The organism is Snodgrassella sp. B3837, from assembly GCF_026535955.1.
Taxonomy (GTDB): Bacteria; Pseudomonadota; Gammaproteobacteria; order Burkholderiales; family Neisseriaceae; genus Snodgrassella; species Snodgrassella alvi_E.
Window position 1 is genome coordinate 718 of record NZ_JAFNPI010000006.1, and the last position, 57,671, is coordinate 58,388.

General features: G+C 41.2%; 50 protein-coding genes and 1 tRNA gene (1 of these 51 running past the window's edge). 28 read left to right on the plus strand and 23 right to left on the minus strand.

Annotated features, from left to right (window positions below; all coding sequences use genetic code 11):
• The first annotated feature begins 274 nt into the window (after window positions 1–274).
• Entirely contained in the window at window positions 275–745 is a 471-nt protein-coding gene (locus J3U67_RS00995; RefSeq protein ID WP_267403405.1) for a hypothetical protein, read from the plus strand.
• Window positions 746–1,069: 324 nt separating this feature from the next.
• On the opposite strand, the gene J3U67_RS09190 is transcribed toward J3U67_RS00995, so the two are convergent.
• The 3 genes from J3U67_RS09190 to yaaA all read right to left on the minus strand — a co-directional run bounded on the left by J3U67_RS09190 (window position 1,070) and on the right by yaaA (window position 2,409).
• The gene (locus J3U67_RS09190) at window positions 1,070–1,291 is read right to left on the minus strand and encodes a DUF2321 domain-containing protein (protein ID WP_367578855.1); all 222 of its coding nucleotides are present in this window, start codon (window positions 1,289–1,291) and stop codon (window positions 1,070–1,072) included.
• Between the two features lie 137 nt (window positions 1,292–1,428).
• Window positions 1,429–1,519: transfer RNA gene (locus J3U67_RS01000), tRNA-Ser, on the minus strand.
• Window positions 1,520–1,626: 107 nt separating this feature from the next.
• Complete coding sequence (gene yaaA / locus J3U67_RS01005; protein ID WP_267390461.1) at window positions 1,627–2,409, minus strand: peroxide stress protein YaaA; 783 nt, start codon at window positions 2,407–2,409, stop codon at window positions 1,627–1,629.
• 199 nt (window positions 2,410–2,608) lie between these two features.
• On the opposite strand from yaaA, the gene J3U67_RS01010 reads away from it, so the two are divergent.
• From J3U67_RS01010 to J3U67_RS01020, 3 genes are all read left to right on the plus strand, one after another.
• Window positions 2,609–3,793 (plus strand): O-succinylhomoserine sulfhydrylase, encoded by a 1,185-nt coding sequence (locus tag J3U67_RS01010; RefSeq protein WP_267403407.1) that lies wholly within the window; start codon window positions 2,609–2,611, stop codon window positions 3,791–3,793.
• A 146-nt stretch (window positions 3,794–3,939) separates the two neighbouring features.
• The gene (gene trxA, locus J3U67_RS01015) at window positions 3,940–4,269 is read left to right on the plus strand and encodes a thioredoxin TrxA (RefSeq protein ID WP_100140927.1); all 330 of its coding nucleotides are present in this window, start codon (window positions 3,940–3,942) and stop codon (window positions 4,267–4,269) included.
• Window positions 4,270–4,966: 697 nt separating this feature from the next.
• Window positions 4,967–6,205 (plus strand): MFS transporter, encoded by a 1,239-nt coding sequence (locus J3U67_RS01020; RefSeq protein WP_267390458.1) that lies wholly within the window; start codon window positions 4,967–4,969, stop codon window positions 6,203–6,205.
• A gap of 110 nt (window positions 6,206–6,315) precedes the next feature.
• Here J3U67_RS01020 and J3U67_RS01025 read toward each other — a convergent pair whose 3' ends face one another.
• The 3 genes from J3U67_RS01025 to aroA form a co-directional block, all read right to left on the minus strand.
• Window positions 6,316–7,704, minus strand: coding sequence for a phosphomannomutase/phosphoglucomutase (locus J3U67_RS01025; RefSeq protein WP_267403409.1), 1,389 nt, complete (start codon window positions 7,702–7,704; stop codon window positions 6,316–6,318).
• A gap of 85 nt (window positions 7,705–7,789) precedes the next feature.
• Entirely contained in the window at window positions 7,790–8,830 is a 1,041-nt protein-coding gene (gene ruvB, locus J3U67_RS01030; protein WP_267403411.1) for a Holliday junction branch migration DNA helicase RuvB, read from the minus strand.
• Between the two features lie 79 nt (window positions 8,831–8,909).
• On the minus strand, window positions 8,910–10,223 hold the full coding sequence (gene aroA / locus J3U67_RS01035; protein WP_267403413.1) for a 3-phosphoshikimate 1-carboxyvinyltransferase: 1,314 nt from the start codon (window positions 10,221–10,223) through the stop codon (window positions 8,910–8,912).
• 199 nt (window positions 10,224–10,422) lie between these two features.
• Between aroA and J3U67_RS01040 the strand changes: the two genes are divergently transcribed.
• The 15 genes from J3U67_RS01040 (at window position 10,423) to hfq (ending at window position 24,845) form a co-directional block, all read left to right on the plus strand.
• Window positions 10,423–11,049: a hypothetical protein gene (locus J3U67_RS01040; protein ID WP_267403415.1), complete on the plus strand. Its 627-nt coding sequence runs from the start codon at window positions 10,423–10,425 to the stop codon at window positions 11,047–11,049.
• 203 nt (window positions 11,050–11,252) lie between these two features.
• Window positions 11,253–11,927, plus strand: coding sequence for a (d)CMP kinase (gene cmk, locus J3U67_RS01045; RefSeq protein ID WP_267403417.1), 675 nt, complete (start codon window positions 11,253–11,255; stop codon window positions 11,925–11,927).
• Window positions 11,928–12,162: 235 nt separating this feature from the next.
• On the plus strand, window positions 12,163–13,845 hold the full coding sequence (gene rpsA / locus J3U67_RS01050; protein WP_267390452.1) for a 30S ribosomal protein S1: 1,683 nt from the start codon (window positions 12,163–12,165) through the stop codon (window positions 13,843–13,845).
• Window positions 13,846–13,851: 6 nt separating this feature from the next.
• On the plus strand, window positions 13,852–14,169 hold the full coding sequence (locus tag J3U67_RS01055) for an integration host factor subunit beta (RefSeq protein ID WP_100140935.1): 318 nt from the start codon (window positions 13,852–13,854) through the stop codon (window positions 14,167–14,169).
• Window positions 14,170–14,315: 146 nt separating this feature from the next.
• On the plus strand, window positions 14,316–15,476 hold the full coding sequence (gene zapE / locus J3U67_RS01060) for a cell division protein ZapE (RefSeq protein WP_267403419.1): 1,161 nt from the start codon (window positions 14,316–14,318) through the stop codon (window positions 15,474–15,476).
• A gap of 95 nt (window positions 15,477–15,571) precedes the next feature.
• On the plus strand, window positions 15,572–15,997 hold the full coding sequence (gene ndk, locus J3U67_RS01065) for a nucleoside-diphosphate kinase (RefSeq protein WP_267390450.1): 426 nt from the start codon (window positions 15,572–15,574) through the stop codon (window positions 15,995–15,997).
• Between the two features lie 81 nt (window positions 15,998–16,078).
• Window positions 16,079–16,840: a hypothetical protein gene (locus J3U67_RS01070; protein WP_100152676.1), complete on the plus strand. Its 762-nt coding sequence runs from the start codon at window positions 16,079–16,081 to the stop codon at window positions 16,838–16,840.
• 100 nt (window positions 16,841–16,940) lie between these two features.
• On the plus strand, window positions 16,941–18,023 hold the full coding sequence (gene rlmN, locus J3U67_RS01075; protein WP_267390448.1) for a 23S rRNA (adenine(2503)-C(2))-methyltransferase RlmN: 1,083 nt from the start codon (window positions 16,941–16,943) through the stop codon (window positions 18,021–18,023).
• Window positions 18,024–18,027: 4 nt separating this feature from the next.
• Window positions 18,028–18,795 carry a type IV pilus biogenesis/stability protein PilW gene (pilW, locus tag J3U67_RS01080; protein WP_267403422.1) on the plus strand — a complete coding sequence of 256 codons (768 nt, stop codon included), beginning with the start codon at window positions 18,028–18,030 and terminating at the stop codon, window positions 18,793–18,795.
• The gene (locus J3U67_RS01085) at window positions 18,795–19,679 is read left to right on the plus strand and encodes a RodZ domain-containing protein (protein WP_267390446.1); all 885 of its coding nucleotides are present in this window, start codon (window positions 18,795–18,797) and stop codon (window positions 19,677–19,679) included. The genes pilW and J3U67_RS01085 overlap by 1 nt, the downstream gene beginning before the upstream one ends.
• Window position 19,680: 1 nt before the next feature.
• Complete coding sequence (gene ispG / locus J3U67_RS01090; protein ID WP_267403424.1) at window positions 19,681–20,952, plus strand: flavodoxin-dependent (E)-4-hydroxy-3-methylbut-2-enyl-diphosphate synthase; 1,272 nt, start codon at window positions 19,681–19,683, stop codon at window positions 20,950–20,952.
• Window positions 20,953–21,009: 57 nt separating this feature from the next.
• Entirely contained in the window at window positions 21,010–22,302 is a 1,293-nt protein-coding gene (hisS, locus tag J3U67_RS01095) for a histidine--tRNA ligase (protein ID WP_267403426.1), read from the plus strand.
• Window positions 22,302–22,928 carry a YfgM family protein gene (locus tag J3U67_RS01100; protein ID WP_267403428.1) on the plus strand — a complete coding sequence of 209 codons (627 nt, stop codon included), beginning with the start codon at window positions 22,302–22,304 and terminating at the stop codon, window positions 22,926–22,928. Before hisS ends, J3U67_RS01100 begins: the two co-directional genes overlap by 1 nt.
• Window positions 22,929–23,060: 132 nt before the next feature.
• Window positions 23,061–24,512: a ribosome biogenesis GTPase Der gene (der, locus tag J3U67_RS01105; protein ID WP_267403430.1), complete on the plus strand. Its 1,452-nt coding sequence runs from the start codon at window positions 23,061–23,063 to the stop codon at window positions 24,510–24,512.
• A gap of 84 nt (window positions 24,513–24,596) precedes the next feature.
• Window positions 24,597–24,845: an RNA chaperone Hfq gene (hfq, locus tag J3U67_RS01110; RefSeq protein ID WP_100140945.1), complete on the plus strand. Its 249-nt coding sequence runs from the start codon at window positions 24,597–24,599 to the stop codon at window positions 24,843–24,845.
• A gap of 48 nt (window positions 24,846–24,893) precedes the next feature.
• On the opposite strand, the gene J3U67_RS01115 is transcribed toward hfq, so the two are convergent.
• From J3U67_RS01115 to J3U67_RS01145, 7 genes are all read right to left on the minus strand, one after another.
• Window positions 24,894–25,226 (minus strand): SMR family transporter, encoded by a 333-nt coding sequence (locus J3U67_RS01115; RefSeq protein ID WP_100140946.1) that lies wholly within the window; start codon window positions 25,224–25,226, stop codon window positions 24,894–24,896.
• Between the two features lie 301 nt (window positions 25,227–25,527).
• A complete protein-coding gene (locus J3U67_RS01120; protein WP_267403434.1) occupies window positions 25,528–26,205 on the minus strand; it encodes an epoxyqueuosine reductase QueH in 678 nt (225 codons plus the stop codon).
• 124 nt (window positions 26,206–26,329) lie between these two features.
• A complete protein-coding gene (tpx, locus tag J3U67_RS01125) occupies window positions 26,330–26,827 on the minus strand; it encodes a thiol peroxidase (protein WP_267403436.1) in 498 nt (165 codons plus the stop codon).
• 335 nt (window positions 26,828–27,162) lie between these two features.
• Window positions 27,163–27,672 (minus strand): dihydrofolate reductase, encoded by a 510-nt coding sequence (locus J3U67_RS01130; RefSeq protein ID WP_267403438.1) that lies wholly within the window; start codon window positions 27,670–27,672, stop codon window positions 27,163–27,165.
• Window positions 27,669–28,463 (minus strand): thymidylate synthase, encoded by a 795-nt coding sequence (locus J3U67_RS01135; RefSeq protein WP_267403440.1) that lies wholly within the window; start codon window positions 28,461–28,463, stop codon window positions 27,669–27,671. Before J3U67_RS01135 ends, J3U67_RS01130 begins: the two co-directional genes overlap by 4 nt.
• Before the next feature lie 35 nt (window positions 28,464–28,498).
• Window positions 28,499–29,572: a tRNA dihydrouridine(20/20a) synthase DusA gene (gene dusA / locus J3U67_RS01140; protein ID WP_267403442.1), complete on the minus strand. Its 1,074-nt coding sequence runs from the start codon at window positions 29,570–29,572 to the stop codon at window positions 28,499–28,501.
• 165 nt (window positions 29,573–29,737) lie between these two features.
• Complete coding sequence (locus tag J3U67_RS01145) at window positions 29,738–31,990, minus strand: DUF2971 domain-containing protein (protein WP_267403444.1); 2,253 nt, start codon at window positions 31,988–31,990, stop codon at window positions 29,738–29,740.
• Window positions 31,991–32,481: 491 nt separating this feature from the next.
• Here J3U67_RS01145 and J3U67_RS01150 point away from each other — a divergent pair, with 491 nt between their 5' ends.
• Window positions 32,482–32,682, plus strand: a complete 201-nt coding sequence (locus J3U67_RS01150; RefSeq protein ID WP_218965425.1) for a CsbD family protein — start codon at window positions 32,482–32,484, stop codon at window positions 32,680–32,682.
• A gap of 225 nt (window positions 32,683–32,907) precedes the next feature.
• Window positions 32,908–33,789 (plus strand): LysR family transcriptional regulator, encoded by an 882-nt coding sequence (locus J3U67_RS01155; protein WP_267403446.1) that lies wholly within the window; start codon window positions 32,908–32,910, stop codon window positions 33,787–33,789.
• A gap of 115 nt (window positions 33,790–33,904) precedes the next feature.
• Here the strand turns inward: J3U67_RS01155 and J3U67_RS01160 are convergent, their stop codons facing one another.
• From J3U67_RS01160 to J3U67_RS01205, 10 genes are all read right to left on the minus strand, one after another.
• Complete coding sequence (locus J3U67_RS01160; protein WP_323811375.1) at window positions 33,905–34,969, minus strand: alpha/beta hydrolase; 1,065 nt, start codon at window positions 34,967–34,969, stop codon at window positions 33,905–33,907.
• 28 nt (window positions 34,970–34,997) lie between these two features.
• Window positions 34,998–36,194, minus strand: coding sequence for an MFS transporter (locus J3U67_RS01165; RefSeq protein WP_267403448.1), 1,197 nt, complete (start codon window positions 36,192–36,194; stop codon window positions 34,998–35,000).
• 444 nt (window positions 36,195–36,638) lie between these two features.
• Window positions 36,639–38,204, minus strand: coding sequence for a glutamine-hydrolyzing GMP synthase (guaA, locus tag J3U67_RS01170; RefSeq protein ID WP_267403450.1), 1,566 nt, complete (start codon window positions 38,202–38,204; stop codon window positions 36,639–36,641).
• 187 nt (window positions 38,205–38,391) lie between these two features.
• Window positions 38,392–38,925 carry a hypothetical protein gene (locus tag J3U67_RS01175; RefSeq protein ID WP_267403452.1) on the minus strand — a complete coding sequence of 178 codons (534 nt, stop codon included), beginning with the start codon at window positions 38,923–38,925 and terminating at the stop codon, window positions 38,392–38,394.
• Window positions 38,926–39,572: 647 nt separating this feature from the next.
• Window positions 39,573–40,019 carry an SsrA-binding protein SmpB gene (gene smpB / locus J3U67_RS01180; protein ID WP_037405662.1) on the minus strand — a complete coding sequence of 149 codons (447 nt, stop codon included), beginning with the start codon at window positions 40,017–40,019 and terminating at the stop codon, window positions 39,573–39,575.
• A gap of 131 nt (window positions 40,020–40,150) precedes the next feature.
• Complete coding sequence (locus J3U67_RS01185) at window positions 40,151–41,491, minus strand: MFS transporter (RefSeq protein ID WP_267403455.1); 1,341 nt, start codon at window positions 41,489–41,491, stop codon at window positions 40,151–40,153.
• Window positions 41,492–41,584: 93 nt separating this feature from the next.
• Window positions 41,585–42,601, minus strand: a complete 1,017-nt coding sequence (gene ilvC / locus J3U67_RS01190; RefSeq protein WP_267390428.1) for a ketol-acid reductoisomerase — start codon at window positions 42,599–42,601, stop codon at window positions 41,585–41,587.
• A gap of 82 nt (window positions 42,602–42,683) precedes the next feature.
• Window positions 42,684–43,175 carry an acetolactate synthase small subunit gene (gene ilvN, locus J3U67_RS01195; protein ID WP_100140561.1) on the minus strand — a complete coding sequence of 164 codons (492 nt, stop codon included), beginning with the start codon at window positions 43,173–43,175 and terminating at the stop codon, window positions 42,684–42,686.
• Window positions 43,172–44,944, minus strand: coding sequence for a biosynthetic-type acetolactate synthase large subunit (gene ilvB / locus J3U67_RS01200; protein WP_267403457.1), 1,773 nt, complete (start codon window positions 44,942–44,944; stop codon window positions 43,172–43,174). Before ilvB ends, ilvN begins: the two co-directional genes overlap by 4 nt.
• A gap of 391 nt (window positions 44,945–45,335) precedes the next feature.
• Window positions 45,336–46,193: a chorismate mutase gene (locus tag J3U67_RS01205; RefSeq protein WP_267403459.1), complete on the minus strand. Its 858-nt coding sequence runs from the start codon at window positions 46,191–46,193 to the stop codon at window positions 45,336–45,338.
• Window positions 46,194–46,447: 254 nt separating this feature from the next.
• Here J3U67_RS01205 and J3U67_RS01210 point away from each other — a divergent pair, with 254 nt between their 5' ends.
• The 7 genes from J3U67_RS01210 to J3U67_RS01240 all read left to right on the plus strand — a co-directional run.
• Window positions 46,448–47,446, plus strand: a complete 999-nt coding sequence (locus J3U67_RS01210) for an HlyD family secretion protein (protein ID WP_267403461.1) — start codon at window positions 46,448–46,450, stop codon at window positions 47,444–47,446.
• 1 nt (window position 47,447) lies between these two features.
• The gene (gene rbbA, locus J3U67_RS01215) at window positions 47,448–50,243 is read left to right on the plus strand and encodes a ribosome-associated ATPase/putative transporter RbbA (RefSeq protein WP_267403463.1); all 2,796 of its coding nucleotides are present in this window, start codon (window positions 47,448–47,450) and stop codon (window positions 50,241–50,243) included.
• On the plus strand, window positions 50,244–51,371 hold the full coding sequence (locus J3U67_RS01220) for an ABC transporter permease (protein ID WP_100152656.1): 1,128 nt from the start codon (window positions 50,244–50,246) through the stop codon (window positions 51,369–51,371). It abuts the gene before it with no gap.
• Between the two features lie 31 nt (window positions 51,372–51,402).
• A complete protein-coding gene (locus tag J3U67_RS01225) occupies window positions 51,403–52,881 on the plus strand; it encodes an efflux transporter outer membrane subunit (protein ID WP_267403465.1) in 1,479 nt (492 codons plus the stop codon).
• Between the two features lie 140 nt (window positions 52,882–53,021).
• Window positions 53,022–54,596: a patatin-like phospholipase family protein gene (locus J3U67_RS01230; protein WP_267390418.1), complete on the plus strand. Its 1,575-nt coding sequence runs from the start codon at window positions 53,022–53,024 to the stop codon at window positions 54,594–54,596.
• 915 nt (window positions 54,597–55,511) lie between these two features.
• Window positions 55,512–57,212: an aspartate-alanine antiporter gene (gene aspT, locus J3U67_RS01235; RefSeq protein WP_267390417.1), complete on the plus strand. Its 1,701-nt coding sequence runs from the start codon at window positions 55,512–55,514 to the stop codon at window positions 57,210–57,212.
• A 31-nt stretch (window positions 57,213–57,243) separates the two neighbouring features.
• Window positions 57,244–57,671: the beginning of a bifunctional aspartate transaminase/aspartate 4-decarboxylase gene (locus tag J3U67_RS01240; protein WP_100140570.1), read on the plus strand. 1,165 nt of this gene lie beyond the right edge of the window; the window shows 428 of its 1,593 coding nt (coding positions 1–428); its start codon is at window positions 57,244–57,246; its stop codon lies beyond the right edge, outside the window.

The following is a 57,671-nucleotide window of genomic DNA, read 5'->3' on the forward strand; positions in this document are numbered from 1 at the left end:
GAAAGGATAGCCTGAAAGAAAAACTGAAAGACGAAAACCTGACCTTATCAGAGCGGGAACAATACGAAAAAGAGCTGTCGCAATGAAACACAGGCGGCTTACTGCTGAACGCCATCGGAGCAGGATTGGCCGCACCAACCAATAGCGTAGGGGGCATATTGGCAGCCACAGCCAGTTCTGTGGTTTTGTATCAAAGGGTCCAAGTAAAGGTATAAGTTATTAAATTTATATTAAAAACAGGAAAAATGTAATTTATAGTAAATTAGGAAATAAAATGAATTGGTTTTGGAAACATAAAATATTTAGCATATTTATGCTATTATTATTTTTAATAATTGGCTATATCATTTGGTTTGCATTTTTATTTACTGGAATAACTGATGATAAATATGGCAAATATATATTTAGGTACGATTATTATGGAGATTCTGTTTTCGAGTATGAACTTTTGGATGATAGTGATATCCATAATTATGTATATGTTCATGCACTTGTTCATGACTATGTAAAAGAAGGGGAAGATATATTCTTTACCTATGTAAATGGTACTTTTGATGATGGATTTTGTTATTACGATAAAAATTTATATTTGGGTAAAATAAATCTAAAAAAAAATAAATTAGAAAATAATATAAATATTCATCTGTATCCTAATACATATAAATTGTTATCTGATTTAAGTTCGACAGAGAAAAAATGGTTAAATACTTATTCTCATAAATGTCCAGAAAGAAAAAATAGGTAGCAAAGATAGAATGAAGGGCAAAGATGTCGGAATAGTAATTTGATGGGTCTGTAGGGTAATATAACAATTAAAGGCCATAAAACTATGACCCATAAAACTATATTCCCAAATAGTGTATGGGATCAAACCATGTACGAGCAATATATGGAAAAAAGAGGAACTCCAACGTATGGAGCTTACTTATCAGCAGAGCAAGTGAAGAAAAGAGATGCTGAGGGCAGGTGAGAGGTGAAATAGTCTTGTACAAGACTTGAAGAATAGTCCCATTAAACAAAGTTTATGAAGTAACAGCTTGATGTGCTGTGAATACCTAGCTAGAGCTGTTCAAACCCAAATCGTCTTCTTGGCAGATGCGCTCAAAACTATCAATAGCAACAATAACACTGGTGGCTTGTATTGGCTACCTAAGAATAATACGCCTTCAATTTGGTAGTCACACAGTATCGATGCACTGCAATTCGGGCATTGTGTAATGGTTGCATCGCCATATTGCGCACCGAATGCTTCTCGACATTCGGGATAAACGTCTGCTGCGGTTGTTGCAATATGTCAATTCGGGCAGGCCTGTATAAATCGAACTGTTGCCATAATTTCTTGTAACGACAACGCTCGTTTAGTTTTGGCTTTACAGTAGTTAAATAGGCTAAAAGATTCTTAGTAACGAGTTTATTATATTTATTATTTGGCGGAAGCGGTGAGATTCGAACTCACGGAGGGCTATCAACCCTCGACGGTTTTCAAGACCGTTGCATTAAACCACTCTGCCACGCTTCCGTCTTTGAAGATGCGCATATTAGACGATAAATGCGCATTTGCCAAGTTTTTTATCTTAATAATTTGCAGTTATCTGCTAAATCATTATTTTTATTTTTAATTAAATTTTATAAGTGATGTATTTCATCTCGTAGGAATACCCATTCTTTATCTGTAGATGATGCTTTGTCGAAATAGTAGCCTTCACAATCGAAATTTTTAAGTTGCTCTGGTTCACTTATCTTGTTTTGAGCAGCATAGCGTACAAATAAACCACGTGCACGCTTGGCATAAAAGCTGATTATTTTATAGGTACCGTTTTTCTGGTCTTTGAAAACAGGTGTAACTACAGATGCAGATAATTTTGATGGCTGAATGGCTTTGAAATACTCATGTGACGCCAGATTAATTAATACTTTGTCTTGAGCAGCCTGCATATTTTTTTCTACTGTATGGGTAATAGTGTTTCCCCAGAATGCATATAAATCCTTACCGTGTTCATTTGCCAGTTTGGTGCCCATTTCCAGCCGATAAGGCTGAATTAGATCCAGAGGCTTTAATAAACCATATAAACCGGAAAGTATACCTAGATGTAGTTGTATATAATTTAAAGCTTCAGGGGATAATGTAGTGGCATCAAGGCCTTCATAAACATCACCATTAAACAAATAGACTGCTTGTTTTGCATTTTCTAGAGTAAAAGGAGGCTGCCAGTCGTTAAAACGCTCGGCATTCTGCACTGCAAGTTTGTCCGAAATACCCATTAATTCGGCGATATCATGCGGAGCCAGCTGTTTTAATACTGGTATTAATTTTCTGGCCTGTGTTAATAGCTCAGGTTGTGTATGTTTGCGGGTTAAATTTTCTTTTTTTTCATTCAGTTTTTTTGCAGGTGATATTACAAAGTACATATTTTTTCCTTTTGCCTTGCTATAACTGTAAATATGAGAATTCTGTATCCCAAAGTTTAGAAATTTAGCTGTATATACTGGTGTGGGAAGTCTGGTACAAAGAATACTACATTCCTGAATCTGATTAGCTGGTTATTTGCATAATCCTAAAAAAAACGGCACAATTCTTTACTCATATTTATAGATTAACTTAATTATTATGTCTACATTGCATTTGCACCCAGAAACTATTGCGATCAGAGGTGCTAAGGAACAAACTTCATATAATGAGCATAATTCTGCTTTGTTTTTAACAAGTAGTTTTATGTTTGATAGTGCTGAGGCCGGTGCGGCTCTATTTGCTGGTTCGGTACCGGGTTATACATATACTCGTACCAATAATCCAAATGTTGCCGCTTTTCAGGCACGAGTAGCTCAGCTGGAGCAGGCTGAAGCTGGTTTGGCAGCTTCTACAGGAATGGCTGCTATTAACGCCGTTTTTTTGGCTTTGTTGAAAGCCGGTGATCATCTGGTTGCTAGTAAAAGTTTGTTTGGTACCACAATAGGTTTACTGAATAATATTCTGCCTCGTTTTGGAATTGAAGTAACATTGGTTAGCCAAACTGATACTGATGAATGGCAGGCAGCTATGCGTCCTAATACACGTATGCTGTTTGTGGAAACACCATCTAATCCGCTAAATGAATTGGCTGATATTGGGAAACTAGCAGAAATTGCGCACACTAATCAGGCTTTGCTCGTGGTGGATAACAGTTTTCTTTCTCCTGCATTACAGCAACCTTTGGCTCTGGGCGCTGATATTTCCGTACAATCTGCTACTAAGGCAATTGATGGCCACGGGCGAGTGATGGGTGGCGTAATTTGTGGCAGTGAAGCCTTGATTAATGAAATTTTTCAGCACGTACGTACTACTGGGGAAGTGCTGGCACCATTTAATGCGTGGGTGTTGCTAAGTGGATTGGAAACATTATATGTCCGCATGGAAAAACAATGTGCTAATGCATTAGAAGTGGCTCAGTTCCTGTCTACGCAACCACAAGTAGTGGCTGTTCATTACACTGGGCTGGCAAATCATCCTCAAAAAGCTTTGGTGCGCAAGCAGCAGCAGGGTGGCGGTATAGTGGTAGCTTTTGAAGTAAAAGGTGGAGAGCAGGCAGCATGGCAGGTGATTGATGCTTTAACGCTGTTTAGTAAAACGGGTAATCTCGGAGATGTAAAATCTACTGTGACGCATCCATGGACGACTACGCATGGTCGCATGACTCCTGAAGCTAAGCTAGATGCAGCTATTCAGCCTGGATTGATTCGTTTATCGATTGGACTGGAACATGCGGTGGATTTAAAGGCTGATCTAGCCAATGCTCTGAAAATGATTACTATGTAATACAATAATAGTATAATTTTCAGAAGTATATTTGAGAACTAATGCGTGTGTAGAGTTGTATTCATCCTTGGGTATAATTCATCTATTGCAATGATAGACGATTGGCTATATGGTATATAGACAATGTGATAATAAAGGAAACCATAATGAGTAGTGATTTAATTGTTCATATAGGCGATGGAAATTTTGCAAATGAAGTTTTACAGTCAGATGTTCCAGTATTGTTGGATTTTTGGGCACCATGGTGCGGTCCATGTAAAATGATTGCCCCGATATTGGACGATTTGGCTGCCGAATATCAGGGGAAGTTGAAAATTGTAAAGCTAAATGTAGATGAAAATCAGGAAACGCCTGCAAAATTTGGAGTTCGTGGTATTCCTACCCTTATGATTTTTAAAAATGGTTCCAGTGTCGCAACTAAAGTTGGTGCCTTGAATAAAGGGCAATTAGAAGCTTTTATTAATGCTTCTCTGTAGTTGTTAATTTCTGCTGTTTATTTATGTCCTTGAATAATAATAATAATGGTTTAAGTTTGTTTATTTGACTTATAAGAACTGCATTATTCAAGGACATAAATTTGTTCGACTTTAATTAGCCTGCGATTTTTATTGATACATCTTAAACTAAAAATTGATTAGCCATAACAAAGCCAAGAATAGATTGAAATCAATTTTTAAATTTTTGTCATTTATTTATACTGTAGATAATAAATAATTTGATATTCGCTTTAATCAAATAGTTTTTTTTGTATAATTTGCCTTGATAGCAATTAAATTTAAGAAATTTATAAAACTTTGATTATTTATTTTTAATATCCTTAAAATAACGAAAATTATAATTAAAATTATACTATCTTAGTTGTCTATTAAGTGTAAAAACATTGTAAACATATTAATGCATTTTAATTAAATATGATTATGTATGTTAAATCTATTCGAATATATTTTTGGGATATCATTTTATTGGCATTTTATTTTACTGATAATGTTTAATTTGAATTAATATTCAATTTTATTGTTTAAATAAATGTAATTTTAGCGTTTTATTTCTTTTTTGGCGCATGAGTTAACTTTATTGTTCAAGCATGCTGGCTTTTGTTAGAATGATTTTGTGATATTTCATTCGTAATTAAACGAAAGCGAGAGCGCTATGAATCAAGAATCAAGAGCCTCAGTGTCTCCTCCCAGTGGTAAAGAATCCAATCTATTAAATAAAACATTTGTGATAGCTTGGTTAATCTGTGCCATTTTCTATTTTGTCCAATATGCATTGCGTTCTGCACCCAGTATTATGCAGACTGAAATAATTGCCACTTTGGAAATAAGTAAAGTGGAAATGGCCGGTATTATTGGCCTGTATTTCTATTCTTATGCTTTTTTTGCGCTGGTATCCGGTGTATTGTTGGATCGAATTGGTCCACGTTTTACAGCTTCATTGGGTATTATTTTAGTTGCTATTGGATGTGTGCTGTTTTGCTCGGGTACAGTAATTACTGCTCAGAGTGGACGTTTCCTTCAAGGTGCGGGTTCTGGGCTAGCTTTTACCAGTGCAGTATTTTTAGCTACACGCGGTTTTCCCAAAAAATGGCTGGCTACTGCCGTTGGTATGACACAATGCTTTGGTATGCTGGGCGGTTTTATGGGGCAGGCTGTAGTCTCTCCAATTATAAAAAATCAGATTTTGACCTGGCAGATGTTCTGGATGGTGGCCGCTGGTGTGCTGGCAGTAATATTCTTTGCTTCAGTGTTCATTACTCCACGTACACGGGAAGGAAAAATTGACTGGACTGGGCTGAGCCATCCTTATTTGGTAGTTCTGAAAAACCCTCAATCGTATATCTGTGCTTTTATTGGGGCTATGATGTTCTTGCCTACTAATGTGGGAAATATTGCCTGGGGTAATCAGTTTTTACAAGAGGGTCTGAGCGCCAGTAGTGATGTGGCGTTGCGTTTGGCAATGGTACCTTTAGGCTGGGTGGTTGGTTGTCCAGTTCTGGGCTATTTATCAGATGTAATCGGACGCCGTAAACCTGTTGTAATGGGTAGTATAATTGCTATGGGTATTACCGGTGGTCTGATTGTGTATTTGCCTAATGCGATGCCCCCTTATATTATGGGTTTTCTATTTGGGGTTGCTTCAGGCGCTGCTATGATCCCTTATACTATGATTAAAGAAGTTAATCCAGATGAAGTGAAGGGTACGGCTACAGGTGTGATTAACTTTTTCGTGTTTGTTATTAGTGCGATTATGACGAATCTTTTCAGCATATTGATTGATCATTTGGCTGGGGCTGAAGGTCAGTTGAATCTGAAAGTTTTCCAGAATGCTGATATCGTGTTTGTAGTCGGATTAATTCTAGCTTTTATTATGACGATATTCGTTCGTGAAACCGGCAGTAAGGCAAAAGGTTAATTGATTCTGCTGTGTTGTAGATATTTTATCTATTCCCAAAACGGCTACCAAAATGGTAGCCGTCTGTGTTTTTAATATCGGGTAGTCTATCTATAGGAATATATACTTGTTTAAGCCCATTCTAAATCAGGATTTTGCGCTATTACAGCTTTAAATTGAGCAATAATACCGTCCAGAGCTTGCTGATCATCAGCCTCAAAACGCAGGACTAAGACAGGTGTGGTGTTAGATGCGCGCATTAGCCCGAAGCCGTTTTCAAACTCTATTCTTAATCCATCAATAGTAATGCGTTTTACTTCTCCGCTAAACTCAGCTGTTTTAGCCAGATTGGATATGATTTCGTGTCCTGATTGACCGGCAGGTACGGCAATGTTAATTTCAGGCGTAGATATACCTTCAGGTAAGGCATTTAAAACCGCGGATGGATCTTCTGTAGCGGATAATATTTCCAGTAATCGTGCACCGGCGTATAAGCCATCATCAAATCCTAACCAGCGTTCTTTAAAAAATACATGGCCACTCATTTCACCAGCAAGCAATGCACCGTGTTCTTTGATAGCGGCTTTAATAAAGCTATGTCCGGTTTTACTCATGATGGCTTCACCACCATGTTGTTCAATCCACGGTTTTAATAATCGGGTTGATTTTACATCATAGATAATTTTCGCTTCAGGGTTTCGAGTTAGTACATCAGCAGCAAACAACATTAGCTGCCGGTCTGGATAGATGATTTGGCCATCTTTGGTGACTATACCTAAACGATCACCATCACCGTCAAAAGCCAGTCCTATTTCAGCGTCGCTGCTGTGTAATGCTTGAATTAAATCCTGCAGGTTAGCTGGCTTGGCAGGATCAGGATGATGATTAGGAAAATGGCCATCTACTTCGCAGAATAATTCTTTCACCTCACAACCAAGCGCACGATACAAGTCACCTGCATAGGCTCCGGCTACGCCGTTTCCCGCATCAATTACGATTTTCATTGGGCGCTTAAGCTGTACCTGATTGCTTATGTAAGTAATGTATTCTCTTGCTATAGGCAAAGGAACCACATTGCCACTATGTTCTGCATTGGCAGCAAGTTGTTCGGACTCAATTATTGTGCGTAATGTTTGTATATCGTCGCCGGCAAGCGTGGTGCCAGCTAGCATCATTTTAAAACCATTATAATCTGGTGGATTATGACTTCCGGTGATCATGATGCCGCTGCCCTGACAATGCTCTACTGCGGCAAAATACAGCATGGGTGTAGCTACCATTCCTACATCAATTACGTTGATACCACAGGCAGTGATGCCTTGAATCAAGCTAGCTGCCAGTATTGGACCTGAAAGCCGGCCGTCACGGCCAAGAGCAATCTGGCTAATGCCTTTGCTTAGTGCTACTGTGGCTATGGCGCGGCCAATCAGTTCAGCTGTATCTTTGTTTAAAGACACATCAACTACACCGCGGATATCATAGGCTTTGAATATGCTTGCATCTATCTGATTTGAAGTCATGAGTATTTTCCTGAATAATTGTGCTCAGTTAATCTGAGTTAGGTCTGATGCTGGTATGGCTGATTCGTGCAATGTATTTTGGGAATCAGGTTTTATTGGTTGGAACTGGTAGGCCAAAATGGCTGTAGCTAAGTTCTGTTGCCATGCGTCCGCGAGGTGTACGTTGTAAAAAACCCTGCTGAATTAAATAGGGCTCTATTACATCCTCTATGGTATCGGTTGATTCGCCGATTGCTGCTGCAATATTGTCAAGACCCACTGGTCCACCAGAAAATTTATAGAGAATCGCTTCAAGATATTTGCAATCCATTACATCAAGACCAGATTGATCGATATCCAGCATTTTTAACGCAGCATCTGCAATTTCTGCATTGATTTTTCCTTCATGTTTTACTTCGGCATAATCGCGTACGCGGCGCAACAGGCGATTAGCAATGCGAGGTGTGCCACGGCTGCGTCTGGCAATTTCAGCTGCACCTGTATTGTCGATATGAAGTTGTAATAGCTGTGAAGAACGGGTCACAATTGTTGTTAAGTCATTATTATTGTAAAACTCTAGACGAGAAACGATACCGAAACGATCGCGCAATGGATTTGTAAGCATCCCTGCACGCGTGGTGGCACCTACCAGTGTGAAAGGAGGCAAGTCTATTTTCACCGAACGTGCTGCCGGCCCTTCACCAATCATGATGTCTAATTGGTAGTCTTCCAGTGCGGGATACAGTATTTCTTCTACTACAGGATTTAAGCGATGAATTTCATCTATAAAAAGAACATCATGTGGCTCGAGATTAGTCAGAATGGCAGCGAGATCGCCTGCACGTTCCAGCACAGGGCCTGATGTCTGGCGCAAACTTACGCCAAGCTCATGGGCAATGATATGAGCAAGAGTAGTCTTGCCCAAACCAGGTGGGCCAAATAAAAGGGTGTGATCCAGTGCCTCTTTTCGTATTTTGGCCGCCTGTATAAAGATAGAAAGCTGTTCTTTAGCTTTGTGCTGGCCGATATAGTCTGTTAATGCGCGCGGCCGTAATGCACGCTCCAGCTGCTCTTCCTGAGCGGAGACAGTTTGCGGGCTGATAACCCGCTGTGGTTTTGCACCGGAAAGTTGGTCTGTTTGTAGCATGGCTGAATAAAAAATTAAATTATAGCAATATTGGCTTAATGCCAAAGTTAATCGAAACAGACAAGATAAAATTTAGATTTTAAACAGGTGTGCACATGCTGGCAAAAATTTTGAAATAATTGGGAAAGGTTTTATTAACGCACTGAGGATCATCGATATAGACCGACGTTCCCAAAAGACTAACTAATGAAAAGCACATTGCCATGCGATGATCATCATAGGTACTGATATGTATATCGGATTGTAATGTAGTTGGTGGTGTAATGCTGATACTGTCTTCAGTTTCAATTATTTTAGCACCAAGTTTGCGCAATTCTGTTGCCATGGCTGAAATGCGATCAGTTTCTTTAACACGCCAACTGGCAATATTTCGAATGCGACAGGTATTTTTACAGGCCAGTGCAATGATGGCTAAAGTCATGGCTGCATCTGGAATATTGTTGGCATCAATGTCAAATGGTAAGATTTCTTGCTCAGGTGAACGGGATATTTCTATAAATTGGTTTCCCCGGCTAACACGTGCTCCGATTTTTTCAAGTTCATGTACAAAAGCTATATCTCCTTGAATACTATTGGCATCTATGCCATTTACGCGTATGGGTTGGCCAGATAAAAGTCCGGCTGCGAGGAAATAGGAAGCACTTGATGCATCACCTTCAACAAATAATTTTTCTTGAGCATGGTAATGTTGACCTGCCGGTAGCTGAAATATCTGAAAATTTTTATGGGTTATTTGTACTCCGAATTGTTGCAACAATTTAAGAGTGATAGCGATATAGGGTTTTGAAATTAATTCACCTACTACTTTGATGGTATAAGCTTGTCCGGTTAAGGGTAAAGCCATCAGTAATGCTGTCAAAAATTGACTGGAGACATTACCTTTAATACTGAGGAGATGATTGGTCGGAGTTTGGGCTGGATATATTTGTAACGGTGGATAACCTGTTTTTCCTTTATATTCAATAATTGCGCCGGCTGTTTTTAACGCATCGACCAAGTCACCAATCGGGCGTTCATGCATACGTGCTACACCGTGTAAATAGTACTCCCCACCCATAATTGCTAGTACAGCAGTTAAGGGTCTAAAAGCAGTGCCTGCATTCCCCAGAAATAATTCTGCTTGCTGTTGTGAAAACTTACCATTACATCCGTATATTCGCAGATTCAACCCTGATTCTTTTTCTGCAGTGGGTAGCTGCTCAATTTTAACACCCAATATTTTCAATGCATTCAGCATATGTAGAGTATCGTCAGAATCCAGCACATCGTATATTTCGCTTGTATTGTCCGCTAGAGCCGCCAGAAGCAAAGTTCGGTTGCTGATGCTTTTCGAACCGGGTAAGTTAATGGTAGAGGCATGACAAGTGCTGGATGTTAAATGCAGTGTATTCATTCAGGTATTAATAAATTTTCAGGATTAGCTTGCAAGTTTATCAGTTAATTGTGCGGGCGGATATGCTAAAAAAGAATGGATTTAGGCAAAGTTAAACATGAAAATGCATAATAAGTGGTTAAATATAAAACCAGTAAGTATTAGTTAGATTAGGTATAATATTAGACTTGTTAGTATCTTAAAATAAAAGTCAGTTAGTATGAAATTTAAATTTGATTGGCACTGGTCCAAACTCAGTACACTTTGGTTAATCATGATATTGAGTGTGCCTTTCGCGCAGCAATTGCACATTCCTCCTGATTTTGTTTCCAAAGTTGAAGAAGGGCAGACGCTGTTTCTGCTTTTTTGTTTCTTATTTACTTTTTTTTCAACTATTTGCAGTGGGTTGTCCGGTAAGAAAAAAGCGTTTTGGTTATGGGCATCATTATGGTGGCTTTTGTTGCTTGGACGTGACCAGAATTGGGGCAGGCAGACATTTCCCGGGTATGAACACGCGGTATATCACACAATAGCAGCAATATTGATTCTTGGGTTAATCTTGATGCTGGTTTGGCCTCGTTTACGTGAAGGAATTGTTTATTATTACCAGCAACCTTTTCCTATTTGGAATTTTTTGCTGGCTGCGGCGGGTTTTCTACTTGCTGATGCCATTGAACGTGGTCGTTGGATTTCACAGTTTATTCTTTTCAATTCTGCTTATGATGACTTGTTGGAAGAATTGTATGAATGCCCTTTTATGCTTGCTTTATTCACTGTATCTGCTGTAATGCAGTGGCGTACCATTTTACAGATGAAGAAATCCTTAAAACAAGTTGAAGCACATTGATAAATCTAAAATTAGAATATATAGATGCCAATAACTGCTTTCAAACATTATGCTAAAGGTTTGAACCAGACTGGAAATCTTTAACAGCGGTTAAAGTACATTGGGTGTGATTGCGCATCTTCGATTATCAGTTATCCCGAAGATACTGGTCATTGAAAAAATTTTGTACAATATATAAAAGATGTACTTAATAAAGGAAGAATATGGTGGCGAAACAACTTGAGCCACGTTTGAAAGTAATTGCAATTGATGGTCCAAGTGCATCTGGAAAAGGGACTGTGGCAGCAAGAGTAGCAAATGTTCTCAATAGAGATTATTTGGATTCTGGAGCTTTGTACCGGTTGACTGCACTCTATGCTCGGCAACAGCATATAAATTGGCAGGATGAATCAGGTGTTGCAGTGTTGGCAAAGAATCTACCTGTAATTTTCCACAATAAATGTATTTTGCTTGATAGTAAGGATGTAACAGCAGAGATTCGTGCCGAGGATATTGGTATGGGAGCCTCCGCAGTTGCTGCTTTACCGGCAGTGCGAGACGCATTATTGCAACGTCAGCGCAGTTTTCTGACTTCCAAAGGATTGGTGGCAGATGGCAGAGATATGGCTACAGTCGTATTTCCTCAGGCTGAACTGAAAATATTTCTTACAGCCAGTGCTACGGTACGAGCACAACGGCGTGCCTTGCAGTTTGGAATTGCCAATAATGGTATCGAATATCAGCAGATACTGGCTGATATTGAAAAACGTGATCAGACAGACCGCACCCGATTAGTGGCTCCGCTTAAACCTGCTTGTGATGCCAAAATTCTTGATACATCTCTACTTACTATTGAAGAAAGTGTAGAAAAAGTACTTGATTGGTATCGAAAAATCTAAAAATAAGGTATAATTCTCGGATTTTGTACACAGTGCTAATTGTGTTCGCCAATACAAGAGCATTCTAGTACTGTATCAAATAATTGTTTTACATATTTATATTTTGCACTGGTGTATGTATTTATTATATTGGTCGCAATTAAATTAATAGTATTGCTGGCACAGTCAGGGTGTGCCGGTTTTGATTAACTAACTTTCGTATCCCCTGGCGATACTTGTTTGAGAACATATATATATGACTATGGAAAATTTTGCCCAGTTGCTGGAAGAAAGTTTCACCTTGCAAGAGATGAATCCCGGCGAAGTCATCACCGCAGAAGTTGTTGCCATAGACAATAATTTCGTCACTGTGAATGCCGGTCTGAAATCAGAATCTCTGATTGATGTGAGCGAATTCAAGAATGCAGCGGGCGAGATTGAGGTTAAAGTTGGCGATTTTGTCACTGTAACCATTGAATCTGTGGAAAATGGTTTTGGTGAAACCAAACTTTCACGTGAAAAAGCTAAGCGTGCGGCAGACTGGATTAAGCTGGAAGAAGCCATGGAAAATGGTGAAATTCTGTCTGGCGTAATTAACGGTAAAGTCAAAGGCGGCCTGACTGTAATGATCAACAGCATCCGTGCTTTCCTGCCTGGTTCGCTGGTAGATGTTCGTCCGGTTAAAGATACTTCTCACTTTGAAGGTAAAGAAATTGAATTCAAAGTAATCAAGCTGGATAAACGTCGCAACAACGTTGTTGTTTCACGCCGTGCTGTATTGGAAGAAACACTTGGTGAAGAACGTAAAGCACTACTGGAAAATCTGAAAGAAGGTTCTGTAGTAAAAGGTATTGTAAAAAATATCACTGACTACGGTGCATTCGTTGACTTGGGCGGTATTGATGGTCTGTTGCACATCACTGATTTGGCTTGGCGCCGAGTTAAGCACCCAAGTGAAGTGCTGGAAGTTGGTCAGGAAGTTGAAGCCAAAGTACTTAAATTCGATCAGGAACGCAGCCGTGTATCTCTGGGTCTGAAACAGCTGGGTGAAGATCCGTGGAATGGTCTGGCTCGTCGCTATCCGCAAGGTACTCGCCTATTTGGTAAGGTAACTAACCTTACTGACTACGGTGCATTTGTGGAAATCGAGCAGGGTATTGAAGGTCTGGTACACGTTTCTGAAATGGACTGGACGAATAAGAATGTTCATCCAAGTAAAGTCGTTCAGATGGGTGATGAAGTCGAAGTGATGATTCTTGAAATTGATGAAGATCGTCGTCGCATTTCCCTAGGTATGAAGCAGTGTCAGGCTAATCCATGGCAGGAATTCGAATCCAATCATGAAAAAGGCGATAAAATCAAAGGGGTAGTAAAATCTATTACTGACTTCGGTGTATTTGTCGGCTTGCCTGGTGGTATCGATGGTCTAGTGCACCTGTCTGATCTTTCATGGACTGATGGCGGTGAAGAAGCCGTACGCCAGTTCAAGAAAGGTGAAGAAGTTGAAGCCGTGGTTCTGGCTATCGATGTAGACAAAGAACGTATTTCTCTGGGTGTGAAACAACTGGCAGGTGATCCGTTCAGCAACTATGTTAGCGTAAATGACAAAGGCAGCATTGTAACCGGTAAAGTAAAATCACTGGATGCTAAAGGCGCAGTCATTGCATTGGCTGACGATGTTGAAGGCTATCTACGTGCATCAGAAGTTTCTAATGATCGCGTTGAAGACATTCGCAATGTTTTGAAAGAAGGCGATGATGTTGAAGCTGTGATTACTACAGTAGATCGTAAAAATCGCAACATCAATTTGTCTATTAAAGCGAAAGATGCACAGGAAAATACTGCTGCTCTGCGTTCATTATCAGCTAACAATGCCTCAGCTGGTACCACCAGTCTGGGTGATTTGTTGAAAGCTAAATTATCTGGTGAAAGCGAATAAGCGGTTATGACGAAGTCGGAGTTAATGATTCGCTTGGCGGAGTTATATACTGTTAATAATGATAGTACCATTTTAAATGCTAAGGATGTCGAACAAAGTATCAAGATTCTCGTTGATACAATGACTCGTGCTTTGGCAAAAGGCCAGCGAATCGAAATTCGTGGATTTGGTAGCTTTGATCTGAACCACCGTCCAGCTCGCATTGGTCGTAATCCTAAAACGGGTGAAAAAGTTTCGGTACCTGAAAAATATGTACCTCACTTCAAACCTGGCAAGGAATTACGTGAACGCGTAGACAAAGCGCTACTGTCTGCGGACAAGTAATACTTTTTTATTTGAGATAGACGTTAACGCCGCAGTTTCTGCGGCGTATTTTTATTTTTGGGTGGTCGAAGCTTTAATGAGTGTGCTATGGTTACGTCTTTTAACTTTTGCCTTATACGCTCTTACCTAAGAAGAAAACAAACAATATGACCACATCCGTCTTTGTTGCTCCCGAATTTAATAATCAAAGTCCTCTGTCTTGGTATCAGGCTGCAGAGCAGAAACCTGGATTTATACATGATGCCGCTCAGTTGCGGGCTATTAAACAACTTGACAGGCTCTGGACAGAGTTAATGATGTTTAAACGCAAGCGTAATCGATTTTTAGGACGCAGCTTACGTTCACCTCGGGCACCCAAAGGATTATATATGTATGGAGGTGTTGGACGTGGTAAAAGCTTTTTAATGGATGTGTTTTTTGGTTGCTTACCTTATCGGCGCAAACGCCGAGTCCATTTTCACGCGTTTATGGCAGAAGTGCAGCAACGTCTGAAAGAGCATCATAGTCAGGCCAATCCATTGCATGCTGTGGCAGAGGATATTGCTCGTGAGGTTAGGGTATTATGCTTTGATGAATTTCATGTCAGTGATATCGCTGATGCAATGATTCTCGGACGTTTGCTGGAAGGCCTGTTTGAGCAAGGCGTGGTTATGGTGGCTACATCTAATTATGCTCCAGCAGATCTTTATTATCAGGGGCAAAACCGTTCCAGTTTTTTACCAACTATTGCATTGATTGAAAAAGAACTGACAATTCTAAATGTAGATGGTGGTGAAGATTATCGCATGCGATCGCTCAAGCCTGCTGATATATTTTACATACCGGCAGATACAGCTAGCGAGAAAAAACTAGGGGATATTTTTCATAAAATAAATGGTCAGCAGCCAATCACTGGCGGAGATATTGAAATATTGGGCCGGAAACTGTCCTATAAAGCAATATCTGATTCAACAATTTGGTTTGATTTTGAAACGTTATGCTGTGGACCGCGCTCGCAGAATGACTATCTGGAGCTGGCGCAAAAATTTCGTGTACTGATTTTATCTGCTATACCGAAGATGGGTCCTGCTCAGATGGCAGAAGCCCGTCGTCTCACTTGGCTTATTGATGTATTGTATGATTATCGAATCAAGTTCTGTGCCAGTTGTGATGTGCCTATAGATAATATATATACGGAAGGTGACTTTGCTAATGAATTTACCCGAACGGCCAGCCGTCTGACAGAAATGCAGTCTGAAGAATATTTAAACTTGCCTCATCTTACTTTGGATAAAGAAACCGTACATTTAGGAAAAGATATTAAATAAAGCGGAAATTTGTTAAAATGACATAAACAGTCTTACGCATTCTTTGCGCCTAAAAATATGTATTTTTATTAATTTTGAATATAATGGAAACAAACATGGCTATCGAACGTACTTTATCTATTGTTAAACCTGATGCAGTTGCAAAAAACGTTATTGGACAGATTTACAGCCGATTCGAAAATAATGGTTTAAAAATTATCGCTGCAAAAATGAAACATTTGTCTAAAGCTGAGGCAGAAGGTTTTTATGCTGTACACAAAGAACGTCCTTTTTTTGGTGAACTGGTAAATTTTATGATTAGTGGCCCGGTGATGATCCAAGTACTGGAAGGAGAAGGTGCGGTTTCTAAAAATCGTGAGCTCATGGGGGCAACTAATCCGAAAGAAGCAGCAGCCGGAACTATTCGAGCTGATTTTGCTGATTCAATCGATGCTAATGCTGTGCATGGCTCTGATAGCCTTGAAAATGCAGCCACAGAAATTGCTTATTTTTTCGCTGCCGATGAATTGTGCACACGCTAAAATAGTTTGTATATGAATTGAATTAGTCCACCTATAGAGGTGGACTAATTTGTAACTATATATGTTAACTGGAGAAATGAGATGTCTGATTTTTTTAATTTACCAGCTTTAAAATCACTTTCTGTACAAACATTTAACGAAACAAAACCATTTCCGAATCATCTATTTAAGGAAATTTTGTTACCAGAAGCATTTAATAATTTATATAATAATTTTCCAAGTCTTGAGTTGTTTGAAAAACATGTTAACAGACCACGTGGAAAAAGTGGTCAGCGACCGCATAACCGTTATTATCTGGCTTTTGAGAAATCTATATATCATAAAAATGACCAGTCTGGACCAGGCGTTACCAAAATAGAACAATTACCTGAAGTTTGGCAAGAGTTTGTTCGGGAGGTACAAACTTTTGAACCATATCAGGAGTTTTTAAGACGGTATTTAAATCTTGATGAATATGAGATTCGGTATGCGTGGCATGTTGGTGAAACAGGTTCTGAGGTTTCACCACATTGTGATAGTTTTGACAAAATCGGAACACATATTTTTTATTTTAATACTTCGGCAGACTGGGAAATTGAATGGGGTGGTTCAATATTGGCTCTCAGTGGTAAAAAAACAGCCAAAACTAACCCAGACATTAGTGATTTTGAGAGTGTGGAAGGCTTTGATATACGTGATAACAGCAGTTTTCTTTTTAAAAATACTGCTGATGGTTGGCATGCTACTGAAGTCTTAACTTGTCCGCCTAATCATTATCGTCGTTTGTTTAATGTGATAGTTCAAAAGAAAAAAACTGAGAAAACACTAAAAAAAGTATGGCATTTTTTATCTGGTAAAAATTAAAGAATTGTATAAATTGTTGAATAAATTTGTATTATCAGCATAATGTTTTAGATTAGTTTGTTTTGTAGCATTTGTTACGTAATTTTTTTGTATTTTCCAGATGAAAACCAATTTGCTAAATTTTGACTTACCCGGCTTAACTGCCCACTTTGCTCAGATGGGGGAGAAGCCATTTCGTGCCAAGCAGGTTATGCGCTGGATGCACCCAGGGGGTGTAGCTGATTTTACAGATATGACTGATCTGGCCAAATCATTACGCCATAAATTATTGGATAAGGCTGAAATTAAAGTGCCTGATCTTTTGGCAGAGCAAAAATCTGCAGATGGTACTTGTAAATGGTTGTTAGACGTAGGTACAGGCAATGGTGTGGAAACAGTTTTTATTCCTGAAGATAGTAGGGGAACTTTATGTATTTCTTCACAGGTTGGTTGTGCTTTAGAATGCTTATTTTGCTCAACAGGCCGACAGGGTTTTAATCGTAACCTCACTACTGCAGAAATTATCGGTCAGCTTTGGTGGGCAAATAAAGCGCTTGGTGTGACACCTAAGGATGAAAGAGTGATTTCCAATGTGGTAATGATGGGGATGGGCGAACCTTTAGCAAACTTTGAAAATGTAGTTACAGCGCTGAGTATAATGCTTGATGACCATGGGTATGGTTTGTCCCGTCGCCGCGTGACAGTGTCTACTTCGGGCATGGTGCCACAAATGGATCGATTAAAGGATGTGATGCCTGTAGCTCTTGCTATTTCATTGCATGCCTCAAATGATGAGGTTCGGGATCATTTGATACCATTGAATAAAAAATATCCGCTTAGCCAATTAATGGCAGCATGTCAGCGGTATTTGGCTAAAGCTCCACGTGATTTTATTACTTTTGAATATATCATGTTAAAGGGTGTCAATGATGAACCTCAACACGCACGCGAATTGATTGAGCTGGTTAAAGATGTGCCTTGTAAATTCAATCTGATTCCGTTTAATCCATTCATTAATTCTGGTTTTGAAAGATCTACTAACGAGCGCATCCGTGTTTTTAGAGAAATATTACTGGAAGCAGGTTTTGTTGTTACAGTCAGAAAAACTCGTGGTGATGATATTGATGCAGCATGTGGTCAGCTTGCTGGCAAAGTAAAAGATAAAACTCGGCGTCAACAAAAATGGCAGCTTGTACAGGGGTAATTTGATGAAAAAAAAACTTGGATCAATTTTACTGATAACTGTTATTTTATCAGCTTGTGCTACTCAAACTCTGGATAAAAAGCCAACTGCTGCTCAGCGAGCACGCGAGGTAGCTCAAATTAAAACCCAGCTGGCAGTAGAATATCTAAGAAATAAAAATTATAGACAGGCTGTAGAATCCATTGATGAAGCTATAAAAAATAATAGTAGCTCCCTTGATGCTTGGTTAATTCGTGCGCAAATCTGGCAGTATTTGAAAGAGCCGGCGAAGGCAGAAGAAAGTTTTCAGCGAGCGCTTTCTTTGGCTCCAGACAGTGCTGAAGTTAATAATAATTTCGGCTGGTTTGTTTGTGATGTTCTTAAGAAGCCAAATGCATCCATTTCATATTTTGATAAGGCTTTATCAGATCCGACTTATCCTACACCGGAAGTTGCTCATTTTAATAAAGGAATCTGTAGTAGTCGGATGGGACAGTATCAGCTGGCAAACAGTTATTTTGAGCGAGCTTTGGCAGCTAATCCTAATTTTATTGCTGCTAAGAAAGAAATGGCTCGTAATGATTTGCAATCAGGTAGTGTTTCAGAAGCCAATTATCTGTTTAAACAATATCAAAGTCAGGTAAATAGTTTATCTGCTGATGATTTGTTACTTGGATGGAGAATTGAAAAATCTCTTGGTAATATGCAAGCGGCTTATGAATATGAAGCACAATTGCGTAATAATTTCCCTTATTCTGCTGAATTAGAGCAGGTTTCTACAGGAAAATTCTAATGAATGAGCAAACCAAAAATCTCGATTCCAGCCCGAATGCCGCTGTCACTTTGGGAGCATTATTATCTCAGGCACGAAAGCAAAAAGGCTTATCTGTTGGTGAGGTTGCAGAGCGTTTAAAATTACCAGCCAGACAGATTGAGGCAATGGAAAGTGGCAGTTATAAAGGTTTGCCGGAAGCGGTATTCATTAAAGGTTTTTTGAGTTCCTATGCACGCTTGCTGGAGCTGGATGAGTCAGAATTTAAGCAATATTTGCAGCAGATTTTTCCATCCGGACAACGCTATTCCACATCAGACAGTAGCAAAGTGTTATCTTCAGAATTAGATTTTCAAGATAAACCACAACGTCGCCATTTTCCACGTTGGCTTATAGCATTGCTGGTGCTGATTATCATTGGTGCGGTGGTATATGCGTGGCAAAGTAAATCAACATCTGAAAATGCCAAACAGGCTGCTACAGCCAGTCAGGAAGTCTCTGCGCAAACTGCGTCCATTAGTGATATTGCAGCTAGTAATATTCGTGTGGTACCAATGCCTGCTAGTGAACAAGTCAGCAGTACTGCATCGACTACAGTGATCAGCGCCAGTCAGCCCCAGGAAGCAAATACCAATACTAATGCATCACAGCCTGTTGCTGCTGATTCAGAGGCGTTGCTTATCAAGCTTGAAAATAAATCTTGGTTACAAGTGAGTGACAAAAATGGCAAAGTATTAATCAGCCAGGTTGTCGATGCAGGAAGCACTCAACAATTTAGCGGCAGTGCTCCTTATAAAGTTATTATTGGTTATACACCCGGGGCCAGCATCAAGTTTGCTGGCAAAGATGTTATTATTCCTCAAAATAAAAAAAGAACTGCTGTAGTTATGGTAGGTGGTAATTGAAATGACGTTGTCCGGAGTACGCAGGAAAACTTATCAGGTAAAAATTGAACAAGTTGTAATTGGTTCTGACGCACCGGTGAGAGTGCAGTCTATGACCAATACTGATACGGCTGATGCTGAACTGACGGCTAATCAGGTGAAAGCGCTGGCTGATGCTGGTTCTGAGCTGGTTAGAATTACGGTAAATACCCCCCAAGCTGCTGCTAAAGTGGCTGAAATTCGTCAGCGACTGAATGATATGGGCTGTAATGTACCGTTAGTAGGGGATTTTCATTTTAATGGTGATCGCTTACTCAAAGATTATCCAGATTGTGCTCGGGCACTAGCAAAATACCGCATTAACCCAGGAAATGTAGGCAAAGGGGTTAAAGGCGATGAAAAATTTGCCTTTATGATTCACACTGCAGCTGAAAATGATAAGGCGGTTCGTATCGGAGTGAACTGGGGGTCGTTAGATCAGGCTTTGGCCAAACGAATGATGGATGCCAATTTGGCTTTACCTGCTCCTCAGCCTGCTGAAGCTGTAATGAAAGAAGCTTTAATTGTTTCAGCTCTTGATTCAGCACAAAAGGCTGAAAGTCTGGGATTGCCTTCAGACCGAATTATTTTATCTTGTAAAGTATCAAATGTGCAGGATTTGATTGAGGTTTATCATAATCTAGCTGCCCGCTGTCTATATCCATTACATTTGGGTCTTACTGAAGCGGGAATGGGCAGTAAAGGTATCGTTGCTTCCACTGCTGCATTGTCTATTCTTTTGCAACAGGGCATTGGTGATACGATTCGAGTTTCATTAACGCCCGAACCTGGAAGTGCTAGGACGCAGGAAGTCGTTGTAGCTCAGGAAATTTTGCAGACTATGGGTATCCGTTCGTTTACACCATTGGTAACAGCTTGCCCAGGTTGTGGAAGAACCACTAGTACTGTTTTTCAGGAGCTGGCACGTGATATTCAGCAATATTTGCGTGAAAAAATGCCGGTGTGGCGTTTGCAATATCCTGGTGTAGAAAACTTAAATGTAGCAGTAATGGGATGTGTTGTGAATGGACCAGGTGAAAGTAAGCTGGCTGATATTGGTATTTCGTTACCCGGTACTGGTGAAACGCCTGTGGCTCCTGTATACATAGACGGTGAACGGAAAACCACTCTAAAAGGTGAGCATATGGCTGAAGAGTTTCTGGCATTAGTTGAAGAATATATCCATACTAATTATGGCAGTCAGGGTAAAAAAAGGGCGCCAGCTAAAGTTATTCCGATTGCCGCTTTACAATGAACAGACCTTCAAGCTGTGACAGGCTGTATTGTTTCATAGGGATAAAAATAAAATATTATGGGTAAGAAAATCCAGGCCGTTAAAGGCATGAATGATTTGTTACCAGTAGTGCAAAAAGATTTCAAGCTAACAGCAGCACTCTGGCAGGCATTTGAAGATGTAGTGGCATTATGGACACGCAGTTTTGGCTATAGCCAGATTCGGACGCCGATGGTGGAACAAACCGGTTTATTTGTGCGTTCTATCGGTGAAGAGACTGATGTGGTTGGCAAGGAAATGTACACTTTTGCCGATTCAAACGATAAATTAAGTTTGAGCCTGAGGCCTGAAGGTACAGCCTCCTGTTTACGCGCCGTAGTAGAGCACAATTTACTTTATAATAACCCGCAAAAGTTATGGTATATGGGACCGATGTTTAGGCGTGAACGGCCGCAGAAAGGGCGTTATCGTCAGTTTCATCAGGTTGGAGTTGAGGCACTTGGATTTGACGGACCTGATGTGGATGCTGAGCTAATCGCTATGAGTGCCAATTTGTGGGAACGTCTGGGCATTCGAGAACATCTGACTTTAGAACTCAATACTTTGGGTAATCAGCAGGAGCGGGCGGCGCATCGCACAGCTTTAATTGCATATCTGCAACAGCATGTAGCTATTTTAGATGAAGATAGCCGGCGGCGAATGCATACTAATCCTTTACGGGTACTGGATACTAAAAATCCTGACTTACAGGCAATGGCCAATGCAGCCCCACGCTTGACTGATTACTTGGGCGATGAGTCATTGGCACATTATAATACTCTGAAAAGTATGTTAGATGGTCTGGGTATCCATTATGTTGAAAACCCACGTCTGGTGAGGGGGTTGGATTACTATAATCTGACAGTGTTTGAATGGACTACGGATAAGCTCGGATCACAGGCTACGGTGTGCGGTGGTGGCCGATATAATGGTCTTATAGAAGAGCTAGGAGGTAAACCAGCACCGGCAATTGGTTTTGCGCTGGGAATTGAGCGTTTATTATTAATTGTGCAGGAATTCGGAAAATTGAAGGTTAATGCTGCTCCTGATATATATGTTCTGCATCAGGGTGAAGGCAGTAGTTTGACAGCAATGCAGAATGCAACAATATTACGCGCGGCTGGATTGAGTGTTTACCTGCATTGTGGTGATCAAAGTTTAAAAGCGCAGCTGAAAAAAGCCGATGCCAGTGGTGCAGCTTTTGCTGTAATTGTGGCGCAGGAAGAAATGGTAAATAATACGCTGACAGTTAAAAATCTGCGTACTCATGAACAACAGACTGTTGCTGCAAATGCAGTTATACAGTTAATCCAACAATGGAAGAATGCATAATGGTTGTACATATTCAGGATGAACAGGAAGTTGCGAATTTTAAGTACTTTTGGCAGCGTTGGGGTCGATGGATTTTTGCAGTTTTGATTTTGCTTGCACTGGCCTATCTGGGTTATGTGCTTTATCAGGGGCATATTCGCAATAATAATGAAAAAGCAGCTGCTGTATTTGAAACTTTTGTGACTCAGGCCAATGCAAATAATATGGCTGAAAGTAAAAAAGCTCTGATGCAGCTACAGGAAAAATATCCGGATACCATGAATGCCACTCAGGCCACACTGATGATGGCCGGATCTGCTTTTGATGAACATAAGTATGATGAAGCAATCCGTCATTTGCAATGGGTGAAGGACAGACAGAAAGATGACTTATTGCAGACAATTGTTGCTCAGAGGCTGGCTACCATTTATTTGCAGCAGGGTAAATATAATGAAGCATTACAGGCTCTGGATATAAATGTAGTGGCTCAGTTTAAGCCTATTCTTTTGGAAACTAAGGGCGATGTGCTGCAGGCGCAAAAGAAAAATACCGAAGCCATGGCAGCTTATCAGCAGGCATTGAATCTTCTGGACAAGGATTCAGTTCAGCGTGATGTGCTTCAAATGAAAATCAGCAGTCTGAGCTAATTGGTATATTTCAACCTGAGATTACGAGCAAGTAATCATGCCTTAATCTCAGGATTGTAGTTTTTTAAAAAGCTTGCCTATGGCAGGCTGTTGCTGTTTTACAGCGAAGTAAAATTATTAGAAAGAATTTATATGAAACCAACAATCGTTTTGGTTGGTCGACCGAATGTAGGCAAATCAACTCTGTTTAATCGCCTGACCCGAACCAAAGATGCGCTGGTTGCTGATTTACCGGGTCTGACACGAGATCGTCACTATGGCCATGGACGGGTGGGAAGCAAACCTTATCTGGTGGTAGATACTGGCGGTTTTGAGCCAGTTGTAGATAGTGGCATTCTCTATGAAATGGCACGGCATACTTTACAGGCTATTGATGAAGCAGATGCAGTTATTTTTTTGGTGGACGGTCGGACGGGTTTAACGCCGCAAGATCAAATTATCGCCAATCGCCTACGTCAAAGTACCCGTCCGGTGTATCTGGCAGTGAATAAAGGTGAGGGTGGTAATCGGCCGGTTTTAGCGGCTGAATTTTATGAGCTCAGTCTTGGTGAACCTGTAGTTATTTCTGGTGCACATGGTGATGGTGTTTATGAGCTGATTGAAACTGTGCTGGAATCGTTTCCTGAAGAGCAAGAAGAAACTGAAAGCAAGCATCCGGTTTTTGCAGTCATCGGCCGTCCTAATGTAGGCAAATCAACGCTAGTAAATGCCATTCTCGGCGAAGAACGAGTCATTGCTTTTGATATGGCCGGAACAACGCGTGATTCGATACATATTGATTTTGAACGGGGTGATAAGCCGTTTACGATTATTGATACAGCAGGGGTGCGCCGGCGTGGAAAAGTAGATGATGCAATTGAAAAATTTTCTGTAATCAAGGCGATGCAAGCCATTGATGAAGCAAATGTAGCTGTGTTGGTATTGGATGCACAGCAGGATATAGCCGATCAGGATGCTACTATTGCAGGTTTTGCTCTTGAAGCCGGACGCGCTCTGGTGGTGGCTGTCAATAAATGGGACGGACTGAGCGAAGAACGCAAACAGCAAGTAAAACGCGATATTGCCCGTAAACTATATTTTCTGGATTTTGCAAAAATTCATTTTATTTCTGCATTAAAAGAGAAGGGCATAGACGGGCTGTTTAGCTCAATTCAAGAAGCATATGATGCAGCAATGATTAAGTTGCCCACACCAAAAATTACTCGTGTATTACAAAGTGCGCTTGAGCGGCAGCAGCCACCACGTGCCGGACTAATTCGGCCTAAATTGCGCTATGCCCATCAGGGGGGTATGAATCCGCCAGTCATAGTGATTCATGGGAATGCTTTGCAACATATTAGTGATGCTTATACCAGATATCTGACACAAACGTTTCGCAAAGCCTTTCATTTACAGGGTACACCTTTACGTATTCAATATAATGTTAACCACAATCCATATGAAGAAAAAGACTGCAAGCCTGCACAGCCATTGCGTCGAGTTAAAATGAGTAACCGGATTGCGAAACGTGAGCAGATTAAACAATCGAAAAAGCAGGTAAAACGTAAAAATAAAGTCAGTACAAAGAAAACAAATGCCCATTAATGTGGTAGCATTGACTACGCTTTTCTAATCGCTGTACGCGGGTGCAGCTTAGCGACAACATAATCAAAAAAACGGAGTATCCAAATGAGCGCCAAAGGACAAATGTTACAAGATCCTTTCTTGAATGCACTGCGAAAAGAATATGTACCGGTTTCCATTTATTTGGTCAACGGTATTAAACTGCAAGGTCAGGTAGAGTCATTTGACCAGTATGTTGTGTTATTGCGTAATACCTCTGTAACACAAATGGTATATAAGCATGCGATTTCTACCATCGTTCCTGCACGGGCTGTAAGCCTTCAGCATGAACCAAAATCATCATCTCCAGAATAATCATTTATTCTGTTTAAGAAAAACCGTGGGTTAGCCACGGTTTTTTTGTTAGTGAGTCATTGACTTGGAAAAAAGATTAATGACTACAACTCCTACCAGTATCAGACCTATACCGATAATAGCCGGCATATCCAGCTTCTGGCCAAATTTTATCCATGCAATTAGTGATACGCATACAATGCCAACTCCAGACCACACAGCATAAGCGATGCCTACTGGCATGGTTTTCAGTGTCTGCGCCAGACAATAAAAGGAAATGATATAGCCCATAATGGAGCAGAAGCTAGGTATGAGTCTGGTAAATCCATTACTTACTTTGAGCATACTGGTTGCAAAAATTTCTGCTAGTATGGCGATGGATAGGAAAATCCATTGATTCATGTTTATCCTTTAATAAGCTTTATTTCTGTTTACAAGGATGGCAGAAAATGGCCAGAAAAGCTACATATGAGCCATTTGAAAGAAGTGTAAATTGCAACTTTTGTCGTTATTTTTAGATGCCAGACATTTACAAATGGTATTTGAGATAAATAAAAAAGCAAGTTTAATAGCCTGCTGGTCCAAACCCTAGCGAAATATTAATGAAACAGCGGATTTACTTGATGAATCCGCTGTTTCATTACTTTAAGCTAATTTAGATTGGTTGCTATGATTGATTTCTTACCGCACTGAATCTTGTGATTTAAGCTTTTTCTTCAGTGCCATAGTATTTAGTGCCGATTTTAATGCTTTCTCGGCCATGTTCGCGACGCCATGCATTGCTGTCACGCAAAGAATAAGCGCAGCCGCAATATTCCTGCTGATAAAACTGCTCACGTTTGCTGATTTCTATCATACGCTGACTGCCACCGCCTTTGCGCCAGTTGTAATCCCAGTAAATCAGACCAGGATATTTTTCTGCCGCACGTTTGCCGCAATCATTGATCTGCTGCATATTTTTCCAGCGAGAAATGCCTAGAGAGCTGGTAATGACCGGAAAACCGTTTTCATGAGCATATAAAGCTGTACGTTCGAAACGCATATCAAAACACATGGTACACCGAATACCACGCTCTGGTTCAAACTCCATACCTTTGGCGCGGGCAAACCAGTTGTCCATATCATAATCGGCGTCTATAAACGGAATATTGAATTTTTCTGCAAAAGCTTTGTTTTCATCTTTGCGAATTTCATATTCTTTTTTCGGATGAATATTTGGATTATAAAAATAGATGGTGTAATCAATGCCTGCGGCCAGCATGGCTTCCATTACTTCACCGGAGCAAGGTGCACAGCATGAATGCAATAATACTTTGCTGGCACCCTTGGGTGGAATTAGTTTAGGGCGTTGTACATCTGTAACGATTACTTGTGTGTTCATTGATATGGTTTCCTGCTATTTTAATTTTCTTCTGATGAGATTTTAACAAAGCTGCCTTTGCAACGACATAGTGCAAAAGCAAAAAAGCGTTCAGATTTCTGAACGCTTATCTGGACATTATATTTTACAATACTGCTAATGCTTCTTCATAGTTTGGTTCGGTAGTGATTTCAGCTACCAGCTGGCTGTGTAAAACCTGATTGTTTTCATCTAAAACAATCACAGCACGGGCACACAACCCAGCTAAAGGACCTGTGCTCAGTTTTACACCATATTCTTCTCGAAATTCGGGATGGCGGAATGTAGATAAGGTAATTACCTGATCAAGTCCTTCAGCACCACAGAAGCGAGCTTGTGCAAAAGGTAAATCGGCTGAAATACATAAAACAACTGTATTGCTCAATTTAGCCGCATCAGCATTGAAATGGCGTACTGAAGCCGCACAAACGCCAGTATCTACACTTGGAAATATATTTAGTACTTTGCGTTTGCCGGCAAAGCTAGCCAATGAAACTTCATTTAAATTCGCATCGGTAAGGGTAAATTCAGGGGCTGTAGCGCCTTTATGGGGGAAAAGGCCATTTACTTCAACAGGTGAACCTTTTAGGGTAACAGTACTCATAACTATATCCTTTGATGTTTAATCTCGTTAATGACGTGTAGGCTTATTGTGGGCGAAGGATGGATAACTGTCAAAGTATATCTATGCTGATTACACTAAAGCTAATTTTACGCATAAATAGAGAAAATTCATTTCTAAATGAATCTATTTTTATTAGGTCTTAAAATAGCAGAGGATAGAAGATTGGCTACGACATTAAATATCAGACATCATAGTTATCAAACAGGCAAAACAACAATTAAATTTAATATTTCGAAAAAGCCTGCTCGTTTAACCTCATCCTCTATTGCTAAATTCAGTTTAAATGCGAATTAACTACTTGATGATTATTGGAATTAATCGGCAGTGGGCAAGCGCACAAAATGCTGTAAGTCATAAACAATATTATCTTGTTTACTCGTATGATTACTGCTTTCTGCTAATCGCCATTCACGGGGGCTAATTTCTGGAAAAAATGTATCTCCGGCAACATCTAAATGAATTCTGGTGATGCGTAGATCAGTAGCTAAGGGCATTGCTTGAGCATAGATTTGTGCGCCACCCATAATAATGACTTCATCAGTGTCTGCTAACTGGAAAAGAGCCTCGTCGATATTCCGGCAGGATGTAGCACCGCAAAACACTTGCTCCGGATTTCGACTGATTACGTAATTTGGCCGCCCCGGTAAGGGTTTTTTGGGCAGCGAATCCCATGTTTTGCGCCCCATTATCACAGGTTTGCCCATGGTGTAATGTTTAAAAAATTGAAAATCTTCGGGTACATACCATGGAATCTGATTTTTTTTGCCAATACAATTATTATCAGAAAGCGCTGCAATTAAGGTGATTTTACGGAATTTGTTCATACGGCTACTGGGGCTTTGATATGAGCATCCGGATGATAATCCGTTAGAGTGAAATCTTCAAACTGAAATGCAAATAGGTCTTTTACATCTGGGTTTAAATGCATTTGGGGCAGCTTTTTCGGTGTACGGGATAGTTGCAATTTTGCCTGCTCAAAGTGATTGCTGTATAGGTGAGCATCACCTAAGGTATGAACAAATTCACCTGATTGTAAATCACACACTTGAGCAATCATCATGGTCAACAGGGCATAGCTTGCTATATTAAACGGTACACCAAGAAATATATCGGCACTGCGCTGATAAAGCTGGCAGGACAATTTGCCGTTTGCCACATAAAACTGAAACAAAGCATGGCAAGGGGGTAAGGCCATTTCATCTACCAATGCCGGATTCCATGCAGAAACAATCAGGCGCCGACTGTCTGGATTGTTTTTAATCTGTTGCAGCAAATTACTGATTTGGTCGATATGGCGGCCATCCGGTGCTGGCCAGCTGCGCCATTGGTAGCCGTAAACCGGTCCTAGATTGCCATCGGCATCCGCCCATTCATCCCAAATGGTAACATTGTGTTCATGCAGATAGCGGATATTGGTATCGCCGCGTAAAAACCACAGCAATTCATAAATAATGGAGCGCAAATGCAGCTTTTTAGTAGTGAGTACAGGAAAGCCATCGGCGAGATTAAAGCGCATTTGATAACCGAAAACCGAACGAGTGCCGGTACCGGTACGGTCTGATTTGTCCACGCCATGATCAAGTACGTGTTGCATTAAGTCTAGATACTGTTGCATACAGATTATCCAATACAAAATAGGGTAATTGTAGCTTAAATTGATGCAGGCTGGCTGACGCTGCTATTTTTCACTGCCTGCCATGCAGCAGCAATTAAACTGGCATTGTTATTTTTTAACAAAGAAGCATCGGATAGCATACGCCGCCACTGGCGTGCTCCTTGCAGACCATGCATCAGCCCTAAGTAGTGACGTGCCATATGGCGCAAAGAATTATCGGGTTTTGCCAACTGCTGCTGTGTATATTCAATCAATTGCTCAACTAAGGCTTCATATCCCACTGCAGGAAGTGTGCTGCCATAAAATTCAGCATCCCAACTACGCATCAGCATCGGATTATGATAAGCCTCACGCCCGACCATCACGCCATCGACATATTGTAGATGCTGGCTAATTTGCTCATTGCTGGTCACGCCACCGTTGAGAATGATTTGTAAATCAGGGAATTCCTGTTTCAGGCGATAAACATGGTCATAGCGTAGTGGTGGAATATCACGGTTATCTTTTGGTGATAGCCCCTCGAGCCATGCATTACGCGCATGAACAATAAAAATGCGACAGGCGGTACGTTCACGCAATGTGCCGACAAAATCAGCTAATGGCTCATAAGCTGTTTCTTTATCCAAACCGATGCGATGCTTGATGGTAACCGGAATATCTACGGTTTCCTGCATGGCATTCAGACAGTGGGCTACCAGCGCAACCTCACGCATTAAGCAAGCACCAAAAGCACCATGCTGTACGCGCGGGCTAGGACAACCACAGTTTAAGTTGATTTCGTTGTAACCATAGCTGGCAGCAATTTTTGCTGCCTGCGCCAATACATCGGGTTCGCTGCCCCCAAGCTGCAAAGCAACGGGCTGCTCTTGCGGATGATATGCCAGTAATTTATCTCGATTGCCATGAATAATGGCATTAGCGTTAATCATTTCCGTATACAGCCATGTATTTTGGCTAATTAGTCTGGCCATATAGCGGTAGTGCCGGTCTGTCCAGTCCAGCATTGGCGCCACAGACAAGGTTCTTGGCGGCAGAGGTTGATTAACCTGCTGATTTGAATTGGCCGTTGCAGTACCATTGCTTGCGCTTAAACGATTGTATTCCTGCATTGTTTGCACTTCTAAAAACCGTTAAATCAAGGCCATATCACTGTGTGAGTACAGTGAAGCACCTAGTTAAATTCTACATAAATGCAGATTATACATGGGTTAAATATATTGCTTGGTAGGCTAAATGCAAAAATACACTTTTGCTATCATTATTCAGTATAAAAATTAACGCAAAGGCATTTCGGATTTAATCAATCTGATTTCTTTTCCATTGTGTTTTTTCTTGAAATGATTATCTAGCCATAATTTATGCTGCATTTTACATTGCGGACCCAGATAAATTTTGTCTATATAATCTTCAACTTCTTTATATTCAATGTACAAATTATTAGCGGCTTGATAATCTGTTGGTTCAACAATATTTTTATCTGCGATGTGAGTAATATAAATCATGCGGCATTCGTCCTCATCTTCGAAAGCAGCGTGTTTTATCAGGCAGGATATAGGTAAGACAGCTAAGCTAAGTAATTGTTCTAAATTAGATAGCTTATTCAGTTCTTTATTTTTTAAAAGGTCTTTCATTAATCTCTTTATTTCTCTTAACTGATGGCGAATGGTTTCTATTTTATGCTCTTCTTCTAAAGCTTCAATATATTTCTCCCATTCCTGATCTATTTCTTCTGTATCTTTTTTTTCATGGTACATTTCCAAGTAAAAAGACTGCTTATTCCGTTTGGCTAATGATATATATTCTGTTTTTGGGTCAAAGTAAAGGCATCGATATATAGATAATGGATAGATATTTTCTTCTATATTATTTTCGATATTAACTTGACTTGAAATTAAATCTTTATTTGCAGAAATAGGATTAGAAAAATGATTTATTAAATTAATATTTTCCATATTTATACTGCGTTCAGTATTTTGACCAAAAAAATTTTGATTAAAAGCAATGCTAACACCTGAGCCAAGAATGTTTTCCTCATTTCCATATAATCGGAATTGATTTAAAGAATTATGATTAAAGGAAAAACTGGCTAAGAAAGTTTTGATTTCGCTATCTGGATTAGTTGTAATATTCAGCCATTGAATCAATACCTGATTCTCACTGGGATCATTCATAAAATCGACGATATTTAATCTGAATTTACTTGGATTTGTTCCTTTGAGTAGATTAAATAAAACACTTGGTTTAGTGTAATGAGCTACACGCCGTTCAGGATTCTTTGTAACAGTTTTTTCGTTTGATGATAACTCTTTCTCTAAAGTTACCATTAATGAATCTTTTATATTTTGAGTTAATTGGCAAATTTTTTCAATATTATTAATTAATAATTCTTTTACATTTTTTATTTTAAATATATTACACGATTTTTGTTTAATTAGTTCTAATATTATTTGAGCAGATATATAATTATTAGCTCCTAATTTACAATATTTTATTTGATTAAAATACTTACAAGATTCAGCGGGCAGGTTTTTATTGAACAAGTAAATATTACCTATTTCAAACTGAGCTAAGTAATAAAATTCTGAATCATGCTCATAACTAACATTTGAAAAAAACTTTATAGCCATATCGTCATCATGTTTATTCTCTTGATAGATTGAACCTAAAAAATATTGAGCTTGATTATATTTTTCAGAGTTATCTTCTCTAAAAATTTTGGAAAAATAATTTATTGCCTTATCGCTATTATATTTGATTTTATAATTTATTAGTCCTAGATAATATTGAGCCAAAGCGTAAACTTCAGGATTATCTTTTCTAGAAATATTTGTGAAATAATTTTCAGCATCTTGATAATTATCGCCAAAGTCGTAAATCATGCATCCTAAATAACATTGAGCCTGGGCAAAATATTCCGGACTGTCATCTTTGGATATTTTTAGTAAAAATTCTTTAGCTCTATCGTAATTGTGTCTTATGCTAGCAGATATAAAACCTAATTCAAACTGAGCTTTAGCATATATTTCAGGATTGTCTACTTTTTTAATATTTAAATAATAATTTTCAGCTTTATCATAATCCCTTTTTGTTTCTATATAGAAAACTCCTAAAAAATATTGGGATGTAGCATATATAGTAGGATGGTATTTTCTAGAAATATTTGAGTAAAAGTATTCCATCTTAGCATAATTATTTTTATTATATTGAATGAGTCCCAATTTAAATTGAGCCATAGAATACTCTTTGGGACATTCTTCTTGCGATATCTTTGAAAAATAATATTCTGCCTTGTCATAATTTTTTTTACCGTAATGAATGTCTCCCAATTCAAATTGAGCCATAGAATACTCTTTGGGACATTCTTCTTGCGATATCTTTAAAAAATAATATTCTGCCTTGTTATAATTATTTATTTTATAATAATACATCCTTCCCAAATAATAATTAGCGCACCCATAATAGTGTGGGCTGTCTTCTTTGGTAATATTTAATAAATAATTAACAGCTTTTTGATAATCATCTTTCATTTCATCATAATAAGCACCTATACAAAATTGCGCCTGAGCATATTTTTCTTTACCTTGAATCCGAGTAATCTTCTTTAATTTATGAATATTAATGTTAATAAGTATTTTTTTTTTCCATACTCACCTCAATTATATTTTCATTTGGAAATATATTTAGTTTATTAAATTAAAATGCAAAATAAAATGATAATGAAATTTAGTCAATTTATTTTGAGAAAAATAAAATATATATAAAAACTAAATTATATATGCTACAAATAATTTTAATATTTTAATAATTTAATAATATTAATGTTGTCATGTTGGCTGGCATATTGCAGACTCGTTAACCAAATCTAGTTTATCTTAATTTTTTAATATATTTGTAATTAGCTGCAAATTTTGACTATATCTATTGCGGGCTTTTGGTTGTCTCTCTAAGATAAATTACTGAGGGATAAGTGTTTTATATAAAAAATTTTAAGCAATGATTAAACAGAACGGAGATGGTTATGAATATGAACGATAATGGATTTGTAGATAAAGCCAAAGGTGAAGTAAAAGAAAATGTGGGTAAGGTAGTTGGCGATACTAAGACTCAGTCTGAAGGTATTGTTGATAAAGCCGTTGGCAGTGTAAAAGATGCTGTACATGATGCAGCTAATGCTATCGATAATGCTGTGGATTCCATTAAGAAAAAATTTCAGGATTAATTCTGAATCATGTTTTTCTGGCCGCTTTTTAGCGGCCTTTTGTTTTTTACTTAAATATAAGTTAATTAGATTTATATATTGAATAAGCTTTAATTCAATGGCTATGATATTTAATTGTTCTTTTTGTAAAGAACATATTAATCTGGTTCTAGATTGACAATAATTTTTTTAGCTTAGGTAGAAGATGCTAATCTGTGCACTGGAAGGATAAGGGAGAATTGCTAGGTGGATATTAAAGTATTGCGTTATTTTCTGGCACTGACTAAAGAGGAAAGTATAACAGCCGCAGCTGATTACCTGCATCTTACTCAGCCTACACTGTCGCGCCAGCTTATTGAGCTGGAAGAAGAACTAGGATGTACTTTGTTTATACGTGGCCGCCGACGAATTACGCTGACGGAAGAAGGCATACACTTGCGTCAACGTGCTGAGCAGATACTGGAGCTTGTACACAAAACGGAGTCTGAGTTTCATCATTTAGATAAAAGTCTGCACGGAGATATTTATATTGGCTGTGGTGAAACGGATGCGTTAAGACCGGTTGTAGAGGTAATTAAGATGATGCAGAAAGATTATCCTCGTATTCGCTTTCATATTTTCAGTGGTAATGCCAATGATGTAACTGAGCGGTTAGATAAAGGATTACTTGATTTTGGTGTATTAATTGATCCAGCGCGTGTGGATAAATATGATTCGATCTGCTTGCCGCAGAAAGACAGATGGGGTGTGCTGATGCGTAAAGATAATGCACTAGCTGAACGCGATTTTATTCAACCGCAAGATTTATGGGGACTGCCGCTGATTATGTCGCGCCAAAAGTATGTGAGTAACAGTATAGCTAGTTGGATAAAAAAGGATTATGACCAGCTTAATGTGGTTGCAACCTATAACTTGATTTTTAATGCGGCGCTGTTGGTTGAGCAGAATGTGGGCTATGCTTTGTGTTTGGATAAATTGATTAATACTAGTGGAGACAGTGTTTTCTGTTTTCGGCCGCTGCATCCGCTATTGGAAGTGGATGTCAACATAGTTTGGAAAAGATTTCAATTGTTTTCAAAAGATTCTATGCTGTTTTTACAGCGTTTGAAGGAAGTTTTTTCTATTTAAGCTCTGTTAAAGCTTTTATTGTCAGTCTCTGCCTACATCTTTAGTTTAAGTCAAAGATGCAGGCAAAATAAATATATTCAAACTATTTTGAATTAGCTGTTTTTACATTGGCTGATTAAAGGTTGGTTTTAAAAAAAGAGGTTAGTTTGGCGAAGGGAATAAGGTTAACACGGTCGTATAAATCTACATGGCCGGCATTTTTTACGTAATACAGCTCTTTGGGTTCGGCTGCGCGGCGGTATGCATCTTCGCTGAATTCCTTAGAATGGGCTTTATCTCCTGTAATGAATAACAATGGACGTGGTGAGATGGTTTCTATGTCATTAAAGGGATAGAAATTCATGAATTTGGGGTTGCTGCTTAGAGTGGGGTGGGTAGTTAAATCTGGTTGTGAACCGGATGGTGTAAACTCACCACGAGCAGTACGGTAAAAATCATAAAATTCATGAGCTATTGGGCTGTCAGAAGCAGTGATTTTTCCTTTATTAATGGTGCCTCCGGTATACTCGATTTTTCCGCCAGTAAATTCAATGTAGCGTTGTTCTGCAGCTTGCTGGATGATTTGTTTTCGTTTTTGCAGGGTAAGTGTATGGTGCAAACCGTTGCGGGTTGCCGCACCCATGTCGTACATGCTGACAGTGGCAATGGCTTTGAGGCGAGGATCAATTTTAGCGGCGCTGATGGCAAAGCTACCGCTGCCACATATGCCGATGACGCCTATTTTATTGCGATCTACAAATGGCTGAGTGCCTAAGAAATCTACTGCGGCACTGAAATCTTCGCTGTACATATCAGGTAATACGGCATTGCGAGGATGTCCATCACTTTCACCCCAGAATGATAAATCGATAGAAAGCGTAATAAAGCCTTGTTCGGCCATTTTAGTGGCATATAAATTGGCACTTTGTTCTTTGACTGCACCCATTGGGTGGCCGACAATTATTGCGGGGTATTTTTGATTGGTAATAATACTTTTGGGAATAAACAGATTTCCGGCAACTTTCATTTGGTACTGATTAAGAAAATTTACTGGTTGCCTTGTTACAAGATTACTTTGATAGAAATTATCTGTCTGATTGTACATATCAGCTCCGTTAGATAGTGAAGATAATATTGAGAAAAATATTAGATTCAGTAAAGGTAGAAAATATTTTCTAAAATATAAATAAACGTTTCTCATGAGTGTATATCTTTGCTGGTAATCAGAATTAGGGTAGTTGTTTTGTGGTGGTATGCGTTAATAATGTCAAACTGGTCTGAATAAGAAGCAATGCCACGATGAAAATCAATGCCGATATCAAAAATATGCCATTGATACCATGATGGTCATAAATACTTCCACCGATTGCCGCGGCTAAGCCGATGGCAAACTGAATAGCTGCAACTGAAAGGCCACCCATCATTTCGGATTTATTGGCCAGTGTGATGGCTATCCAGGTGGACCAGCCAACAGGCAGAAAACCAAACATAAATCCCCAAGCAACGACTAATGCTGAATCGGTTGCCGGATTATTGCTGCTGGAAAATAAACTGATGGCCAGGATAAAAAATATTATGTGGCTGATTATCATGGCCGATTTAAAATAGTTATGCATTATCCAGCCTGCAATCATTGTCCCAATAAAGTTTCCTATAGCAAATAGTAGTAATAACATTGATAAGGTATTGGCAGGCAGAGAAAGAGTATGCTGTAGAAAAGGTCTTAGATATGTAAAGAAAATGTGATATCCACCATAACTGAATATGGTGGCTAGCATACCGGTGCTTACCCATGGCTGTTTCAGCAGCAATATCATATTTTTAAAGTTGCTATCAGTTTGGGGAGCTAACTGTGGCAATGAGAAGAACTGCCAAATAAATGCAATCGCAGCTAAAAGTGCTGAATACAGAAAAATACTTCTCCAACCGATTAGGTTGCCCAGATAACTGGCCAATGGCAGGGAAATGATGGTTGCTACAGATACACCGGCATAAACGACGCTAAGAGCACGTGAAACATTCTGTTTTGGAACCAGCTGCATGGTTACAGCGGAAGATAGAGACCAGAAACTGCCAACACATAGTCCTAGTATGCTACGCCCAATTAATAATAGGATGTAGTTTGGTGCAAAGGCAATCAATATATTGGCTATGATTAGCATTAGAGAAAGCGTTAGTAATACTTTGCGTCTATTTATATTTCCGGTAATGCTAGATAGAAACAAACTGGACAATACGGCAAAAATACCTACTGCGGTGACGGTTTGCCCGGCCATGCCTTCAGTAATATGTAGGGATTTTGCTATAGGGGTGAGTAGGCTTATGGGAATGAATTCTGCACTAATAAGACTGGTGACGCCTAGAAATAGAGAAAATACGGCGGACCAGTGAGCTTTTAATGGTGATGAATTGATTTGTGACTGCATTATTTTAATTCTCCTTTTCGTTGCTAATTGTTGTAGATAGGTATGTATTTCATTTGCATAATTAATATCTATAGCAGTTTTAAACTTATTGGTATAACTTTGTTTTAAAAATTTCTTTTACCAATCATTGGTTTTTTATGATTTGAGAAAGTATAGGTATCTTAAATTTGTATGTAAAATACTTATACTTTATGGTGATTCATGCTTTTTAGGCATAGATAATGGTATTTTTGAATGGAGTGAGCTTAACTGAGTTTGGTAAGTGATTTATATAGAAAAGCTAGCTACAGTAGTGAAATCTTTAAAATAATATTTTATTCTGCAGTTTGTTTATGTAGATTAGTTTTTTATTATAGGTTTTGTTTAATTACAGTTTACTATTTTAATTAAAAATAAAAGCCTTGTAGAACAAGGCTTTTGAGTTAAATTAATTGTAATTTGTGACTATTCCCATTCGATAGTAGCAGGTGGTTTACCGCTCACATCATAAACCACGCGGTTGATGCCGCGCACTTCGTTGATGATGCGATTAGATACGCGACCCAGTAAATCGTAGGGCAAATGTGCCCAGTGGGCGGTCATGAAATCGCTGGTAATCACAGCACGTAAAGCAACTACATATTCGTAGGTGCGGCCATCGCCCATGACGCCTACGGATTTTACTGGCAGGAAAACGGCAAATGCCTGACTGGTTTTGTCGTACCAAGATACGCCGTCTTCATCACAGGTGTTGCGTAATTCTTCGATAAAGATATGGTCGGCACGGCGCAGTAAATCAGCATATTCGCGTTTTACTTCTCCCAGAATTCGCACGCCTAAGCCGGGACCAGGGAAAGGGTGACGGTATACCATGTCGCGTGGTAAACCTAAAGCTACGCCCAATTCACGTACTTCGTCCTTGAAAAGGTCTCGCAGTGGCTCGAGTAGTTGCAGGTTGAGGGTTTCAGGTAGTCCGCCTACGTTGTGATGGCTTTTAATAGCATGTGCTTTTTTTGTTTTGGCTCCGGCACTTTCAATTACATCTGGATAAATTGTGCCTTGAGCCAGCCATTTGGCATTCTGACGTTTGGTGGCTTCTTGTTGGAAGACTTCAACAAATTCGGCACCGATGATTTTACGTTTGCGTTCCGGGTCGGTTTCACCTGATAATTTAGATAGAAAATCGGCAGAAGCGTCTACGTGAATAACGTTTACGCCAAGATTTTTTCCAAACATATCCATGACCATCTGAGCTTCTTTATAGCGCAGTAAGCCATGATCTACAAATACGCAGGTTAGCTGGTCTCCGATGGCGCGGTGAATCAGTGCTGCGGCTACAGATGAATCAACCCCACCAGAAAGCCCCAGAATGACTTCATCGGTACCTACTTGTTCACGAATCTTGCTGACTGCTTCTTCAATGTAGTTTGGCATTGTCCAGCTTGGTTTGGCCTGACAAATATCCAGTACAAAGCGATTGATTAATTCACGCCCTTGTTTGGTGTGGGTTACTTCTGGGTGAAACTGTACGCCGTAAAAGTGTTTTTGCGGATTTTCAATAATGGCATAGGGACAGCTCGGGGTGTGGCCAATGCTTTTAAAGCCTACCGGCAGTTTGCTGACTTTGTCACCATGGCTCATCCACACATCCAGTGTGTTGGGCTGGTTGTCAAAAATGCCATTGGTGAATTGGCTGTCTTCTGTGTGCACCTGAGCATAGCCGAATTCGCGCTGGTCGCCACCGCTCACTTCTCCGCCCATGGTATGCGCCAGCCATTGCATGCCGTAGCAAATGCCTAGAATGGGAATGCCGAGATTCAGAATTTCCGGATTGGCCTGATAGTCTGATTCGTAGACTGAATTGGGGCCACCGGACAGGATAATGCCTTTAGGGGCAAATGCCTTGATATCGGCAATGGGCATATCAAATGAATGTAATTCACAATAAACATGAGCTTCACGTACGCGCCGGGCGATGAGCTGGGTTACTTGTGAACCAAAATCGAGAATTAAGATTTTATCCTGATTCATGCTAGGCTCTTGACGGGTGTTTGGGTATAAAGCGCGTTATTTTAACACTTTTCGGTTTTTATTTCTGCTTCTGCCTGACATGGGGAGGAGGCATATTTTGAAAATATGCAATATTTCCTGATAAGATTGATTAATATGTTTATTTTAATGCTGATGCGTTTCAGGTAAGGATATTTGCTGTTTGAATCTAATTTTGCTGTTTTTTTAATTGTTCTCGTCTGTCTTTTGCAAGTACCTTCAGTACATTGATGAATCGTCTCTGGTAGTCGTATTTCTCGCTGGTACCTAATAATATTTTTCCGAATTCCATATAAAAATGTACGTTATCTTTAACTAGCGTATTAGGAAAAAATGTCATGCTGAATTCGATAGAGATGATTGAGTTATCGCTGTTTTTAAGTGTTCTGATGTATTCAACAGATTTAAGGTAGCTGATATCTAATTTTAGTTTTTCTATGTAAACTGCCTTAGTGGTGAAGCGAACTTGTTTAATGTTGTGCCGTTTGTTTTTATATCGTCTGAAGAGAAAAAAGGTACATATGAGTGCTGATGTAAAAAACAATAAACTGCCCGTTTCATTGTGTCTGGTTAATACATCCAGCCCGCACACCAGTGATATAAATGCACATACGCAGCAGGCAAACAGATAAATTCTGGCATAAGCTTTGGAATTGCAGCGCCATTCCTTCATTACTTTTAAAATTGCTTGATGATCATTCATGCTTGTACCTGATGTTGTTTGTGTGGTGAAAGGTATTGTTAATCGATAAAAAAAATCAGAATTTCTTTCCAAGGATGTTTATCATTTCAGTGACACGTGCACGTTTTTTAGTTTTAAGCTGGTTATGAAAAGAGCGTTGTAAATATGTACTGCTGTTTCAAGAGAAGAGGTATGTGAAGTTTTCAACGTTATTTTAACTCGCGAGATTATTCAGAAGTGCTCAGCATTGGTGATTGCCTACGTTGTTTTATTTGATTTTCTGAGGACTGCTTTTTATTATTTGAAAACGGCTGATAGATGGCCACAGTTGATATTCTGATAAAGGAGATTATTTATGTGTGGATTGATGTATTAGCTTTACTTTACCAATAACATTTTCATAATTTCTCGCTTCATCGCTTAAAATATATATTAAATAGATTGGATTGAGGTATTTTGATTTTTCAATATATTTTTTATTTTAACATGGGTTAACAGTATTTTACAAGAGGGATATTTTATAAATTTGGTTATGTTAGACCGCTGAGAATTATTACGAAATTCAAATCAATTAAGGAATTTATTTTGGCTTTTTTATGGGTAATTTATGAAAAAGGGAAATTAATTTGATTCAATTTCCCTTGTAAAGATTTTATTTTATACATAAATCAGCGAGCCTGTTTCATGAGCCGCTGTTTTTCGCGGTTCCAGTCTTTTTCTTTGCTACTCTGGCGTTTGTCGTGCTGTTTTTTACCTTTGGCTAAACCCATATCGATTTTGACATAGCCATGGCTGTAATGCATGTTTACGGGAACAAGGGTATAGCCGCTGCGTTCTACTTTACCAATCAATTTGTTGATTTCTGATTGTTTCAGCAGTAGTTTACGCTGCCGTACTGGATCAGGTTTAACGTGATTGGACGCTGTGGGTAATGCGGTGATGTGGCTGCCGACCAGATAGAATGCACCTTTTTTCCATTGAATATAGCTTTCTTTGATTTGCACGCGGCCGGCACGGATGGCTTTGACTTCCCAGCCTTCGAGTACGATACCGGCTTCTATTTGCTCTTCGATAAAGTAATCGTGAAAGGCTTTTTTGTTATTGATTATGCTCATGATGATTTCTGCTATGCTGTGTTTTCGTGGGTATTTTAGCAGAAAGTGATGCTTTTGAAGACTGACTGACGCTGGGGCAGTGTGAATGTGGCATTAAAAAACCGATTGAATCAATCGGTTTTTTATCTGTATCAGTTTTCTATTTCTTGCCTATGGGTTTCAGGCAGTAATAGTACGGCAATGATGCTGAGTAGGCAGGCGGCTATGAGAAACCAGCCAATGTAGACGCTACCTTGTAAACCGTATTCTTTAACAAGTGATGCGGCGAGAAAGGGAGTGAGTGACCCACCCAGTATGCCGCCGAAGCTAAAGGAGATGGCCGCTCCGGTATAACGTACGTTGGTTGGAAAAATTTCTGGCAGAAACGCGGCCAGAGGTGTCCATAATATTCCCATGATAAAGAGGGAAAAAGACAAGAATACAGCTGCTACTATGGTGCTGTTGTTGTTGATTAAATCGCCATAGAAGAAGCCGATTATGATGGTGATGATGCCTCCTATCAGAAATACAGGACGACGGCCGATTCTGTCTGACAGCCATGCAGAGATGGGTGACCCTATGGCCATGAATACGATTGCCCCCATGAGGATGGATAGGTATTCGATTTTGTTAAATAAAGACGTACTTTGCCATGGGTGTGTGGTGGTGGCGTATTGTAGTGAAAATACGGTGGTCAGGAAGAATAGGGTGAAGCACGACATGGCAGCCAGAGAACCAAGAATGAGCTGTTTGTAATGTTTGCGAACGGTATCATTCAGTGGCACTTTGACGTGATTTTGTCTGGCAACCATGTTGCGGAATGCTTGGCTTTCAATAATAGACATGCGGACATACATGCCGAGACCAACCAATACGATGCTTAGTAGAAACGGAATGCGCCAGCCCCATGCCATCATTTGATCGTTGGTTAGATGCTTGGACAGTAGTATGAATATCAGGCTGGCTGTAATGAAGCCGATAGGAGGTCCTATTTGCGGGAACATGGCAAATAAGGCGCGTTTGCCTTTAGGTGCATTTTCTGTAGCCAATAAGGCGGCACCGCCCCATTCACCGCCAAGTCCGATGCCCTGACAGAAGCGCAGGACGCATAAGCATAATGGGGCGATAAAGCCAGCTTGCTGGTATGTGGGGAGAATACCAATTAGGGTGGTACTGATACCCATGATAAGTAGGGATGCGATAAGGGTGGTTTTACGTCCGACTTTGTCGCCAAAATGGCCAAATAATGCGGCACCAATCGGGCGGGCGATAAAGGCGATACCGAAAGTCAGAAAGGACGCCATAGTTGTGAGGGCTTTGTCTTGAATTGGAAAAAACAGGTCACCCAGTACCAAGGCGGCGGCCAGACCGTAGATATAGAAGTCGTAAAACTCAACGGCGGTGCCTACAAGGCTGGCGATAGCGACTTTGGTAGGCGAGTTTTGTGTTTTTGCGGTTGCAGTAGCTGACTGCGGTGCGGGGGTATTGGTCATATTTATTTTTGGTTGAAAGGGTTAAAAAAAGCTTGTATATGGAAAATGCATACACAAGCTTTTGCTTTAAATCAAGCAGACTGCTGCGGCTGATTAGTTTTTGTCCTGATCAACCAGTTTGTTTTTGGCAATCCATGGCATCATGCTGCGTAATTGGGTACCAATAATTTCAATCGGGTGCTCGGCATTTTGGCGGCGGCGGGCTGTCATGGAAGGATAGTTGGTAGCACCTTCGACGATGAATGATTTAGCATAGTCGCCATTCTGAATGCGTTTTAATGCTTCACGCATGGCTTGGCGGGAGTGCTGATTAACTACTTGTGGGCCGGTAAAGTATTCGCCGTATTCTGCGTTGTTGGAAATGGAATAATTCATATTGGCAATTCCGCCTTCGTAGATAAGGTCTACAATCAGTTTCATTTCATGCAGACATTCGAAGTAGGCCATTTCTGGAGCGTAGCCGGCTTCTACCAGCGTTTCAAAACCGGTTTTGATTAATTCAACCAAACCGCCGCACAATACGGCTTGTTCGCCAAAGAGGTCGGTTTCGGTTTCTTCTTTGAATGTGGTTTGAATTACGCCGCCTTTGGTGCCGCCGTTGGCAGCAGCATAAGACAATGCAATGTCACGGGCACGGCCAGTGGCATCCTGATGTACGGCAATCAAGCTAGGTACGCCGCCGCCTTTGAGGAATTCGCTGCGTACGGTATGGCCTGGGCCTTTAGGAGCAATCATCACCACATCCAAATTTTTAGCTGGAATGATTTGGTTGTAATGAATGTTGAAACCGTGGGCAAAGGCTACGGTAGCGTTGTCTTTGAGGTTGGGGGCAATTTCGTTGATGTATACGGCAGGCTGAAATTCATCAGGGGTAAGTATCATTACTACATCAGCGGCTTTGGTGGCTTCGGCTACTTCGCGTACATCATGGCCGGCATTAACTGCTTTGTGCCAAGAGTTGCCGTTTTTGCGTAAGCCGACAATTACATTAACGCCTGAATCTTTTAGGTTGGCTGCGTGTGCATGTCCTTGTGAGCCATAGCCGATAATGGCTACGGTTTTGCCTTTGATTAATGAAAGATCGGCGTCTTTATCGTAATAAACTTGCATTGTTATTCCTTTTGTTAAAACTTTGTGTCTTGGTTATGTTCATGTTTCGGCCTGATGCGGCCGAAGGTGTTTGGGTTTGTGCTTAAATGCGTAGCATGCGTTCACCGCGGCCAATGCCGGCAGCTCCGGTACGGACGGTTTCTAGAATCAGTGTTTTGCCTACAGTGTCTAGAAAGGCATCGAGCTTGTTGCTGGTACCGGTGATTTCTACAGTATAGGTTTTGTCGGTCACGTCGATGATGTGACCGCGGAAAATATCAGCTAGGCGCAGGATTTCATCGCGGTCTTTGCCGGTGGCACGTAGTTTGACCAGCATGAGTTCACGTTCTACATATTGGCTGTCGTTTAAATCGATTACTTTGATAACCTCAATCAGTTTGTTGAGCTGTTTGGTTATTTGCTCCATGACGTTGTCGCTGCCACTGGTAACGATGGTCATGCGTGATAAGGTTCTATCTTCTGTGGGGGAAACAGATAAGGAATCGATGTTGTAGGCACGGGCTGAAAATAGGCCGACTATACGGCTCATCGCACCAGATTGATTTTCCATCAGAATAGATAAGATGTGTCTCATGATGCGCTCCGGCTATTCTGCTCGCGCTCGTTGGCAGCTGTAGCTTTGATTTTATCCATATGTGGTGGCAGCACCATCTCATCCAGACCTTTGCCGTTACCCACCATTGGGTAGACATTTTGGGTGCGGTCAGTAATGAAGTCCATAAATACTAGACGGTCTTTCAGAGCAATAGCTTCTTTCAGTGCACCTTCTATATCCGCAGGTTTTTCAATTCGGATTCCGACGTGTCCGTACGCTTCCGCCAGTTTGACAAAATCTGGCAGTGAATCCATGTAGGTTTCGGAGTAACGGTTTTCGTAGTAGAGCTCCTGCCACTGGCGCACCATGCCGAGAAATCCATTGTTGAGGTTGATGACCTTAATGGGCAGACGGTATTGGTAGCAGGTGGAAAGTTCTTGAATATTCATTTGTATGGAACCTTCACCAGTGATGCAGAATACATCTTCTTCCGGCCGCGCCAGTTTGGCACCCATGGCATAAGGCAGTCCTACACCCATGGTACCTAGTCCGCCTGAATTGAGCCATTGACGGGGACGTTGAAACGGATAGTACTGTGCAGTAAACATCTGATGCTGGCCAACGTCGGAGGTGATGAGGGCGTTGTTACCTGTGATTTTGGCTAGTGTCTGGATGACTTGCTGTGGTTTGATGTATTCATCTGCGCTTTCAAACCACAGGCTGTTGTGACTGCGCCAGTTTTCAATGGATTTCCACCATTTTTCCAGAGCGTTGTTGCTGAATGCCAGATTTTGTTTCTGCCACAGTGCTAGCAAATCTGCTAATACGTTTTTAACATCGCCAACAATGGGTACATCTACTTTTACGCGTTTGGCGATGCTGGAGGGGTCGATATCGATGTGGATAATTTTTTTGCCATCATCGGTGAATTTGTCCGGTACGGAGATAACGCGGTCGTCAAAGCGTGCCCCAACGGCTAGTACAACATCGGCGTTTTGTAATGCTAAATTGCCTTCATAGCTGCCATGCATACCTACCATACCGAGAAACTGGCGGTTGGTACTGGGAAATGCACCCAACCCCATCAAGGTGGCAACACAGGGGGTACCGGTAGACTGAATGAAATCAGTGAGTACGTTGCTGGCATTGCCTAATACTACGCCACCGCCAAACAGTACTATTGGGCGTTTGGCTGCGGCCAGTACTTGTGCAGCTTTTTTAATCTGGCCAGTGTGCCCATGGGTTACGGGCTGATAGGAGCGGATGTTGATGTCTTCTTGTGGATAGCTGAATTTGGCCATTGCCTGTGTTACATCTTTGGGCACATCAATCACGACTACGCCTGGGCGGCCTGTGCGGGCAATCTGAAAGGCTTTTTTAATGGTTTCAGCTAGTTCGCCAATATGGGTAACTAAAAAGTTATGTTTGACACAGGGGCGGGAGATGCCGATGGTGTCTACTTCCTGAAAAGCATCGGAACCAATAGCCGGTGTGCCTACCTGACCGGAAATGACCACGAGTGGGACAGAGTCGGAATTGGCGGTGGCGATACCGGTGATGGCATTGGTGGCACCCGGGCCGGAAGTAACCAGTGCGACGCCTATTTTTTCACCGTTGCTGGCACGTGAGTAGGCATCAGCTGCATGTACGGCAGCCTGTTCGTGTCTGACAAGGATATGGCGAAATTTTTTTAATTGAAAGATGGCGTCGTATATTTCGAGAACTGCTCCGCCGGGATATCCGAAAACATATTCTACATTCTCGGCTTTGAGACTCTGCACGAGTATTTGTGCACCTGAAAGTTGCATATCAACCTCTTATGTTCTGGCTGTCCGACTGACACGTAACCAATGCATCTGCAATCCGGTAAGATTTAATAAATGCGAACAGCGATTTGGGGTACGCGAACGCACTTATTGTGATGAACTGTTGGTTCTGCGTCCGGTAGTCGGATGAGCAGGTTTGGGTTAGCTAAATGAGTGTTTACGATAAAGCAGGTGTTGATGTTAAGCAAGTGCTATTTTTGTGAAGTTTACTCCTATTTTGAGGTTAAAATTTTATTTTATGCTTTAATTTTTTAGTTTTGTGCATTTTTATGCTTTATTTGGACAAATTTTATGCATTTTCTGAATTAATTTGTCCAAATTTAAAGAAATTATTTGTTTTTGTAAAATTTTTAATTTTAGACTTATTGTCCAGTTAATAAATGATAATGTGGGCTCCTGCCGCCTGTGCTATCTGCATGAGTGTGGTGGAGTCCATATAGGCATGGGCGAGATGTGAAATGTTGGCAACGATGGGTAGATGGGTAATTTTTCTGGCTTTAACAATGGCTTCTACGTCAAGGCGGTAAGGGGCATTGCGCTCAAGGCTGAGGGTGCCTGCTTCTCCAAGCATAAGGTGGTGGTTACCTTTTAAGGCGATGTGCTCAGCAGCTATAAGCCAGTCATCGACTTGATGATGTTTGTCTTTACACAATACGACAGGAATATTTAGGCAGCCTACTTCGTTGAGCAGGGTACGATTAGACATGAGTTCGCCGCCCAGATAAATGATGTCAGCCTCTGCTTGTAAGGCTGGTTCAAGCTGGCGCACGTCTCTGATGCGTAGCCATACTGATTTACCTGCCTGATGGGCACTGGCTATCTGTTGCTGCATATTGGTTCGTGGTTGAGATGGTGGGGTATAGGGTGAGGCCGCTTGAAAAAAGGGATCGATGAATATGTTGATGTTTTCTGGCAATTGTGTGTTAGTTACGCTGGCTACCAATTGATGATGGTTGCCGCCAAGCTGCTGTCCGCGTACGGTAATGACGGTGTCTTCGGCTTTGGTCTCGCGGCTGATGATGCGCCAATCCTGAAGTATGCGCATGGCTTTTTCTACTCCGGCTAGTGCTTCCAGTTCGCGTGGTTCGAACACTCTTTCGTCACCAACTGCGCCAATAATAGTGCGCTCTTCTCCGCGCGAAATATGCTCGTGCAATCCGCGCTCACGAATGTAGCTGATGACGCTGTTAATCTGTGTTTCGGTAGCCTGACGCTGCATTACTATAATCATGTTGGTTGTCCTTATGAAGGGTGCTTTGATTGTCAGTAAAAAAAAGCAAGCTGGCAAGTAGCTGGCTGGTGCGAACACTGTCTATGTGGACAATTCTGTGCCAGAAACAGGTTATGGTAACACTACAACAGTGATAGTAAACTATTGTTATTAATGAAAAGTGTGTATATTTTATATGTTAACTTGCGTGATGAAATTCTGGTGGGTTTCATGATGTGAGGCCAATAAAAAACAGTTCATTCAGGGACAGATAAATGAAAACAAGAAGGCTGTTGTTTGTGTTGGTGGTATTGGTTCTGGTGGGTGTGGCGGTTTGGATAAATATACGCAGTCATGTGTCTTTACCGGATGGTTTTGCAGGCGGAAACGGACGCATGGAGCTAAAACGGCTGGATGTGGCAACACTTTATTCTGGGCGAGTAATTGAAATGAAGGTGGATGAGGGGGATGTGGTAGCCAAAAATCAGGTTTTGGCTGAACTGTCATCTGATCAGACCAGTAGTAAGCTGGCGGCCGCGCGCGCAGATAAGCAACGTGCGCTGGAAAATGTATCTAAGGCTGAGGCGGAAATTGCTGCCCAGCAACAAGCTCATAAAGTGGCGCAAATGGATCTGGACAATACGCGCCAGCTTAAATCGGATGAATTGGTGTCTGCTCCTGAATTACGCCGACGTCTGGCGGAACGAGATGCGGCAATTGCCAAGGTTAAATCGGCGCAGGCAGCACGTGCTGAGGCGCTTGCGGCAGTGAATCAGGCACAGGCACAGATTGATGCGACATTTTCTGCTAATAACGATATGCTGATTCGGGCACCGAAAGCAGGTCGAGTGGAGTACCGGATTGCTGAAGCGGGCAATGTGCTGGGTGAGGGGAATAAGGTTGTTTCTTTGCTTGACCCGACTGATGTAACTTTGTCGGTATATTTGCCTACGGATACGATTGGCAAGCTGAAACTCGGTGATGAGGCAAGGATTGTGCTGGATGGAATGGATGCAGTATGGCCAGCTAAAGTGGATTTTATTGATTCTAATGCGCAGTTTACGCCGAAATTTGTGGAAACTCTGAATGAGCGGCAGAAGCTGATGTATAAGGTAAAACTGAAAATTCCGGCACAGGTGGCGTTGCGGTACAGCGGTTTGCTCAAGGGCGGATTAACGGGTAATGGCTATATCCGTTTTGATAACAATAAAGCTTGGCCGCAGCAGTGGCAGGTTAAATTACCTAATTTAAAACCAGCAGCCAAGGGTGCCTGAAATGGAGAAAACTGCCAGAGAGCAGGCTGATACAGAGGAAGATTGGGCAGTTGATTTACGCCATGTGTCACATCAGTATCGGCAGACGGTGGCATTGCGCGATGTATCTTTGCAAATCCGCCGCTGCGCAACGGTGGGACTGATTGGACCAGACGGGGTAGGTAAATCTACTTTGCTGTCTTTGATAGCTGGTGTGAAGATTATCCAGCAAGGTGATGTGCTGGTTTTTGGTGAAAGTATGGCGTTGAAACACAGCCGCCAATTGCTAAGTCACCGGATTGCCTTTATGCCACAAGGGCTGGGACAAAATCTGTATCCAACTTTATCAGTGAATGAAAATGTGGATTTTCATGCGCGGCTATTTGGTTTGCGTGGTGAGGAGCGCAAGCAGCGGATTGCTCGTTTGTTGCAGGCAACCAGATTGGCTCCGTTTGCCGAACGACCAGCTGGTAAGCTTTCCGGCGGGATGAAGCAAAAGCTGAGTCTGTGTTGTGCATTGGTACATAATCCGGAACTGCTGATTCTGGATGAGCCGACTACTGGTGTGGACCCATTGTCGCGGCGGCAGTTTTGGCAACTAATTGATGAATTACGGGTGGAAAACCCGGATATGACTGTAATTGTCGCTACCGCCTATTTTGACGAGGCCAAACGCTTTGAATATCTGCTGGCTATGGACGATGGTCGTCTGATTGTTAATGCTCCTACGCAGCAGGTGCTGGAGGATACGCATACGGATACGCTGGAACAGGCGTATGTGAAAATGTTGCCTGAGGCAAAGCAAAATAAAGGTGGCAGTTTAGAGCTGACGCCGTTTGTACCAGACAAAAATTCACCTCCGGCAATTGAGGCTAAGGAATTAACTAAGCGATTTGGCGATTTTGTAGCAGTTAATAATGTAAGTTTTACTATTGAACGGGGCGAAATTTTCGGTTTTTTGGGCTCTAATGGCTGCGGCAAATCAACTACGATGAAAATGCTTACCGGCTTGCTGGATGCCAGTTCTGGTAGTGCTAAGCTGCTGGGTAAAACTGTTGATGCTAATGATATGACGACGCGCATGAAGATTGGTTATATGTCGCAGTCGTTTTCTTTGTATGAAGAATTGACGGTGCGGCAAAATCTGGTGCTTTCTGCCAAGCTGTATGAAATGGAGACAAATCAAATTGAATCGGCGATACAGGAATCGTTGCAGCAGTTTGATTTACAGGAATTTGCTGATACGCAACCGAGTGAATTGCCTTTAGGTATTCGTCAACGTTTGCAACTGGCTGCTGCCTGTTTGCATCATCCAAAAGTTCTGATACTGGATGAGCCTACCTCTGGTGTGGACCCTGTGGCCAGAGATATGTTCTGGCATCATCTGCTGGATTTATCACGCCAGAATCGCACCACAATTTTTGTATCTACCCACTTTATGAATGAAGCGCAACGCTGTGACCGCATATCGTTTATGCATCAGGGGCGGGTGCTGGCAATTGGTACACCACAGGAATTGTGTGCCAATAAACAAACAGATGATCTGGAAACTGCTTTTATTGATTATTTACAGGAAGCGGTAGACAAAACAGACAATAGCGTGCCACAGGTAGATTCAGAACAGAAGAAACAGCAGCAAACTGCAATGGCACCAGCTGTGGCAGGGAAGGCTATGAATGCGGACAGTGTTTCTTACTGGTTTCGGACGGTATGGACGTTTGCAGTACGTGAAGGCAAAGAGCTGATGCGAGACAAAATTCGTCTATTTTTTGCCTTGTTTGGACCGGTGGTGCTGATGATGATGGCGGCGTGGTCTGTATCCTTTGATGTGGAACATGTGAAATTTGCGGTAATGGACCGTGACCAGACGGTGGAAAGCCGTGCTTTAGTCGAATATTTCCGGGGTTCGCGTTATTTTACTTTTACCGGCACGCTGCACACTGCAAATGAAATTGATGAAACGTTGAAGGTATCTAAGGCGCGTCTGGTTATTGATATACCGCCACATTTTGGCCGTGACTTACTGCGCGGAGATAAGCCGGAAGTTGGTTTTTATGTTGATGGCACGATGCCCTTTATGGCAGAAAACATTAAAAGCTTTATTCTCATGATACTGGAACGCTATGCAGCGGCGGAATGGGCACAGACGGGTTTACCTATTTCGCTTAAACCCGCAGCGCAGATTGCGCCTCGTTATGTCTATAATCAGGATTTTAAAAGCATTTTTGCAATTACACCCGGTATGATTATGATGGCGATGATGCTAATACCGGTGATGATGACGGCGCTGGGTGTAGTGCGGGAGCGAGAAATTGGTTCGATTACCAATTTATACACTTCGCCGGCTTCGGTAAGGCAGTTTCTGATTGGCAAGCAGATTCCCTATGTTGTGGTTTCTTTTATTAGCTATTTGATTCTAGTGTGGCTGGCAGTAGTGGTGCTTGGTGTACCAGTACGTGGCAGTTTTATTGCTATGAGTGTAGGGGCTCTGGCACTGATTTGTGCAGCCACGGCTTTTGGTTTGCTTATTTCTAGCTTTGTGAAGTCTCAGGTGGCGGCAATTTTTGGTTCGGCCATTCTGTCGTTGATTCCGGCGCTTAATTTCTCTGGCTTGCTCTATCCGTTGTCTACGCTCACCGGTATTAATTACTGGCTGGGCTGGAGTTTCCCCACGGCATGGTATCAGCTAATTAGTCTTGGTGGTTTTACTAAAGGATTGGGTTTTCTGGATTTCATTAACTACTATCTGGTTTTGCTGGCATTTTGTCTGGCGTATGTGTTTCTGGCCGGCTGCTTGTTGAAAAAGCAGGAGGTGTAGATGCTGCAATGGTTTAAAAATGTCTGGGTACTGAGTGTTAAGGAGCTGAAAAGTCTGCTAAGCGATGTGGTGCTGATTGCATTGATGGTGGTGGTGCTGTCCGTGGCTATTTATACAGTGGCTACCAGTATTTCTACAGAGGTGCGCCATGCTTCTGTAGCGGTGATGGATGCAGATCACAGTGTGTTATCGTACCGGATTCGGGATGCGCTGCTGGAACCTTATTTTAAGCCGCCGGTAGAAGTAAGACGCGAAGATATTGATGCGGCAATGGATAAAGGCGACTATGTTTTTGTTCTCGATATTCCGGCTAATTTTGAGCGTGATGTGGTGGCCGGTAGATCGCCTACTATTCAGGTTCTGGCTGATGCAACGTCGGTAACTCAGGCTGGTATTGGCTTTAATTATTTAAGTCAGATTATTGATGCGCAAACGCGTTCTTTTTTACGGCAACAGTCGGCCGCTACTTTTTCACCGGTCACGCCAGTGATGAATGTCCAATTTAATCCCAATGGCGAATCGGCGTGGTTTATTGCAACAATGAATGTGGTATCGAACTTAACTTTGTTGGCAATTATTCTGGTAGGGGCAGCGGTTATTCGTGAGCGCGAACACGGCACGATTGAGCAGTTATTGGTGATGCCGGTACGTCCCAGTGAAATTGTGATGGCGAAGATTTTTGCTAATGGTGCTGTGATTTCGGTGGCTTCACTGTTGTCGCTGTGGCTGGTGATTGAGGGATGGCTGCATATTCCGATTAACGGCTCGGTGTCGTTGTTTAGTCTGGGTATGTTTATTTATCTATTTTCGGTGGCTTCGCTGGGTATTTGGTTTGCCACGCTGGCGCCGACAATGCCGCAATTTGGCTTGCTGTGTTTACCGATATATGTGGTGATGCGTTTGCTTTCTGGTTCGGAATCGCCTTTGGAAAGTATGCCGGCTTTTTTTCAGTATATAACGTGGTTGTCGCCTGAAACACAATTTACCCAGTTTAGTCAGGATGTGTTGTTTCGCAATGCTGGGCTGATGACCGTATGGCCGAAAATTATGATGATGTCCATTATGGGCGTGCTGTTTCTGGCTTTGGCACTGTCACGTTTTCGCGGCATGCTGGCGCAGCATTCTTAATGCAGATGTCGTACATTCAGGACAAATGGAAATGAATAAAACGTGGTTTGCGGTAGTACTCGCTTTGGGTTTGCTGGCAGGCTGTAGCCGTACCGATATAAAGGTGAGGTCTACAGTGAGTATTCCTCAACAGTTTGAGCAGAATGCTGCAGCACGGGGAACAGCAGATATCAGCCGCTGGTGGCAGAGCTGGCCTGATCCGGTATTAAACGACCTGATTGAAATCGGTTTGAAAAACAATCGTAATCTGGCTGGCATGAAAGACAATATGCTTGCAGCGCGAGCCAGTGCAGCCATGGCTGAAGCGGATTTGCGCCCACAAGCTGGAGTAGAAAGTAGTGGCGGCCTGCATCGATATAATGGTGACAATACTCTGAAAGATCTGAATTTGCCTTTGATTGGCAATACTCGTGATTATTTGCAGGCTGCAGGATCGCCTCTGGGTGCCAATCGCACTCGTTTGCATGGCAATAGTGTGCAGGCAGGTTTCACCTCCAGTTGGGAACCTGACGTGTTTGGACAGAAACGCAGTGACGCTGATGAAATGCGATATCTAAGCCTAAGCGCGACTGAGCGTTGGCATGGTGCGCAAATGATGCTTAGCAGTGAGATTGCAGAGAATTATCTGAAAATGCGAGCCATGCAGCAGCGGGCTAAAATAGGCGAACACAGTGTGGCGACGCTGAAACAGTTGCAGCGCTATACACAAGGTCGTTTCCGTGCTGGGCAGGCGACGGCTTATGATGTGAGAGAAGTGACCGCCAAGTTGTCTTCGATGCAGGCGCAGATTGCTACTTATCAGGCTCAGGCTGAAGTGTATCAGCGCAATATAGCGGTTTTAACTGGTCAGGAACCGCAAGGTTTTGTCATTGCAGCTGCACCAGTGGATATTTTGCAGCAACTTCCCGCTGCACCGGCCGGACAACTGCCTCTAGACGTGATTACGCGTCGACCAGATATTCGCACTCAGGAAAATATGGTGAAAGCAATGAGTGCTGGTCTAGCCAGTGCTAAAGCTGATAGATTGCCACGCTTCAGCCTGAATTTTTTATGGCAGACAGGGCAAATACATTTAAATAGTAATACTTCATATTTAAAAAATACAGGCGGATTACTAGACGCCAGTATGACGATTCCGGTATTTACTGCCGGACGGATTAAACACAATATCGAAAGAGCAGACGCTCAGCTACAGGCTGCAATTGCTGAATATGATCATTTAATTCTTCAAGCTTTAGCTGAAGTGGATAATGCCTATCAGATGCAGTTTAGTCTGTATCAGCAGACGAAGCTGATACATCAGGCACAAACTCAGGCAACCAGTCAGGCAGGTGCTGCTGAAAAGTTGTTTCGCTTTGGCGATATGACGCTTGATCGCAGTTTGCGTGCACGCCTGAATGCCGAGGATATTGCTGATAAGCAAGTGCAGGTAAGGCTAGAAGAGGCACGTAATCTAGTGAATTTATATAAGGCACTGGGAGGAGGCTGGCAAAGCAGTGAGGAGGAATGAGCATTGTGCTGAAATGCAAATGCTGTATATTCAAAATTAAGTGTTGAAGATGTCGCACTATTAGTTTACTCGCTAATGCGACGTATGATTTCTGTAAGAATCTTGTTTAATATCTATATTTTCTGCTTCGGGAGCCATGCATGCAGCTATGTTTTAATCGATCAATGATGCGACAAGTGCTGATGTTGATGGCATTGTTCGGGCTTGCAGCTTGTTCTACACTGCGTTATCAGCCTGTAGCTGTAATAGATGATGTTAGTAAGAATCCAGACGGCTATCGTTTGCAACGCGCTCTACTTAATAATAAAGCGGATAAGAAAGATGATGTAATCGGAATTGTCATGCTGTCCGGTGGGGGGACTCGTGCGGCTGCTTTCGGCTATGGCGTGCTTGAATCTCTGAAAAAACAACAGGTCAAAATAGATGGCCGGCCTAAAAGCCTATTGGATACGGTAGATGTGGTATATGGGATTTCCGGTGGTTCTATCCTGGCCACTTATTTCGGGCTGCATGGATCGGAAACCATTCCAAAATTCGAGCAGAATTTTCTCAATTTGAATTTACAGAAAATGCTTATCGGGCAGTTATTCTCGATGGCAAACTGGTCAAGGCTGGGTTCACCAGAATTTGGCCGTGGAGATTTATTGCAGGAGCAGCTGGATTTGCACTTATATCACGGGGCAACTTATGCTGATTTAAATAATAAGCGTCAAGGGCCGTTTGTAGTGATTAGTGCTACTGATATGAGTCTGGGCAGCCGTCTAGATTTTACCCAAGAATATTTTGATTTACTTTGTTTGGATCTGACCGATTTGCCAATTGCGCGCGCGGTGGCTGCATCCAGTGCAGTACCGCTCGTCTTTGCTCCGGTAACTTTAAATAATAATGGAGGCAACTGCCACTATCATTTACCGGATAACTTAGTTGATAGTAATAATGTTGATGCTACTGGGACGACTTCATTCCGAGCGCAGACTAGAGCCGTATACCGTGCCAATTTGAAGCAGTACCAAGATAGCCAGAAGCGGCCATATATTCACTTGTTGGATGGTGGGCTGACCGATAATCTGGGTTTGCGCAGTCTGCTGGATGCCACGGAGCTCTATAGTAATAAAACTTTATATGACCGGCTAGAGTCAGCGAAGATTCATAAAATCATTATTATTAATGTCAATGCACAAACTCAGCGCAAAAATTCCATAGACAGTAGTGCCAGTGTTCCAGGTACAGCTGAAGTTGTGCGAGCACTAACCAGTATTCCGATTGAGAAATATTCGGAAGATACGCAGCATCAGTTTCAAAAATATGTGGATTGGTGGAACGAGAGCCGCAGTGAGGGTACACCACAGGTATATTATGTGAGTGTGAATCTGTTGGATATGCCGCCATCACCGCTGAGGGATAAAGTCATTCATATTCCGACAACGTTTTATCTAGCACATAGTGAAGTTAATAATCTGCGTAAGGCGGCCAAACTATTACTGGCTCAATCTTCAGAATATCAGCGTCTGATTAAGGATATTGGGGTAGAACCTGATACCTCGACACCTGAACCATTTACTTTATATGGAGATGATGTTGCTGCTACTCAGGCAGACACAGATGAAGAGTCTGCTACAGATGCAACCGGTACCGATGCAGTTGATAATGTGCAGAATCACGTAAGCGGTGTGGTCAATTTTATTAATACTGAAGCTGTACCTATATTGCGCTAACAAGGTATTTGCTTAGAAAGATAAGGTTCGGCAGATGTAATAAATGCTGGATTTGATTTTTATTGATTAAAGCCTGAGATTTTTCTCAGGCTTTTGTTTTATCTTGCCACCATACACCAAAAATAAATGCACTTGCTGATGTGCAACCACTGAAAAAGAAGAATGAATGATCTGGCTTTATAAAAATAATGTTATTTCTTAATTGTTTATTTGTATTTTATGCATTGATTAAAGCAGATTTTGATAAGAAAAATCGGCAAAACGAAGGTATGAAAAACGAATAAGGGGTTTTGGTTAAATTTATGAATATAATTGAAATGAATTTCTATTCATTAAGCCAAATTTTTTTAATATGCAATTTTTGTTAATTTTAATGGCATTTTTTTTAGTTTAAAATCTTTTTTTGTGGTGAATTGGCTACAGAATCAATCAAAAATAAAGGAGTTGTTAATTAAGATTCCTATTATCATTTCAATATGTTAGAGATTATCAATTGTATTTGAGATGACATTTATATATCTTAATAAATTATTATGCTTTTTAGCTAAATATATTTAGTAAGAAATGAAATATTTTAATGCGAGTAGTAATACATATTTATTGAATATTTCTAATTTAAAACTCAATAAGCATAATTAAAATATAATAATATTTATTTATGAATGAATTTATCTGAACAATCTCTTAACTTTTTGCTTATAAATCAGTGGTTGTGCACTTTTAATTTCGCTTTTTGGAAAGTGTGAAATTGCTATTACATAGTAGTTAAATGTGATTATTTGATTTAATTTTATGCAATAAAAATTAACAAAATACTAAAGTTATCAATTATTTTCATACCTATTGAAATTAAGACAAAAATTAAAAGCACACAAGCGCACACTAGCCTTCGTTCTTTCAGGAGAAGGTAGACATATGTTGAATTGGGTTTTGACTAATATTCAGGAATCGCCGGTTATTCTGCTGTTTCTGTCATTAAGTCTGGGCTACTTACTGGGCAGTATTCGTTTCGGTAAGTTCCAGCTTGGCGGAGTCGCTGGCTCTCTGTTGGTGGCAGTGCTTTTAAGCTTGCTCAATGTACACATTGATTCTGGTCTTAAGGCATTGCTGTTTACTTTATTTATTTATGCTGTGGGTTATGAAAGTGGTCCTCAGTTTTTCCGTTCACTAGGTGTAAAAACCCTGCGTGAAATCTTTTTGGCTTTGTTCATTGCCATTACTGGTTTTATCACGGTGATGATTATGGCACGCCTGTTCCACCTGGATAAAGGTCTGGCTGCTGGACTTGCTGCCGGTGGTTTAACCCAGTCAGCGATTTTGGGTACTGCTGCCGATGCCTTGACACATATGGGACTGCCTGCTGACCAGTTGCAGCAATTACAGGCTAATGTGGCCATTGGTTATGCGGTGACTTATATCTTTGGTTCATTAGGCGCGATCATTATCTGTATGAACTTGCTGCCGAAAATCATGGGTCGTGATATTCGCGATGATGCGGTAGCTGCTGAAGCTGAACAGCTGAAAGGTGCAATGGCACTGGAAGGTAATCAGGGTATGGCGATTACGCAGATGGTAGGTCGTATCTATGTAGTGGAAAATGACATTCAGAAATCCATTAAAGATATTGAGCTGGACAATCTGGGTATTACCATTGAGCGCATCAAACGTCACGGTAACTTAATTGATTGCACACCGTCTACAGTGCTGAAAAAAGACGACATTATTCTGATCGTAGGCCGCCGTGAAGCAGTGGCTGCTGTTAGCACGTTGTTTGGACGTGAGCTGGATTCTGAACAGGGTCTGGAAGTGATTGTGGATACCAAAGACGTGGTCTTCCGCAACCCTGATTATGCCAACAAAACCATGGCTGAAATCCGTTCCAAAGTGCATTCCAGTGACCACGATTTTGAAATTCAGCATGGTATATATCTGATTGCCCTACATCGCAACGGTGAAAAATTGGATGTAACACCGGATACCGAATTCAAACTCGGGGATGTGATGACCATCTATGGTTCTACCAGTGATATTAATCGTGTTGTTCATATTATTGGTGCGCCAATTACAGTGAACAGTAAAACCGACTGGGCTTATCACGGTCTGGGTGTGGTACTTGGCCTGATTATTGGTTGGGTAGTTGTCCGTGTAGGCAATATCCCGATTACGCTTGGTGCAGGTGGCGGTGCGCTGTTGTCTGGTCTGTTTTTCGGCTGGTTACGTGCTCGCAAGCAGACGTTTGGCAATATGCCGGTAGCTGCTTCCCAGTTCATGAAAGATTTCGGTCTGGCTGGATTTGTGTCTGTAGTAGGTTTGCAGTCTGGTTTACAGGCAATTACCACAATTAAAGAACATGGCCTGACCCTGTTTTTGATTGGTGTTGTGGTAACACTAGTCCCGATGATTCTTGCAATTTTCTTTGGTCGCTATGTGCTGCGTTATGACAACGCTGCAATCTTTGCCGGTGCGCTGGCTGGTTCACGTAGTGCCAATCCTGCATTTGGTGAAGTATTGGATAAAGCAGGTAATGCCATTCCGACTACTCCATTTGCCGTTACATATGCATTAGCCAATGTGTTCCTGACACTGTTAGGTCCATTGATTGTGGCTCTTGTTTGATATGTGCTTTTAACTTCTTGAGGAAAATGTTATGACTTCAAAACATGATTTTGAAAAATATGCTAATTTAAGCCCATTTGAATTGAAAAATCATTTGATTGATTTGGCACAGAGCCGCAACGACCGCATGATGCTGAATGCTGGCCGTGGTAACCCCAACTTTCTGGCTACTTTGCCTCGTAATGCATTTTTTGAATTAGGTCTGTTTGCTACTGAAGAGTCTGAAATCTCTTTCTCTTTCTTAGACCAGAATATCGGCGGAATGCCATTTAAAGATGATTTGATGGCTCGCTTCGACGATTTTATTCGTCGCAACCGCCACAAACCTGGTGTGGACTTCCTGAGTAAAGCCATGTCTTACGTGCGTGACCAGCTTGGCTACAATCAGCATCAGTTCTTGCTGGAAATGACTGAAGGCATTCTGGGCTGCAACTATCCCGTACCAGACCGCATGCTGCG

Bases quoted from the DNA above. Each gene is read 5' to 3' on its own strand.
- rpsA (WP_267390452.1), top strand. From the start codon at position 12,163: ATGACTATGGAAAATTTTGCCCAGTTGCTGGAAGAAAGTTTCACCTTG.
- aroA (WP_267403413.1), bottom strand. From the start codon at position 10,223: ATGAATACACTGCATTTAACATCCAGCACTTGTCATGCCTCTACCATT.
- pilW (WP_267403422.1), top strand. From the start codon at position 18,028: ATGAAAAAAAAACTTGGATCAATTTTACTGATAACTGTTATTTTATCA.
- guaA (WP_267403450.1), bottom strand. From the start codon at position 38,204: ATGAATCAGGATAAAATCTTAATTCTCGATTTTGGTTCACAAGTAACC.
- J3U67_RS01100 (WP_267403428.1), top strand. From the start codon at position 22,302: ATGGTTGTACATATTCAGGATGAACAGGAAGTTGCGAATTTTAAGTAC.
- J3U67_RS01130 (WP_267403438.1), bottom strand. From the start codon at position 27,672: ATGAACAAATTCCGTAAAATCACCTTAATTGCAGCGCTTTCTGATAAT.
- J3U67_RS01160 (WP_323811375.1), bottom strand. From the start codon at position 34,969: ATGAGAAACGTTTATTTATATTTTAGAAAATATTTTCTACCTTTACTG.
- ndk (WP_267390450.1), top strand. From the start codon at position 15,572: ATGGCTATCGAACGTACTTTATCTATTGTTAAACCTGATGCAGTTGCA.
- rbbA (WP_267403463.1), top strand. From the start codon at position 47,448: ATGGAGAAAACTGCCAGAGAGCAGGCTGATACAGAGGAAGATTGGGCA.
- J3U67_RS01025 (WP_267403409.1), bottom strand. From the start codon at position 7,704: ATGACTTCAAATCAGATAGATGCAAGCATATTCAAAGCCTATGATATC.
- dusA (WP_267403442.1), bottom strand. From the start codon at position 29,572: ATGCAGGAATACAATCGTTTAAGCGCAAGCAATGGTACTGCAACGGCC.
- smpB (WP_037405662.1), bottom strand. From the start codon at position 40,019: ATGAGCATAATCAATAACAAAAAAGCCTTTCACGATTACTTTATCGAA.
- J3U67_RS01120 (WP_267403434.1), bottom strand. From the start codon at position 26,205: ATGAACACACAAGTAATCGTTACAGATGTACAACGCCCTAAACTAATT.
- J3U67_RS01070 (WP_100152676.1), top strand. From the start codon at position 16,079: ATGTCTGATTTTTTTAATTTACCAGCTTTAAAATCACTTTCTGTACAA.
- J3U67_RS01175 (WP_267403452.1), bottom strand. From the start codon at position 38,925: ATGAATGATCATCAAGCAATTTTAAAAGTAATGAAGGAATGGCGCTGC.
- J3U67_RS01230 (WP_267390418.1), top strand. From the start codon at position 53,022: ATGCAGCTATGTTTTAATCGATCAATGATGCGACAAGTGCTGATGTTG.
- ilvC (WP_267390428.1), bottom strand. From the start codon at position 42,601: ATGCAAGTTTATTACGATAAAGACGCCGATCTTTCATTAATCAAAGGC.
- trxA (WP_100140927.1), top strand. From the start codon at position 3,940: ATGAGTAGTGATTTAATTGTTCATATAGGCGATGGAAATTTTGCAAAT.
- J3U67_RS01085 (WP_267390446.1), top strand. From the start codon at position 18,795: ATGAATGAGCAAACCAAAAATCTCGATTCCAGCCCGAATGCCGCTGTC.
- tpx (WP_267403436.1), bottom strand. From the start codon at position 26,827: ATGAGTACTGTTACCCTAAAAGGTTCACCTGTTGAAGTAAATGGCCTT.
- hisS (WP_267403426.1), top strand. From the start codon at position 21,010: ATGGGTAAGAAAATCCAGGCCGTTAAAGGCATGAATGATTTGTTACCA.
- J3U67_RS01145 (WP_267403444.1), bottom strand. From the start codon at position 31,990: ATGAAAGATGATTATCAAAAAGCTGTTAATTATTTATTAAATATTACC.
- cmk (WP_267403417.1), top strand. From the start codon at position 11,253: ATGGTGGCGAAACAACTTGAGCCACGTTTGAAAGTAATTGCAATTGAT.
- J3U67_RS01220 (WP_100152656.1), top strand. From the start codon at position 50,244: ATGCTGCAATGGTTTAAAAATGTCTGGGTACTGAGTGTTAAGGAGCTG.
- rlmN (WP_267390448.1), top strand. From the start codon at position 16,941: ATGAAAACCAATTTGCTAAATTTTGACTTACCCGGCTTAACTGCCCAC.
- der (WP_267403430.1), top strand. From the start codon at position 23,061: ATGAAACCAACAATCGTTTTGGTTGGTCGACCGAATGTAGGCAAATCA.
- J3U67_RS01150 (WP_218965425.1), top strand. From the start codon at position 32,482: ATGAATATGAACGATAATGGATTTGTAGATAAAGCCAAAGGTGAAGTA.
- yaaA (WP_267390461.1), bottom strand. From the start codon at position 2,409: ATGTACTTTGTAATATCACCTGCAAAAAAACTGAATGAAAAAAAAGAA.
- zapE (WP_267403419.1), top strand. From the start codon at position 14,316: ATGACCACATCCGTCTTTGTTGCTCCCGAATTTAATAATCAAAGTCCT.
- J3U67_RS00995 (WP_267403405.1), top strand. From the start codon at position 275: ATGAATTGGTTTTGGAAACATAAAATATTTAGCATATTTATGCTATTA.
- ispG (WP_267403424.1), top strand. From the start codon at position 19,681: ATGACGTTGTCCGGAGTACGCAGGAAAACTTATCAGGTAAAAATTGAA.
- J3U67_RS01040 (WP_267403415.1), top strand. From the start codon at position 10,423: ATGAAATTTAAATTTGATTGGCACTGGTCCAAACTCAGTACACTTTGG.
- J3U67_RS01210 (WP_267403461.1), top strand. From the start codon at position 46,448: ATGAAAACAAGAAGGCTGTTGTTTGTGTTGGTGGTATTGGTTCTGGTG.
- J3U67_RS01135 (WP_267403440.1), bottom strand. From the start codon at position 28,463: ATGCAACAGTATCTAGACTTAATGCAACACGTACTTGATCATGGCGTG.
- aspT (WP_267390417.1), top strand. From the start codon at position 55,512: ATGTTGAATTGGGTTTTGACTAATATTCAGGAATCGCCGGTTATTCTG.
- J3U67_RS01115 (WP_100140946.1), bottom strand. From the start codon at position 25,226: ATGAATCAATGGATTTTCCTATCCATCGCCATACTAGCAGAAATTTTT.
- J3U67_RS01205 (WP_267403459.1), bottom strand. From the start codon at position 46,193: ATGATTATAGTAATGCAGCGTCAGGCTACCGAAACACAGATTAACAGC.
- J3U67_RS01185 (WP_267403455.1), bottom strand. From the start codon at position 41,491: ATGACCAATACCCCCGCACCGCAGTCAGCTACTGCAACCGCAAAAACA.
- ruvB (WP_267403411.1), bottom strand. From the start codon at position 8,830: ATGCTACAAACAGACCAACTTTCCGGTGCAAAACCACAGCGGGTTATC.
- J3U67_RS01225 (WP_267403465.1), top strand. From the start codon at position 51,403: ATGAATAAAACGTGGTTTGCGGTAGTACTCGCTTTGGGTTTGCTGGCA.
- J3U67_RS01165 (WP_267403448.1), bottom strand. From the start codon at position 36,194: ATGCAGTCACAAATCAATTCATCACCATTAAAAGCTCACTGGTCCGCC.
- J3U67_RS01010 (WP_267403407.1), top strand. From the start codon at position 2,609: ATGTCTACATTGCATTTGCACCCAGAAACTATTGCGATCAGAGGTGCT.
- ilvN (WP_100140561.1), bottom strand. From the start codon at position 43,175: ATGAGACACATCTTATCTATTCTGATGGAAAATCAATCTGGTGCGATG.
- hfq (WP_100140945.1), top strand. From the start codon at position 24,597: ATGAGCGCCAAAGGACAAATGTTACAAGATCCTTTCTTGAATGCACTG.
- J3U67_RS01055 (WP_100140935.1), top strand. From the start codon at position 13,852: ATGACGAAGTCGGAGTTAATGATTCGCTTGGCGGAGTTATATACTGTT.
- ilvB (WP_267403457.1), bottom strand. From the start codon at position 44,944: ATGCAACTTTCAGGTGCACAAATACTCGTGCAGAGTCTCAAAGCCGAG.